This is a genomic window from uncultured Maribacter sp., assembly GCF_963975365.1.
Taxonomy (GTDB): domain Bacteria; phylum Bacteroidota; class Bacteroidia; order Flavobacteriales; family Flavobacteriaceae; genus Maribacter.
Map to the genome: position 1 here is coordinate 1 of NZ_CAXBGF010000022.1, position 42,254 is coordinate 42,254.

Sequence of the window (42,254 nt, forward strand, 5' to 3'; positions counted from 1 at the left end):
CCGTGGCTATTGCCGTGGCGTTTACGCCTTCGGCGGTTGTTGCCCTGGTGGTTTCAGAAGTTAATTCTGAGATATTATTATTCAACCCAAAATCAACATAATCCTTAACTGATTTTACACTTGGGTATTTAGTATCAGAACTTCCATCGGTAATAATACTTATACTTTTATTACTATTATTTTCTTTTTTATTCTCCTCTGATTTAGCTCTTGTAATTTCATTGGCTAAATCTGAAGTTAGTCGGCCATCAGAGAGTATTCTTTCTGACTTTTCATTCTCTAAATCTGTTGCTATCAAATTTTCTGAATATTGCGCTCGTACAATTTCATCAACCAATGCATTAGAGCCTGCTGTCATATTTAAATCTATATAGGTTTTTACAGCTTTAACAGTAGGATATTTAATATCTGAAAGTGCATCAGCATTTAAATTTGAGCTTTTGTTTGCCAAATTCTCCTTAGTAGCTTCATTATTAGTAGCGCGACTAATCTCTGTATTCAGATTAGTTGTTATGGTCATTTCTGCTTCAGTTGCTCGACTAACTTCTTCAGAGAGAGCTTGAGAACCAATAGATGAATTTCTATCAACATAATCTTTTACTGATTTTACAGTTGGGTACTTAATATCTGATAAACCATCACTTAGAAGATTTAAACTTTTGTTACTTATATTTTCTTTTGCATCTAGCTCTTCTTGTGTTGCTATACTTATCGGTTTATCCTTATCAGCTGTATTGTCCACCTTGTCCAGTCCTAGATTTGTTTTAGCACCACCGACCGTTGTTGCACTTGTACCACCATTTTCAATAGAAACAATTCCTGTAACATTTTCAGCATTTATAGCCGAAAAAGCTAATGGAACATGGTTCAACCTACCGTAACTTATTTCTTCGAATTTTGAACAACCCCCACTTACATCTAGGCTAACCCTTAGGTATTTATCTGTACCGTCCCATAACACCTCATCGAACCTGTCTACATAGCCATCGCTCCGTTCGTTTGTACCGATTATCAGATTTACCATTCCGAAACCGTCCGTTCTTACCTTTACCGATTCTTGGTATTCTAGGTTATTGGCAAGGTCTATAATGCCGAACTGCATGCAGATATCCGTATTTGCCAAGGGCGAGGACAGATTGTCCTGCCCGGGTAATGATTCTCCACCTGGGCGGTAAATTACAGCTTGGTAGGTAATACCATTATCTTGGGAGAAACCTGAATGGGTAAGCAATAAAATAAAGATGATGTATAGGTACTTATTCATTTGATCGTATTTCACTTCGTTTAAGAAGGTATTTATAATATAGATTTTGAAACGGGGCGAGGCATCCCAGAACATAACATGATTCCCTTTACTTGTTTTCTTGTACTTGACGTTTTAAAGCCTTTCAGGGTTCCGGATGATATCGGCTTCCTCAATATTCTTTATGGTCGTAGGTTCGGTTTTGTCATTTTTTTCCTTAAGAGCTATCTGTAACCTAATCTGCCACTGATTATTGCTAAAGTTCAAGACCTCGTCCATCCTATTGGTAAACTTGCTACTCTTGGAGTAATTATACCCTAGGGCCAAAGTGAGCTTATCGGAGACTGGGTAAGAAATATCAATACCAGCAATGGGTTGGAGAAAAATGCCCCTAAACTCTTCCTGCTTGGATAAATCGAAGAACGCACCATTGATACCTTGCTCACCGCTTATGATCGAACTCGTCTGCAGCGCCAGGTTAAGGGCCGTTTTAAATCCTGAACCCGAAGTAATCATAATATAGGAAAGCCCACCTTGAATACCCAAATATTTTGTGCGCCAAGAATAGACGCTAGACATAGTACCTCCTTTGGCATTATATTCATTAAGAACTACCCCGAGCGAATAGTGGAATCTTCCTTCGCCGATCGGAGCAGTATAACCGATCTCATAGAAGTTTCCTATGCCGTTATTCAAGTTTTCGTTGGTCTGGCCCGATGGGTCCTTGTAATCATATTTTGTAGTGTTAAGTCCACTGGAAAAAACAAGTTCCTGTGAATGGCCCTGTATAGAGGCAAAGACCAAAAAGGCCATGAGGGAATATTTCATAATTATTTGTATTTCGTAAAATTCTATTCTGACTTCTTGATGATCTTCGTGTAATACTTAAGTTCTTTGTGCCTTAGTTGTACCAGGTATATACCATTGGACAAAAAATTCAATTGCAGCCGTAACCCGTTACCGGAATTCGTTTGGAACCTTTCGGCGACCAACCTACCCGATACATCGAAAATCGCTATTTGCATATCGCCATAAACGGGTTCACTAAAATCAAAAACAACAGTCTCTATAAAAGGGTTGGGGTATACGGTAACATTCTGCTGTTTGGGCAAAATGCTTCCTTCGATCAATTTAGCCCAAGCACCCTGTTGAAATCCTTGAATTATCATTGATTTATTGGACGAACTAGTACCGATGATACTTTGCTGACCAATAGTTTGTGTTATATAATATCCGCTTTCCAACTTTGATTTATTGCCTTGTGAACTTATCATTTGATGATGTAGCTTTTGACTATAAATTGTTGTTGATGTCAACAAAAAACATGTAATAAAAAATCTAAACATCATTTTCCTTATTGTTATTTTAACATATTAAAACAAAATTCTGTAAAACTGTTTTATCCAAACGAGTGATATTATTTTTTATAATGGGGCTTTTAATGAATTGTTATCCTTTTGAAAAAAACGATAACAATTAAAAGGCATACCTTTTTTCCTTAAATTTGTTTTATCTTATTTTTAATAAATGGATATGTTGTATCCATTACTGATGTACTAATAAATATGCTTGAGTTCCCCCTCGAAAGTTTTTTAGGAATTACAACTGGATTTTTAGGTTTCTTTGTGATTTACCAAATGCTTTTTTCCTATAAATCGAACAAAGTCGTTAATATTTACCTTGTTTTTATCTTTTTATTTGCTTCGATCAGGTTAATCGATATGGGGTATTTTGAATATTACGGCTCACACATTTTCAATAATGGTTACCGTTGGTTAAAACCTATATTTTTATTCGGATTTCCTATCTTCTACTTATATTTTAAAACTCTTATAAATGATTTAAAGCATTTTAATCGCAACGACTTACTTCACTTTATTATACCTGCATTAAGTATTGTTTTTAAATTAATACAATTAAAATTTACATCGTTACAGACCGATAGCATTAATTATGTACAACAAATTATAGTCTTCCTCTTGTTTTTTCTATACCTAATGAAAGCCCTTGTATTAGTATATAAAAAAATATGGCTTAAGAAGGAAAGTTTTGGCACTTCAATCGTTCACAATACTTTGATTACCAATTGGATTTTATTCTTCTTAACTATTGGGGTTCTTTTATCGTTGAGACTTGCTTTTTCTATGAGATTAGAGTTTGATGAAACGGGAGTGGTTTCAGGATATAGTCATCTAATTTATACTAGTGTATTGTGGTTATTGATATTTGGAAAAATAATATCAAGTCCCGAAATTCTTTATGGATACCCCATGCTAGAAAAACGAATATCACACTACAAAATTGAAAAAAAACCAATCAATTCTATTTGGATAACTTCAGACCCAGAAATATCTAATCTACAAGACACTATATTACAACGTTCTATAGACGAAAAAATAGAACCCTACTTAAATGACATAGATGGACTTACACTTGGAAATTACCCTTTTAGAGACTTAAAATATTCCATTAAAGAGTTATCTAAAGATTTGAATATACCAACAAGTCACCTCTCATACATTTTCAAATATCATTGTAAGATATCTTTTGTGGAATTCAAAAATTACGTAAAGATAAATGATGCCATAGCGTTGATAAATGATGGATATTTAGATACAAAAACCTTTGAAGCCTTATCTATGAAAATTGGGTTTAATTCGTACAATTCGTTCTATAAATCATTTAAAAAGTACACCAATTGTGCACCTAAAGACTACTTATCAAATAAAGCTAGGACATCAAGTACTAATGTCCTTAAACCAATTAAATAGTCATTATATTTTCATATACTCAAAAGCAAAAAGTAATTGAATATCTACCCATTGGTTATTTCTTGGCAATTAAAGGTGCAGCTTCCATATTACACACCGAAGCCATCTTTAGATAACAAATTAAATGTGGTAGCATCTATAAGTAGCCGACAAGATTTGGCCCTAAAAAATTACTATAACGTATTTAATCTTACGTTATTTTTAAAATGCAGCAGTGACGATTGACCCGTCCTGAAATATGTATACAAAACACTGAAAGTATATGTATTAAAATGATAGATATGTAAGACTTTATAGTGAGAGCTTTAAACTAAAAGTCTTAGCAAAACTTACCAAAGGAAACCATTCCAAAAGACAAATTGCCTTAACTTACGGGATATAATCCAGTACTATAAACGTATGGATCAAGAAGTATGATCATAAATATTTAATGAATAACCGTGTAACCGTGCAAACAGACGACGAACTTTTCCGTATTAAAGCCCTGCAAAAAGAGCTGAAACAACTCAAGGGCCTTCTTATCAAAAATACCTGGACAAACTTGTTACCGATAGCTATCTTGAGGTAGCTGCCGAAAACCTGGACTATAGAGATGTTGAGGAATTAAAAAAAACTTAAACATAAAACCCTAATGAAAGTAGCACTAATTAACCGTAATGAAAGACTATTTTCCATTGATACTATCTGTAATGCCTTTATCCTATAAAAGAGATGCCTATTACAAATACAAAAAAAAGGGTTATAATCAAAAAACAGATAGAGCAAGATGTAATCGAGCTTGTTCGAGAAAGTAGAAGAACACTGCCAAGAGAAGGTACTAGAAAACTCATGAGATCATTAAAAGATGAGTTTAACAAGTACGACCTCAAAGAGGGCAGGGACCAGCTATTCCATATCTTAAGAGACAACAGTTTACTCATTAGAAGAGAAAATACTCTTGTAGAACCACCAATTCATATCACAGGTTTTACAAATATGGAAATATCATAAAAGACCTAAATATCAACAGACCTAATCAAGTTTGGGCTTCGGATATAACCTATATAAGAACCATTAAAGGATTCTGATACCTGGCCTTGATTACTAATATGTACTCTCGTAAAATAGTCGGTTATGTCCTTATTGAAAGTTTGGAACTGAAAGGCTGTGTCAGGGCTCTGAACAAATCCATTTACAATGCTAAGAACATTGAACAGCTTATTTATTACTCCGACAGCGGTATTCAATATTGCAGTAATGTGTATACCCAAATACTAAAAAGTAAGAAAATTAAAATCAGTATGACAGAAGAAAACCATTTTTACGAAAACGCCCTCGCAGAAAGAGTAAACGGTATTCTGAAAGATGAATTCTATCTTGACCAGACCTTTACAAGTGTTGTTCATGCTAAAAAAAGCAGCCAAAAACGCAATCAAACTGTACAACTCTAAAAGATTGCATTTATCTTTAAATTAAAAAACACCTAATTACGTGCATCAATATGCCGTTTACACTAGTATTAACCTGTAGCCGTATTTTAGGACGTGACATAATGTATGAGAATCAAGTTGAATACATCTGTGTAAGATATAAACTTACAACTAATGGTTCTTGTCTATTTGTGAATTCTTATGGACAAATTAAATAGGCAAAAACCAAGTAATTGGTGGAACAAGTTTTTAATCAACTGTTTATCCCTTTAAGGAAGAATGATGTTCATGAACCATTTTACAACCACTAGAAGAATTTAGAAACAATAGGGTAATTTGGGCATTTACAATTACCAAGTCTTCACTAAACCTGAGGTGAAAATCGGAGTAAAAAGTTAAATTAGCCACTCCTCTATAGATGGCAATTTGTAAATTTTTGGCATATAATTTTACAACTTCGCTAACTTTACCAAAAAAACATTACGTTCATTTTCTTCATTGGTGAAGCTTCTAATCTAGAGGTTGCGTAAGACAAATTAGCAAAGAGCCGTAAGACTATTAAGGAAAAAATCGAATAACGAAATTTAAAAAGCATACTTATAGTTTTTTAAAAACTCATATTTTAAAACCAAAAGTCAATTATCAATGATTGGTTTTTTGGTTTTTAGTTATATCCTAATATTAAATTTATGTTGAAACGCAAAATAATTTCTATTGCTTTACTAATTCTGATACAATAAAAATTAGAATGTTGAAGGCTTTGAATAATGATAAATTAAATAAATTAAATTCTAATTTAAAAGTATAATAACCAATATACTAGTCGTATTACTTCGGTAGAAATTATAAGTTGTTTTAGCATAATGAAAAGTTGATTGAAAAGTTCGAAATGAGCGCCAATATTACAATCCTTGAATAAATTTATAACAAAAGTCCTCTTAATTCTTAAAGGTAATATGTCTATCTTTCGGCTTTTTTTAACATAAAATTTAGATTGTTCTGAATTTAACTAGCTAAAATATATTATAATTTATGGAAGAAGTAGCCACTATAACAGTGATAGAGCAAGCAGAACTCATTTCTGCAATTGATACGGTATGGGTTTCAATATGTGCAGCAATAATTTTTTTAATGGAAGGTGGTTTCGCACTTCTTGAAGCTGGTTTTGTTCGTTCTAAAAACTCCATGAGTATCATAGCAAAGGTAATAATTGACATCATTTTTGGTGGTCTTGCATTTTATGCCATTGGTTTTGGAATAGCATATGGAGCTTCTAATGGTTATTTTGCATTCGATACCGGCATTACAGATACGGATATAGGATTAGGATTAACCATTTCTAATAAATTGTTTTGGTTTATTCAGTTGGGCTTTGCCATTGCAGCTATTTCAATAGTTTCAGGAGCTGTAGCAGAGCGAATGAAGGTTTGGGTATATGCATTATTTGTAGTTATATTTTGTGCTGTGATGTATCCATTAGCCGCAAACTGGGTTTGGAACCCTAATGGTTGGTTAGCCTTAAGAGGGTTTAACGATTTTGCTGGATCTTCTGCGGTACATGCCATGGGAGGATTTGCCGCCTTGGCCGCAGCAATAGTATTAGGGCCTCGTTTGGGTAAGTACGATCAAAACGGAGATCCTGTTGCTATCCCTGGTCATAATTTACCGCTTGCCGCCGTTGGCGGGTTTATATTATGGTTTGGATGGTTTGCATTCAACCCAGGATCTACATTAGGTGCTGTGGGTAATTGGGAACTAATAGGAACAGTTGCTACGAATACATTTTTAGCCTCTGCAGCAGGTGGTGTTTCAACAATGTTATATACCTACTTTAAATATGGTCAAATTGATATTACAATGACCATAAATGGAGTGTTGGCAGGTTTAGTAGCGATAACAGCTGGTTGTAATATTGTAAGTCCAGAATCTGCCATCCTTATCGGATTAATTGCAGGTATATTAGTAGATATTGCTGTAATATATATTGATAAAATGAGAATAGATGACCCAGTTGGGGCAATTGCTGTTCATGGGATTAATGGATTGTTTGGTACGATTGCTGTTGGTTTATTTGCAGTAGAAGATGGTCTGTTTTTTGGTGGAGGAAGTCAGCTATTGATTACTCAACTTTTAGGTGTTTTAGTAATAGCAGCATTTTCATTTATTCTTACATTTATTATAATGACCATTTTGAAGAAAACAATAGGTATACGTGTAGACAGATCAGAAGAAACCGCAGGTATTGATGCCGTAACTTTTGGAGTTGAAGCTTATACTACTTTTGAATAAAAATCACATTAGCTGAAAAATTATACAATATGAAAAAAATTGAAGCAATCATTAGGCCTTCAAAGCTTAAAGCTGTTCAACGTGGATTGAAAGATGCAGATATACCTTGTATTACGGTAGCAGCTGTTAAAGGTACAGGGTTACAAAAAAGTTACTCTGAGCGTTATCGTGGAACTGAACAATCAATGATCCTACAAAATCGTGTTATGATTACTTGTATTGTTAGTGATAGTAAATTGGAGAATTGTATAGATGTAATTAAAGAGAATGCTTCTGAAAATAAAGCCGGTGACGGTAAAATTTTCATTTATGACGTAAAAGATGCGATTAGGCTTAGTACAGGTGTAAGAGGTAATGATGCCATTATATAATTAGGCTATTTTAAAATTTATTAAAGCATACTACAACCTTTAAAGACCAATCAATTCTTTAATATCTATAATTATGTTAAAGAATTGATTGATTTTTTTAGATATTTTAAAAGCTATTTTTTTCTTGGCACTTCTGATTTAGTAGCAACCATTGTCGTTTGAGAAATATAATTAGCGATGATCTTTTCAACAAGCTCTTCTTTGGTTAAATGATGAAATATCGTTTTAACTTTAGTTTTAAATTCTTCAGAGACCTCACGATTTGGTTTGGTCTTAAAGATTTTTTTAGCCCATAATAGGCCATTATTTTCTTCAATACTTTGCGCATCGGCTTTTTTGAACTTATTAAACACTATACCCAATTCCTTTTCGAAATTAGCAATTTCAGCAACTTCTTCTTTTTGTAATATAGTTAGCGAAAGCCCCTTAGCCCCTGCTCTAGCTGTACGTCCACTTCTGTGAACATAAGCATCGTAGGTATCGGGTAAATGATAGTTGACTACATATTCAATCTCTTTGATATCAATACCACGAGCAGCTAAATCTGTAGCTACCAAAATATCAATATGACCTTCTCTAAACTGCCCCATAATACGATCGCGAATACCTTGGGATAAGCTACCGTGTATAGCACCGGATGAGAATTTATTAATCGCTAGATTCTTTGCAAGTTTATTAACGGCTGCTTTGGTCTTACAAAAAATAATACCTCTATGGCCTTCTTTAGTATTTAAAAAATGAAGTAAAACATCTAACTTTTCTATAGGTTCTACCACTACATATTGATGGTCAATACCCTGATGACCAAGTGTAGACATATCGGCTTCTACATGTATCACATGTTTGGACATATAATTTTGAACCAATTGCTTTATTGTGCCCGGCATAGTAGCTGTGAACAATAAGGTTCGTCTCGATTTCGGAATCCATTCAATTATAGCATCTAAATCTTCTTTTAAAGCGCTTACCATTTCATCGGCCTCATCGAGAACTAAAAACTTTAGCTTCTTAATATCAATAGCCTCACGTTTTACTAAATCTACTAAACGACCTGGTGTAGCAATGACCAAATGAGTTACAGTTTTTAAACGCTCTATTTGAGGTTTTATAGGGATACCACCACATAGCGCGGTAATAGAAATAGTCGTGCTAAAGGGAGTGAACGATTCTAAATTGGTGTGTATTTGTTGTGCCAATTCTCGTGTAGGTGCCAAAATCAAGGCTTGTACAGAAGGATTTTTGGTATCGATTAATTGTAGTAAAGGAAGTCCGAAAGCTGCGGTTTTCCCGGTTCCGGTTTTTGCTAAAGCAACAAGGTCTTCTTTTTTATTTAGTATTACAGGAATGCATTTTTTCTGAATATCCGTAGGAACAGAAATTTTTAACTCCGCTAAGCTTTGTTGTAACTGTTCATTAATTCCTAAATCTGAAAACTGCTTTGACATTAATTATTTTTTTAACAAAGATAGCGACACTTTTATAGTGAATACTACGAATAAAATTTAATAGTAGGTTTTAAAACATACAGCTTTACAAAATAGTAGTTGTTTTTATCTAAATTTTAAATAAGAATTTGAGTTTGTTTTGTAAGTATCTTATTTCTCACCTAACATGCGAAGCATTTTAGTATGGTCCCAGATAGCATGGCCTATAGTTTTTTTTACATTATAAGGCATACCAAATTCAAGTGCTGTTTCAGATACAATATTTGTAAGGTCTTTATAGTGTACATGACAAACATCTGGCAATACATGGTGTTCTACTTGATAATTGAGTCCTCCAATTAACCAAAATAATATTTTACTGTTTGGTGAAAAATTGCTGGTAGTAGCGAATTGATGACCGTACCAATTATCTTGCATAATTCCTTTTTCATTGGGAAGTGGAAATTCGGTTACGGGCATAATATGTGCTATCTGAAAAACAATGCTAACCAACATACCGGTAACAAAATGCATTGATAGAAATGCTAATAAAATAACCCACCATGAAAAAGGTAGCATAATTATAGGAATTATAAGGGCATATGAATAGTACAAAAGCTTCCAAGCGGCCATACTAACGAATGTTTTTTCATATTCATGTTTCTTATCAAAAAAACCCATATCCCTAAATCGTTTTAAGCGAACAAAATCTTTAGTTGTAATCCATGAAAGTGTAGAAATACCGTAAAAAAACCAGATATAGATATGTTGATATTGATGTATCCAATAGTGTTTGGCATGAGGACAGAATCGCAAAAAAAACGGTGCGTTCAAATCATCATCGGCATGATCAATGTTCGTATAAGTATGATGTAGCACATTGTGTTGTATTCTCCAAATAGTAGCGTTAGCACCAATAAGATTGAACGAATAACCTAAAAGGGTATTGATTTTCTTGTTTTTAGAGTATGAGCCATGAATGGCATCATGCATAACGCCCATACCTATGCCTGCCATACCCAATCCACTTAGAATATATAATGAAAATAGAAGTGGAATAGAGGTAACTATGCCCGTTGAAAGTAGTACTAAAGGCACAAAGAATAAGGCCAGCATAATTACAGTTTTTACAACCATAGTTGCATTGGCGTTACGACTCTTATTGTTAGTCTTAAAATAGGTGTTTACCCTTTTTCTTAAAGTCTTAGAAAAATCAGGGTTAATGTCTCTTGAAAATTTTGGATTTGCGATGCTATTATTTTTTTAGGGGATTTTTGAAACTTTAGAAAAAAAATGATATCTCAAATAGTAGAAGTACTGTTAAACATTAAACTTACATAGTTGAAACTTTATTACACAGCAGCCAATTGTCACTGGTTAGGGTTAATTAATTGAAGAAAGCTTAGAATTATCATTAAAATTACAGAGATCATAAAAGGTAAGTGCTCTAAATAATCATTTAAGCAAAGGTAGCGTAAATTAGCGATTTGATAAATAAAAACAATTTATTTAATTAAATTATCAATAAAATTTATAATTCACACCTAATTATATTTTCCATTGTTTTCGATATATTTTAATCTATAAATAATGCCTTTTCTACTTTCTAATGGTCAATTATTCAAATTAAAGTCATCTTTTTTCTCGATAACCTATGATAAAATGGAGTGGATCTAAATCTATCTTTATCCTTCCCAACTAACCCATCTATCCATTGTCTCTTGGTACCATTTATCACCTTGTTGAAATAATAAATCATTATTTCTTTCCACTTTATACTCTATGGGTTGATTATAAAGATTACCGTTTTTCCTTGCTTTAAAGCATGCATATGGTATAACATTTTCTGGAGTTTTTGAGTGATAATGAATTAAAGGTGATAGACTTATGATATGGTCGTTAAGATAATTTCCTGTTGAAGATTTAAGAAACATCATAGCCATTACCACTTGCAGAATATGACTTAAAGAACTTTGCACGGTTATTAAGGGCATCGTAAGTACATACTGCTATTTTTAGATATTCTTTACCAATTAGTTTTGGCATTTCATTCATTTGCACCCTATCAATCTTAGGAAAAAGCTTCTTAAAAACTTCCTTTTTCTTTGTTGGACGATATTTTAGACCAAAGCCTGCATTGAACAACCCAAGATAATCAACACGAAAATATCGGTCTTTGAATGTGATTTAAGAAATATCTGTTCCCTATTTTTCTTCTCTTGAAAAAGTGTAATTGCCTTATCGATTGAATAATCTTCGGCCAAAGCAGCTAGTACTATATTACTTCCAGAATTGGCAATAACAAGGTCGAATTTTTTAAGTATTTCTTGACCGTTTAGATTACCATACCTATCTTTTAAAGTGAGTAATTGAATAATGTCCCAACTTCCACCACCTTCAAGTGAAAATATAGTATATATTTTCACTAACCAATTGTTCTACCCAATATTGGAATTGATACTATTGCGAAAAAGGATGGGGGAACCTACCTGTATTTTAGCTATTAAATATACAGAATGCTGTTGGTATTTCCTTATAGAAAATCCTTAGAATTTATGAGGATTTTGTGGTTATTATGGTCAGTTATGTATTTGATAATTAAAAATTAGTAATTTTTATTACATTTTATATAAAGGCTATTTGTGTTGATAAGGTGCTAATAGTTTATTTACCTAAATTGAGGTACAACCAATCCTAATAATACAGCAATATTAAAGTTGTGTTTATGAAAAAGAATGAATATTCATTTTTTATAACTTTGTGCTTTATTATTTAAAATAATGGCAACACTTCAAAAAAGTGTAGACAAACGTAATTCATTAATACAAGCTACTATTGAGTTGGTCAATAACGATGGGTTTCATGCAACGCCTATGAGCAAGATTGCAAAAATGGCAAATGTTTCACCAGCAACCATATATCTATATTTTGATAATAAACAAGATTTAGTAAACAAAACCTATATCGAAGTAAAGTCATGTTTTATGGGTTATGCTTTTGAGTCTTATATTGAAAAAATGTCTGTAGAAGTTGGCTTTGAAGTTATTTGGAAGCGCATTGCAGAATTTAAAATTAAGGAAAGCGCAAAAACCTTATTTTTAGCAAAATGCGATAATACTCCAATAATCGATGAAATAAGTAGACAAGAGGGTATAAAGCATTTAAAGCCCCTACTCGACCTTTGGGCTCGTGGTAAGAAAGATGGCATCATTAAACCGCTATCAGATTATTTGTTGTATGCCTATTCAATAAATCCACTTTCTTTTTTACTAATGGCACAAAATCGTGGTTCAATTCTATTGACTAAACTAGAATTAGACCAAGCTTATGAGGTAGCTTGGTCTGGTATTAAAGTCTATAAATAAAACAAAAATGAATAAAACAGCGATTATATTGGGAGCATCTGGTTTAACTGGGGGTATTTTACTTCAAAAATTAATTGATGACAGCAGGTATAGTACTATCAAATTGTTTTCTAGAAGTCGAATTGAAGGCTTACCAAATAAGGTAATACAATTCATTGGTAATTTATTAGAACTTGAACAGTTTAGAAAAGATTTTATAGGAGATGAAGTGTATTGTTGTATTGGTACTACGGCAAAAAAAACACCGGACAAAAATCTATATAAGAAAATAGATTACGGAATACCTGTTTCAGCCGCCAAACTTGCAAAAGAAAATGATATACCAACTTTTTTGGTTATTTCTGCCATGGGTGCAAATAGAACAAGTAGTATTTTTTACAATAGAACTAAAGCAGAAATGGAGCATGATGTTCTACAGCAGGGCATAGAGAATACTTCTATATTAAGACCATCATTAATTGGTGGTGAACGTAACGAAGGTAGGGTACTAGAAAAAATTGGAATAATGGTATTCAAAATTTTACAACCATTTTTCATTGGTCCATTAAAAAAATATAGAATTATAAATGCAGAAAGCATTGCACAAGCCATGCTCCATCTTGCCAATAATACAAGTAATACCGAAGTAATTATTGCTTCAAACGATATTATGAAATTAGCTAATAACAACTAAAACAAGAGTGATTTATATGGAATTATTAGATAAATTAAATTGGAGATATGCCGCTAAGGCAATGAACGGCAAAAAAGTAGCTGATGAAAAAATTGAACGTATTTTAGAAGCATCACGTTTAGCTCCTACATCGAGTGGTTTACAACCATTTGAGATTATTGTGGTTAAGAATCAAAAAATAAAAGAACAGATTAGACCAGTGGCATGGAATCAATCTGTGATTACAGACTGCTCTCACTTACTTGTTTTTGCTGCTTGGGATACGTATACAGCTGAAAGAATAAATTACATGTTCGACTTAACGAACGAGATTCGTGGATTTAAAAATGAAGGTTGGGAAAATTACCGTCAGATGCTATTAGCCTCTTATCCACAAAAGGATGAGAAAGAAAACTTTAACCATGCTGCAAAACAAGCATATATAGCTTTATCACTTGCCATAGTTGCTGCAGCTTTTGAAGATGTTGATGCTACGCCGATAGAAGGCTTTGAACCAAATGCCGTAGATAAGATTTTAGGCTTACGTGAAAAAGGATTACGTAGTGCGGTATTATTGCCAATTGGGTATAGGAATGAAAGTGAAGATTGGTTGGTAAACTTAAAAAAAGTGAGAAAACCAATGAAAGATTTGGTAACTATTATTAATTAAGCTGTTGACAATTAACGGACAAAAAAAGTTGAGCGTTTTTGAATTAAAGTTAAAAAAAGGAGGTTGTCAATAATGTACAACCCCTTTTTGTTGCTTTAAGTATCAAATACATTCTATATTTAAAGCTATTACGGTATAGTTTATTAATACTCAAAACGCTATAAGTTTTAATAATCCTAAGGCTTAACTTGAGAAAACCAATATATTCGCGCTCATTATGTGGATGTACCTCGGACTTTTAGCGGCACTATTTTTAGGTTTACATAATTTATGTAAGAAACATGCCGTACAAGGCAATGAAGTCTTTCCTGTACTTTTGGGTACTATATCCTCTGGATTTTTATTGCTTCTTCCCTTTTATTTTGGTTCTCATTTTTTTAAAGACTACATGATTGATATACAATTTTATATCAATGACATTCCTTTAAAAACACATGGTTTCATAGCAATTAAATCCACCATAATGGCCGCTTCATGGCTATTGGCGTATCAGGCTTTAAAACATCTACCCATTACCATTGTAACACCGATTAGATCTGCAGGTCCTTTTTTTACATTTATTGGTGCAATAACCATATATCATGAAAAACCCAATATGTATCAATGGGTAGGCTTTTTTCTTATTATTTTTTCAGTGCTGCTTTATTCGAGAATTGGAAAAAAAGAAGGAATCCACTTTAAACGCAACAAATGGATTTTTGCAATTATTGGTGCCACATTTTTAGGAGCGTCTAGCGGATTGTATGATAAATTTCTGATTCAAAATTTAGCATTAAACCCGCAGACATTACAATTTTGGTTCTGCTTTTACACGGTCATAATTTTACTTATCATTTTAACGATTACCTGGTTTCCTAATTCAGAAAAAAGAAAAGCCTTTAAATGGCGATGGTCAATACCCTTGGTTGGGGTATTATTACAAATTGCCGATTATTTTTACTTTAAGGCATTACAAGACCCAGATGCATTGATCATGTTGCTTTCTGCCATAAAACGCAGTCAGATATTGATAGCTGTAGTACTAGGTGGTGTATTATTTAAAGAGCAAAATAAGCGAAAGAAGTTAGTGCCTCTAGCGGGAATTATGGCAGGGGTTTTTCTAATTCTGTATTCCTAGAAATCTACCAAGTTTATAATTCGCAATAATAAAAATGGTGGTTATACACGATATTCCCCATTCGATGGCTGTATATTTGTTCACTTATAAGCCTTTACTTAGGTATAGGAATACCATTAGTTAATTATTATGTCATTCAAAAAACTGAATCCCTATTTACTAGAAATGTTAGAGCGTTTTTCAATTGAAGAACCTACACCTTTTCAAAAAAGCAGTATTCCCACTATAAAAAGTGGCTCAAATGTATATTGTATCGCTCCAAAAGAAAGTGGTAAAACAACTACCTTAATCCTTACAACACTTCAAAAATTAAAATGTGAAGCAGAAGGTAATGCTCCTAGAGCTGTTGTGGTTGTTGAGAATAAAGAAAAGGTCTTAGAACTTTATGATGAATTTCTGCGGTATACGAAGTATTCTTCGATACGAGTATACGCCAGCTATAAAGAGTTACATATCGATATTCAAAAATCGGAAATATTTGAAGGTATAGATATATTGATAACGACACCCACTACCCTACACAAATTGTTTCTTTTAAATGGTGTAAGTACTTCGCAATTAAAAATATGCAGTATTGATGATGGAGATTTCTTGTCACAAAAATCAGATTACACCGCTATGATTACGGTGGCTCAGAGTATAATGAAATGTCAGTATGTATTGTATTCTGAAAAAATGAATCCGAAGTTAAAACGCTTCGAAGAATTCTTTATGGAACGTGCACACCATGTAAAAATTTAGGATACAAATAAACTTCTGGTTTTTTGTGCGAATAAAAAAAATAGTACTGTTTAAATTTGATGATGTTCGATAAAACCTAATCTTGGGTTGAATTAGAATTTGATATTACTTCTTTCATATCTATGCCTTTAACACATGACACAACCACTAAATGTAAAATACTTGAGATAAGATTAATTCTGCTAGTTATAAATTCCATACTTGACATTATTTAATTATTGAGGTAATAACGTTATTGGTCAATGACTTATTTTGTTGACCAACGATTATCGTTCAATTTAAATTATTTAAATAATGTTGTGTTTAGCAAATACCTCCACCGCAAACATAGATATCTGTTTTAGAAGTTTCCTTTAGTTCTCGTATTGTTTCAGTTTCATAATTAGTAAGTACATGAACTTTTTTAAGCTTGTTTTCAAAATTCAAGGTCTTATAAAATATATAATGGTCCATATGAGGATAAGCAGGTTGCCCTGATTTTAATTCGAAGTCATTCCCAAACTCATACGTTTTTCTACCACTAATTACAGTTTAAAATTCCTTTAAATCGGCCAAGTATTGTGAAACACCGTTACTTTCTCAATCAAGAGCATTAACATCTTCATCGAGTCCGTAAATAAAACCATCAATCGAAATAGCTACATAGTACACCACTTTTTCGTCATATCCTTTTTAGATATCCTAAGGTTACGATTTCGGAATTATATTTTGATTCACTCTAAAAAAATTGGTTGGATCATATTGATGTTTAATAGATGCCAATCGTGAATAATTCTGTTTATAGCTGGCTTGAACCCTTTCTTGACCTTCATCCATCATAAAATTAGAATATGCTCCACCAGCAGAATATGGATGTAAAGCTTCATAATACCCTTTACACCACTTTGTAATTTTGTCAGCATTCTTTGGGTCGGGATCAACACCTATATACACGCCACAATATTCTGCGTCACGGTATGCCCAAGGTGTATCTGTAGCTCCTACTCTACTTGCTGCGCCCGTAATTGGATATAAATGCATCTGAGATAAAGGGGTCGGTATCGCTGAACCGAACTTTAAATGTTGTGCACGTATATCTGCGTTTAGCGAATTGAAGAAATCGGCACGCCAGTACCATTGCATACCAGTAGGTAATAAGCCATCGAACATGGTCTGTATAGCAGTATAAGGCATTTCACCAATATGTGCGAATAGTGGTTTTTTAGCTAAAATTGGGGAGAAAGCTTCTTCTGCCTTCGTCATATCACCAACATAACACCATACAATACCACAATACTTTTTGTTATGTAAATGTTCTGGAAATGGTGATTCTGGGATAATCATTGTTGCAATAAATCCGTTGATATCATCAGTGGCTGTTCGGATATATCCATCGAACCATTCCATAATTTCTTCCACTTGATCAATGGGCCATAATGTTGGTCCGCCATAAACAGTATTAACTTTATGTGCTTGAAATGTAAATTCGGTAACCACACCAAAGTTTCCACCACCACCACGAATCGCCCAAAACAAGTCTGGATTCTTATTTTTATTAGCGGTAACAATAGAACCATTTGCCAATACCATTTCAGCTCCCATGAGATTATCAATGGTGAGGCCGTATTTACGTGCAAGATATCCAACACCACCGCCAAGGGTCAATCCACCAACACCGGTACTTGATACCATCCCAGAAGGTATGGCAAGTCCGTGCTCCTGGGTAGCTGTATCCACTTCATTCCAAACACAACCGCCTCCAACTTTAACCGTATTACTTTTAGTGTTTACAGAAATAGACTTAAGGCCAGATAAGTCTATAACCAATCCACCATCGCATAATCCTAGTCCGCCGCCATTATGGCCACCTCCTCTAATTGCAACAAGAAGCTTATTATTCCTACCAAAGTCAACCGCGACTTTAACATCATTCACATCAGTGCACATTGCAATAGCTCCAGGCCGCTTATCAATCATGGCATTATATATTTTTCGAACTTCGTCATATGAAGTATCGTTAGGTTTAATTACCGTGCCTTTAAATTGCTTTCGTAGACTTTCTATAAGATTCTCTGTGATAGGTTGTTGAAAATTTTTCATGGTTTTGTTCTGTTTTATGTAAAAGAGTACTGCGTTTACTTTGATATCATCATTCCTTTTAAGGACCATAATATAGCGAGGACGTCTTTTTTAGATTCCTCATCAATACCGTTTTGATCCAAGGCTTTGAAAATATCATCCATTACGTGCATATATTCTCCAGGACTTATATTCATACCTGTATGGGCAGTGACCATATCCTTTCCGGTATACGTTGCTGGTCCACCACTACCGGCACTAAAAAAGTCGATAGTATGGCTTTTAATTATAGCCAGGCGTTGCGGTTGATCTTTAAATGGTAAGAACCTAGCGTTAACGGCTGGATTTTCCATATGGTTAGTAACGGTGTTATCCACAATAGCGGAAATTCCTGCTCTTCCTCCTAGACGTTCAAAAAGTGATTTATTCATAATATATAGGTTTTAAAGTGATTGTTGTTTTGATAATTTTGTAAATGGAATAAGCATAGGTACCTTTTTTTGATAGGAAACATAGGTTTCACCTAATGCTTTTTTGAGGTCCCTTTCTTCTAAGAACTTTATTGCAAATAGAATGTAAACAGTAGTCACTGCTGCAAATAGCAAGTGGCCAGTAGTCATGGTTGGGGTTGCCCAAAATGCGATTAAAAAACCAAACATTATTGGATGCCGAACCAAACCATAGAAATAGTTGACTTGGAAAGATGGAGATTGCGAAACCCTATTTTTAAGATTATCCACAATTTGAGTAAGACCAAAGAGTTCGAAATGACTAATCATAAAAGTAGATAACAATACAATTAACCATCCTATAAAATAAAGTACTTGCATACCCATCGCTATGGTATTATTTTCAATGTTCCAAATTGGATCATTTATAGGTTGCCATTTCCAAAAAATGAGTAACAATGCCAAGCTGGTCAGTAAAATATACGTACTTCTTTCCGCAGGTTTGCCTATTATTTTAATCCACCATTTTTTAAAAGCTGGTCTAGCCATAACGCTATGTTGAATTGCAAATAAGAATAATAAGCCAATATTGGTTAAAAAGGCTGTAATTATATCAACTTCGATACCCGTATCTATACCTTTTGGTACCCAAAGATTATTGACAAAGCCAATAGAATAAAGAAAGGAAACCAAGAAAATAATGTAGGCTAAAATTCCGTAAATGAGTATTATTATTTTTTTCATGACTTTAATTGTTTTGGCTTTCTTTACCAAAATTAGTCATGCTTTTTTATTTTAAATTCTACATTTCAACCAAACACTATAACAATTCGTTCAGACTCTAAATATTTTTATTTCAATTACTTATGCTTTCTTAATAAAGGAAGATGGCGAAATTCCATACATTTTATGAAAACATTTTGTAAAATAAGCAGCACTGTTAAAGCCTGTTTCAAAAGCAATTTCAGAGATAGTTTTTTCTTTTTTATATAATAGCTTTACTGCGTTTTCTAATCGGTATTCTTGAATTAAATTATTTGTAGAAGTATGTAATATGCTTTTTGTTTTTCGATACAATTGAGAAGTACTCAAACCTAAATTGGAACAAAAGTTCTCGACACCTAAATCAGGATTCTGCCATTCACGATCCAAGAAATTCATCACACTATTTAAAAACTGTTCTTCTTGAAATGGAAGTGTTTTTATTGCCGTATCAGATAATTTTAAATTCTGATTTTCACTTTCGTATAATTCCTTTACTTCAGAAGTGATGACGATTTGTCCCCGCGAAATATTTGACAATCGCCTAGTAGTTTTTATGGTTTCCTCGAAAAAACCATGTTCTTTTGTGACGGGTACACCTGCACTTACACCAATGCACAATTGTTTAGTGTCTTCTTTAGACACGAAAAATGCCTTCTTAATTGCCAATAAAGCATTTATGGACTTAGTGGTTGATGTATTAGAAATTAAAAGGTAATTGTCTTCATTATTTATGAGGCGGCCTTTGTAATCAGCAATTATATCTTTGATTTTTTCAAACAAATTGTTTGTTGGTGAAATAGCGATACCATCGACAGCTAATTTGATAACGGTTAGAATACGAAATGCAGGACTGTTTACTATGTTCAATTCCTTTTTCTGCGATTTGCTAGGGTCTTCAATGCGACCTAAAAAAGACTCGACAATACTGGCATCAACTTCAATTATTGTATTTGGAACCTCACCGTGTGCTTCGGCGTGCATTTCTGTAATCGCTTCTTTATTAGGTGCTTCAATTAGGCAAAAGGCTGTTTTACGCTGGTCGTCGTACCAATATGTGAGTCCTTTACAACAATATTTATGTTGAATCCTTAAATCTTCTAAATGTATTTCAGCAACAATCGCAGCGGTTACTTCCTCAGCCACATCGTGGCGGTCCATAAATATGGGCATGTTATATGTTTTACATGATTAACGCTAGTAAAAAAACAGGAGGAATATTTTCGTAAGCCTTATAAAAGTAGGAAATTTTTATTAAGCATAAGATTTTGCTAGTTATCTTAAAACCAGCATATTTAGATTTTCTTTAATAAAGCTTAGGTATCACTGATCAATTGAACGTTGGATGCTCTGTAAAGTCCGTTGTATAGACCACGAATGCGCATGTTATAGTCTATAGGAAGTATATTATTGGCCGGTAGGAAATTTGAATATTCTAAATCGTTTTCTTCGCAATATTCATTCCCATTAAGGTTATAAATCTCTGTTTAATGTCACTTCAGTCTAATTCGCAGGAAAAATGCGCCTAATATTGGATAAATTTACCAATTATGAGCAAAAAACATGTTATGAACATCTTTAGAATCCTATTTTTCTTTTTCTTATTTCAAACGATTTGTCAAAATACCTTTGGGCAACTGGTGAATATAGAATCGAAAAGAATGCAGAAAGATTCTACGCGATTTGCTCTTAAAAGTGATGTCTTAGCAAATTATACAGATAATAACGGAGACTATATTTTTCAAATAGGTTCCAATATTACTACTCAATTTAAGTCTAAAGATTTAAAGAAAATATACTTTTTTATTGGTAACTATAATCTTATTAGAAGTCAAGATCAAGATTTTCAGAACTCTTGGTTCTTTCATTTACGCTACAATCAAAAAATATCAGAACTATTTAGATTAGAAGCATTCCTCCAAAACCAGAATAACAAATTATTGACTATTACCAGTAGAAACTTGATTGGTACAGGAATTCGGTTAAAGATGATTTCAACGGAATCAACCAAGGCTTATTTTGGAAATGCATACATGTATGAAATTGAAAAGATTGATGTTACCAATGAACTTTTTTATAATCATAGAAACAGTAGTTATTTTTCCATAAATCAATCATTTAAAAAAACGCGATTAGATTTAACGGGAACAGTATATTTTCAACCACTATATCAACAAATCTCGAATCATCGTATTTTGTGTCAATTAAAGGCAGAATTACCAATTACAGAGGTAATAAGTTTGTCTGCACTATATAATTATTTTTATAGTAGTTTTTCACCCACAGCGGATAATGATCGCTCTTCTAACTTGAGCTTCGGCTTTACATTTACTAAGTAACCAGATATTTTTATTCAATTCATCAATATTAATGTAATCTTAAGGTTAAAACTCATTATTAAAATACATAACCCCTTAACTGTAAAAGTGCTATGATTTAAAATGAAATTTTGTGAATATCTATCCTCTTTTTTAACCGTAAGAACTATGGCTAAAACTTATATTTGACACCCCTAAAATAAAATAATATAATATGAGCGCCACTTGGTACGAGTGTAAAGTAAAATATAGAAAACTAGATGAGGCTTCTGGTACGCAAAAAGTAAAGACAGAACCTTTTTTGGTCGATGCAATTTCGTATACCGAGGCGGAAAGTAGAATTACCGAAGAAATGTCGGCTTATTTAAGTGATAGTGATGAAATTAAAATCACGAATATTAAAGTAGCTAATTATGCCGAAATTCATCCATTTGAGAATTCTGACCGTTGGTTTAAATCTAGAGTTTCATTAATCGCCTTTGATGAAGAAAGTGGTAAGGAACGTAAGACAAACATGTATTTATTGATTCAGGCAAATGATGTTAAAGAAGCTTATGACAATACTATTAGTGTTATGAAAGACACTATGGGCGAGTATACCGTACCCGCCATTTCTGAATCACCTATTATGGATGTATTTCCATACTTTTCTGGTGAAGAGGATGATATGGCACGTGTAGAAAAATTTAATATTTTGAAAGATTCAGTACCTACAGTGGTAGCGGTTATTGAAGAAGAACCTATTGAGGCTGAAACTGAAACTGAGGCATAGGTAGAAGCTTAAGTTCTAAATTCTCTCGGGCTTTTTCCTTTCAGTTTTTTGAAAGTGCGATTAAAATGAGAAACACTTTCAAATCCACAGTCAAAAGCAATGGCCTGTATGTTTTTATCTGTAGTTGATAAATACATGCAGGCTTGCTCAATTCTAGATGAATTTAAAAATGTGACAAAAGAATGCCCTACAGCCTTTTTAAACCATCTACAAAAAGACTGTTCCACCATATTGGTTCTCTCTGCCATTTCTCTTACAGTAAGCTTTTTATCCAAATTCCCAAGAATATAACAGGTAATTGATTTTACCTTCTTCTGTGTATTTGCATTTGCAATTTGATGATGAAAAGAGGCCGACGAGAGGTATTTTCGATTAGCATCTATATACAACCTATGTAATAATTGTAGTAATACTGCCAACTGTTCAGTCTTGAACATTGTTTCAAAATCATACAGAAGCTGTAAGGTTTTTTTATCAGGATTTATAAAGTGAATCCCTCTCTCTGCTTCTTTATAAAGTACATGTAATAGTTCACATTCTTTATATGCACTAAAAATATTGGCCGAAAATTGAATTACAATAGCTTCTTGGCCATTTTCTGTGCTTTGATGTATAGATGTATAATTATGAGGAAGATTAGATCCCAAGAGCACCAAATCATTTTCTTCAAAGGGTAGAATACTATTGCCTACAAAACGGGTTCCTCGCCCTTTTGTAATAAAGGTCAATTCTAATTCAGGATGATAGTGCCAAAAAGGTTTAAAATGGTTTACTTCTAGTTTAAAGAAGTTGAAAGAACTTTTTGATTTTTGTAATCCAATTTTTTCTACAACAGGTTTCATGAAACTTATATTAACAGTAAAAATAGATAATATAAGCAAATAGTGTTTAGATATGCATAGTATTGGTTAAAATCTAAAAACTTTTAAAGAAGTCAGCTTTTTAATTTTACAATTATAAATATCATATGTTATGAAAATTCACACGTTATTAGATAGTCCCTATACCCTTACCAAAGATCAAGTAGATTTTTATAATACCTACCGTTACATTAAATTGAAAGATGTTTTTGATGCAGAAACGTTGTCATACTACAATAAAGTTATTACAAAAAAAGTAACAGAAATGAATGTAGAACCAAAACCTTTAGAAAACAGGGATACTTATGGTAAAGCATTTGTACAGTTATTCAATTTATGGAAAGAAGACGAAGCGATAAAAAAACTAATATTCTCAAAAAGATTGGCACAAATTGCAACAGAACTAATGCAAGTGGAAGGTGTGCGATTATATCATGATCAGGCCTTATTTAAGGAAGCCGGCGGCGGTATTACTCCTTGGCATGCCGATCAATATTATTGGCCATTACAAACCGATAAAACTATTACCGCATGGATTCCATTACAGGAGACACCCTTGGAAATGGGACCTTTGGAGTTTAGTGCAGGTAGTCATGAAATTATGGACGGTAGAGAACTTTCCATTAGTGATGAAAGTGAAAAAGCCATACAAAATAGATTGAAAGTAACCGATTTTAAACATATTATTGAGTCTTTTGATGTTGGTGAGGTCAGTTTTCATTCTGGCTGGGTCTTTCACCGTGCAGGTGCCAATACCACAAATAAAATGCGTAAAGTTATGACCATTATATATATGGATAAGGATATGAAATTAAAAGAGCCGACTAATGATGGTCAACAGAATGATTGGGATACTTGGTGTCCTGGTGTGAAAATTGGAGAAACTATTAATTCTCCTTTGAATCCTATTCTATATTAAATGAAGAAAATCAATTATTTATATCCGCATTGGGGAAGTAGTCATTTATCTGTTTCAGAATTTTTTGATTCTGTAAAGATTCAAAATTTTCAAGGAGTTGAAATTAATCTTCCTGAAAACGAAACCTTCGAAAAAGAATTTTTGAGAGGTTTGGAAAAATCAAGAGAAAAAAATCCAAATTTTATATGTGTTTTACAGCAGGTATTACCGGTAAAGTTGGAAACGGTAGAAGCATATTTATTAAATGTTTTGACTCAGTTAGAACGTATGTTGCCTTACTATCCAAATTTCATCAATTCACACACCGGAAAAGACCACTTTTCGTTTGAAGAAAATTGCTTGGTAATAGAAGCAATAGAAAGCTTTTCTGTGCAAAACAACATTCCTGTTTATCATGAAATTCACAGGGGTCGCTTTACTTTTCATTCGGCTACTACCCTATCCTATTTAGAAGAATATCCACAATTAAAACTGGTAGGAGATTTATCTCATTGGTGTGTGGTTTCGGAAAGTATGCTACAAGACCAAGAATATATACTTGATAAAATAATACCACATATAAAACATATACATGCTCGAGTTGGTTTTGAACAGGCACCCCAAGTAATCAATCCTTTTGCACCAGAATGGAAAAGCTATTTAGATCAATATTTGGTTTGGTGGCAGCGTATAATTAATGAACATGCAATAATGGATGCATATACAATAACACCAGAGTTTGGACCTTATCCTTATATGCCACAAAATCCTTTAAGCAAAAAGCCATTAGCTAATCAATATGAGTTGAATTGTAATATGAAAACCTTTTTAAAAAGTCGTTTAAAATTTTAAAGACCATTTGATAAAAAAAATATACTTTTCTATTTATATGTTATTAAATTCAGCTTGTCTCTTAATCTTTTGTGAATTCTAAAAAATACTAATCATTTACAATAAACTCGTTTGGTTTATCAAAAGGTTCTAAGTTCAATTGTTGGAATTGTACATATGGTAAAATGGATTCGTAAATTTCATTACAAGTTTACCTATATTTATATACAAGTAAATCAACCTAATATATAATCTTATGTCTTCAAGAAGAGAATTTATAGAAAAACTTTCGATAACAGCTATCAGCGTACCCTTTCTATACAGTCCTGAAAAACTGTTCGCTGCAAGTTCAGAATCTTATGAAGGACCAATTCTAAAAGTAGCAATCATGGGCTTAGGTAGTTATGGAACCCGTGTAGCTGAAGCTATGCAATCCTGTACACGCGCTAAATTAGTAGGCGTAATTAGTGGCACACCTAGTAAAATAAAAAAGTGGCAGTCTAAATATGCTATTCTAGAAAAGAATTGCTACAACTACGAAAATTTTGATGCTATAAAAGATAATCCAGATATTGATGCCGTATATATTATTACCCCAAACGGATTGCATAAGGACCAGACTATTCGAGTAGCTAAAGCAGGAAAACATGTAATCAGCGAAAAGCCGATGGGTATCAATGCCCAAGAAGGTCAAGAAATGGTAGATGCCTGTAAAGCGGCCAATGTAAAACTATTGATTGGGTACCGAATGCATTTTGAGCCCAAGACCGTTGCTGTAATCCAAATGCGTAAAGACGGAGTATTTGGTGATACCAAATTTTTTCAAGGACAATCTGGTTTTACGATAGGTGACCCTACACAATGGCGTTTAAACAAGGAACTTTCTGGTGGTGGTGCTATGATGGATATCGGTATTTATTCTATAAATGGTGCACGTTACATGTTAGGAGAAGAACCTATTTGGGTTACAGCCCAAGAAACAAAGACAGATCCCGTAAAATTTAAGGAAGGCATAGACGAAACTATTCAATTTCAAATGGGCTTCCCTAGTGGTGCGGTGGCCAATTGCTTATCTACTTATAGCATGAACAATTTAGATAGATTTTATATGACGGGTTCTAAGGGATTCGTAGAAATGCAGCCGTCTACAGGATACGGACCAATTGAAGGCCGAACCCATAAGGGTCCATTGACACAACCACACGTTACTCATCAAACCCTACAAATGGACGGTATGGCAGCACTTATTTTTGAAGGTAAACAGCCAATAGTTCCTGTAGATGGTGAAGAAGGTGTAAAGGATATGAAAATTATAGATGCGATATTTTTAGCCGCAAAAACTGGTAAAAAAGTAAACTTATAAAACATAAAACTTATAGGGTCGAACTACTAGATAATTAATATTTTATTAGTTCAATTTTACGAAAATCAATTGGGTGGCTGTTAGACTGCAAGGAAATATAGCCACCCTTTACTTTGGTATTCTCGCCATCCATTAGCATTTTGGCCGTTTCATTTTCTGTGTTATAGATGGGATTTTCATAACTCAATATTTCCTCCCCATTTACGAAATGTCTGATTTTGCCATCTTTTACATCGATCTCTGCGATAACCCATTGATCGCCATGAAATGTCTTAGCAACATCTGCAGCGACACAGGTTGCTGTATTCTTTTCGCCCTTATATTCAATGAACATCCCATTAGTACAGGCAGCTCCAAGAGGTCGGTCTTCTGTACCGTTACCACCGTGAAAATTATATTCTAGACACACGGGAAATGGCTGGTCTAATTTTTGAGTAGCTGGTGGCTGACCATGAAATTGAATACCACTATCGCGATAGCCCCAATTTGGCGCACCCGGAGCTGTTTCTCCAACAAAACGATACTCTACTTTAAGCCGGTAATTCGTTAAGTATTCATCAAAATATACAGTGCCAAAGCGATTATTAAACTCAGTTCCGTAGCTATCATATCGTATTTTCAAAATACCATCTTCAACACGTAAAGTATTGCCAAAATTTTCACCTAATGAATATCCGGGTATTTTTATGGTCCACCCTGTTAAATCGATTCCATTAAATATAGAGACCCAGTTTGCCGATGTCGCTAATTCTGGTACCTGATCAGCTATTTCTTTTTTAGTATTAGATATTTTCTCTCCACAATACATTGTACCTGTGAACAATGTAACCGCTAAAATTATTGACAAAATATTTAAACTAGATTTCATTTTAATTGATTTTAATACTACCGTTTTAAAAGTAACAAAAAAAGGTGTGCCAACGGTACACCTTTAAATTTGAAATTGATTAGGGTAAGTTTATCAGAAACACAAGAAATTTTAAAGCGACACTTCAGACTTAAGTTTATTTACTTGAGAAACTAAATCTGTATATCTATCCTTGGCATCTTTACCAACTTCTTTATCTGCATCACCAACAATATAAGATAAATAAGAAATTTGAGCGACCAACATTTGTTGAGGATATGCACCTTCTTCATTTTTTAGTTTTTTCAATACTTTTTCTAAGGAAGTTTTCCTTTCAGAATTCGTACTCTTTTTTATTTCCGCTTCTACATCTGCTTGCAATTTTCGGGCATCCGATAATAATTGGATGACTTTATTTTCAAAGAGAAGTTGCTCTTTTATCGTGGCATCTAAAACGCCTTCTTTTTCTAATCGTGGATCAATAAGAACCTCAAAAAATTGTTCACTGCTTGCCTCACCTACTTTCAATATAACGGTATACCTACCAGGCGAAACCAATGGGCCGTTTTTAAATCTTCGTGATTTTTTATCGCTCCAAGCACCTTTCTGCCTCATGTCCCAGTTAAAACGGTTTATACCTTTATTAGTTTCCAATTTTGCATCCACATAACTAAATGTCATACTTAATCCCATGTCCTCAACTTCTTCAGATGTTGATTTTATTTGTGTAGAATCACTCACAATAGTTACAATGGAATTTTTGTTAACATCTAAAATTTCTAACTGTACTTCTTTATTCGATTCTTCGGGTAAGTAATAATCGATTATTACACTCGTAGCAGGGTAATTTGGAAAATCCCCAGATGCTCTGGTTATGTTATACCTAATCGTATTATCTGGCTTAAACAATATGGGCTTATTATTTAAAGAAGCTATTTCAGGGTTTCTTAAAGATGTAATATTATCTAAAATCCAAAAACCGCGTCCCATGGTGCTCAACACCAAATCACCTCGATTTATAATTATATCAGTTATTGGAGTAACAGGTAAGTTTTGTTGAAATGTCTTCCAATTTTTACCATCATCAAAAGAGACGAACATTCCGTATTCTGTACCCGCGTATAATAGTCCGGCAATTTCTGGGTCTTCCCTTAATACTTTACTGGTATAGTCCGAAGGAATTCCGTTTGTTGTAGTACTTAATAGTTCCCAATTTTTTCCAAAATCATCAGTTTTGTAAAAATAAGGTGTCGTATCGCCTAATAAGTGTCTATCCACAGAAATATAGGCTCTAGCAGCACTGAATTGTGATGGCTCTATAGATTCTACCCTACCACCTTTTGGTAGTTTTTTGGGTGTCACATTTTCCCAAGTTTGGCCACCATCTTTAGTAATTGAAACAACTCCGTCATTAGAGCCTGTCCATAGTAAGTCTTTTTGGATTTTAGATTCTCTAATCGAGTATAATGTGCTATAGTATTCTTCACCGGTAATATCTCGTGTAATTAAATCTCCAGAAATTACTTGCTTATCTGCTTCAAAAGCGGTTAAATCTGGCGAAATTATTTCCCAAATTTCACCATTGTTTCTTGTTTTATGTACATACTGTGACCCCATATACACTACATCTGGATCATGTGGGGATACATGCACCGGTGCCACACGTTGAAACCTATACTTCAAATCTTTTGGGTTATGTCCATAAATGTTAGACGCCCCAATTGAATACTCACGATTGCTACCTGTAAGTTTACTGTATACACTAAACCGCCCTTTACAGTTGTTGTAAACTGTATTATGATCACCAGGCTTAGGTATTGATGGTCCTGTTTCACAACCACCAACATCAATCATTATTTGTGTACCCTGAGGTGATGTAGCACTAGGCGATGAACTCGGTATAGCAATTGTTGTGTTATCTTGTTGTGCTCCGTATACCCAATAAGGATATTGGTCATCAACTGCAACTTGATAAATTTCTGCCGTAGGCTGATTGAATTGTGAAGACCATGTTTTTCCTCCATTGTGTGAAATATTGGCACCACCGTCGTTACATTGAATCAGTAGTGCGGGATTGTTAGGATTCATCCATATATCATGGTTGTCCCCATGTGGTACGTCCATTTCATTCCATGTTTTTCCACCATCTGTAGATTTCAATAACGGATTTGCATTCGAATAAACAATATCAGCATTAGTGGGGTCTACTTCTATATTTGTATAATAGAAAGGTCTGTTTACCAATCCTTTCTCTTTTGATGTTTGCGTAAATGAATTGCCTTGATCAACAGATTTGTAAACTCCGCCTTGGTCACCAGGTGCTTCAATTACAGCATATAAAATTTTTGAATCCGATGCTGTAACTCCTAAATCAATTTTCCCTATTAATCCTTCTGGTAGTCCTTTTCCAAGTTTAACCCAGTCTTTACCGGCATTAACAGATTTATAAATACCACCATCTTTATTCTCACCGCCTGAATCAATCGTCCATGGCGTACGCTGTGCTTTCCAAGCTGCAGCATAAACAACATTAGGGTTACCAGGTAATAGTTCTAAATCTGCAAAGCCAGTTTTGTTTGAAACAAATAGAACCTTATCCCAAGTAACTCCACCATCAATGGTCTTGTAAATACCACGTTCTTCATTTGCTTTAAAAGCATTACCAATTGCAGCTACCCATACAATATTACTGTTAGTTGGGTCTATTTCAACGGCCCCAATTTGACCAACATGATCAAGACCAATATGTGTCCATGTTTCACCTGCGTCTATCGATTTATAGACTCCTTTGCCGTTAATGATATTACTGCGAAGTCCATCGGAACCTGTGCCAACATAAACGATATTTGGATCATTAGATGCTATTTCGATAGCGCCAATTGATGGTGTACTGAAAAAGCCATCGGAAACATTGTTCCAAGTAGTTCCATAATCTTCAGTTTTCCATACACCTGCTCCCGAAGCTCCTAAATAAAAAGTGCCAGGTTCGGTTGGTGTTCCCGTTACTGTGGTTACACGACCACCTCTTAAGGGGCCAATAGTTCGGTATTCAAAAGCTGAAAAATCTTGAGATAAAAGTGATGTTGAAATAAAAAAGCAAGTGGTAAACGCAAGGTTATGTATTAAGGTTTTCATTATTCGTATGCTAATTGGTTGGACAAGACTTAAAGTTACTTAAACCAACAGTTATAACATAACCTTCAACACATTTTGTGATTATTTTGTTTTCCTAAATATAGATTACGTATTCCTTTAAACATAGGGTTCTTATAACGCCTTTTTAGAAAAAAATAAAGTACTTGTATGGTGAATGTGTATTATTTACCAATCAATAGGAAAGTAATCTTTTAAGAATTTTCCACACCAATGCTTTCCGGAATTTATACCGTCAAATAAGGGATCCATTACTCTAGCGGCACCATCAACAATATCTAAAGGTGGTTGAAAATCGTGAACCTCCTGTTTTTTCTTGGCTAATTCTGCAGGATCTTCATCGGTAACCCAACCAGTATCTACAGCATTCATGAAAATCCCGTCTTTTGCCAATTCACCGGCAGCTGTATGTGTCAACATATTAAGTGCCGCCTTTGCCATATTGGTATGTGGATGGCGAGATTCTTTAAAGAAACGATGGAATTTACCTTCCATCGCAGTAACATTAATAATATGCTTTTGACCCGTATTTTCTTTTTTCATGAGCTCGGCCAACCGATTGCAAAGTACGAACGGAGCAACAGAATTTACCAATTGAACCTCAATCATTTCGGTGGTTTCAATTTCACCTAACTTTAATCGCCAGCTATTGGTTTTACGCAAATCTACTTGTTGTAAATCGGCATCTAATTCACCTGTAGGGAACACCTCTTGGGCAACCAAAGCATTATCAAAACTATATGGTATTTGAGAGAGCTTAGCAGATGCTCGCAAACCAATACCAGGTTCTGGTCCGTGCCAAGTAACCGGCATATTTTGATTTGGAGAAGCTTTGGTACTGAACGATTTTAATTCATCTAAACAACTTTCATGGTCACTTAATACCATTTGGGCGAACTTGGGTAACGAAGAAATCTCACGTTCTTCATTCTCCATTAAATGGTGATAAAAACCTGCAGGTCTACGTACCGTTTGTGCTGCATTATTGATAAGAATATCTAATTTATCGTATTGCTGCTCAATAAAATTGCAAAAAATCTCAACACTTGGGATATGGCGTAAATCTAGGCCGTGTATTTTTAGTCGATGTCCCCACTCCATAAAATCTTCCTCCTTTGAAAAACGAAGAGCAGAATCTACAGGAAATCGTGTCGTCGCAATTACGGTAGCACCACCACGTAAAAGCATTAAAGTAATATGGTACCCGATTTTTAATCTAGATCCCGTAATAACAGCAATTTGACCTTTAACATTGGCATTTTGGAATCTTTTAGCATAATTGAAATCACCACAATCGGTACACATAGTGTCATAAAAATGATGAAGCTGAGTAAACTCTGCCTTACATACGTAGCAATTACGAGGTGTGGTCAGTTCAGGTAAATCTTTACATTCTAAAACGGCAGCCGATAATAACTTTGGAGCTACGAAAACATGTGCTTCACGAGCACTTCTAATACCCGTTTCTTTTCTTGCATGTTTATCTCGTACAGCCTGCTTGCGTTTTTCATTTCGTTTAGCATCCTTTACCCTTTTTGCAAATTCTTGTTTGTTAGGACGCGATAGCTGACCAGCAACTTTAATAAGGGCTATTCTTCTATCTTCTGGGATTTCGAAAATTTGGTTCGTATCGTTAACCAAACGATTTAATATTTCAATACAACTTTCAATCTCGTTTAAATCGATATCAGTTTCGTTCTCGTGCTGTTTATCCTTCATCATACTACCTTAAAAAGGGCAAAAATACTAACTATGATTAAAGTACGGTTATACGTACTTTCTTCTTTTTTAATCTAGAATTGTTTAAACCATTAACCAGTTCTTTTGATTTGGTTTTGGGAACGGCTACAAAAGCACAATCTTGTTTCAATTCGACATCTCCTAATTCGTCTCTATTCAATCCTCCTTGTTTAAAAAAAAGTCCCGCTATATCACCTTTAGATATTTTATCTTTTCTACCGCCGGAAATAAATAAGGTTTCCCAATAAGGCTCACCTAATCTATTGGATTTATTGATGTTGATTGGTTTTGATTTCGGTATAAATTCAGGTAAATTTTCTTTATCCCATCGTAAAATATAAGCTGTACCCGCTTCATTAACACGAGCAGTTCTACCATTTCGATGCGTAAATTCTTCTATTCTTTGTGGCAATTCGTAGTGAATAATGAACTTTAATTCAGGAATATCGATTCCTCTAGCCGCTAAATCAGTAGCTACTAGAATTCTACTACTACCATTTCTAAATTTTATCAGTGCACGTTCTCGGTCTTTTTGTTCCATGCCACCAGAAAAACATTCATGGTGAATATGCTGATGTTCTAGAAAAGAACTTATGATTTCAATACTATCCTTATAATTACAAAAAATAATACCTGGTTCTTCGCCTATACAATTTAATAACTGTACTAAAGTTTTCAGTTTGTCTTTATCTTCAGATACAACAGTACTGATCGTTAGTTGTGATGGGTTTTCCTTTTTTAGAAAATTTATTCTCCTAGGATTTTCCATCCCAACGAATTTAGGAATTTTAACCCCTTCGGTTGCAGAGGTTAATATGCGTTTTTTAAGGTTGGGCAATTCACTAAGAATTTCGCTCATTTCTTTTTCAAAGCCAACTTCTAACGATTTATCAAATTCGTCAAGTATTAATGTAGAAATACTATTTTTAGTAAATCGGTCCGCAATAAAATGGTCTAAAATTCTACCAGGAGTTCCTACCAAAATTGCAGGAGTGTGTTTTAGTTCAATCTTATCTTTTGACATAGGTCTACCACCATAAATGGCATTTACTTTGAAGCCAGACCCTATATTTCGAATAACTTGTTCGATTTGAATAGCCAATTCTCGAGAAGGCACCAAAATAAGTACTTGAACCTCCGGATTATCATGGTCTAATTCCTCTAGGACAGGAAGTAAAAAAGCCAACGTTTTTCCTGTACCTGTGGGTGATAAAAGAATAGTGTTGGTTGTAGTTGAAATCACAGTTAGCGACTCCTTTTGCATAGGATTCAACGCATCAATATTCAATTTCGATAAAATCTCTTCTTGATTTTTCATGCGATATTTGTGCTTCTTATTTTATATCAAATTTTAAGCCTCTTGAAGGTCACGTTTAGATTTCCTATATAAGTAATTAGGAAAAATACTTCTTTTCGCGAATCTGTTCAACTTATTAGAGTTGATCATCTTTTGAAAAATTGGTTTTGTAACTCCGAAATATTCGTAAGTGGCACCGTCAACAAAAGTAACTTCTAAAACTAGACCATTATGCTGAAAATCGGCAACACCAGAATTTATAGATTCATTGTACACCTCTTTGTTTGCTTCTTTAGTTTCAGGAGCGATACTCACTAAAAAGTGGTACCCGTCAATGATACGACGACTCTGTATTTCAGCTTCTTCTCTTTTTTCGTCCCCTTCTTGAAATTTATCTGGATGCCATTCTTTCACCAAATTTCTGTAAGTAGACTTTAGAGTTTTAAGCTCAATTTCTTTTTCAACTCCGAAGAGTTTTTTGTATTCATTGATACGCTTCATAATACGACTTTTTTGCGGGTGCAAAACTACGTCTTTATTTTGACCTAGAAGATTGAAAATGAGTAATAAAAAAAGCCCTTCACTATAGAAGGGCTTTTTCTTAAACTTGAAAGTATATATGTTTAGATAACTTTTACGTTCACTGCGTTTAATCCTTTGTTACCTTCTTTTAGTTCAAATTCAACTTCATCGCCTTCACGAATTTCGTCGATTAAACCTGAAATGTGTACAAAGTGGTCTTTTTCAACACCTTCTTCAGTGATAAAACCGAAACCTTTTGTGTCGTTGAAAAATTTTACTGTTCCTTTACTCATTGTAATGTAATTTAATTTATAATACTATTTAGTAAACAAAGATGACGCCAATAGTTGACAAACAAGTTTTTAAGTACATTTAAATACATTTTTTGGCAAACATTTAAGAGTTTTTAAGCTTTTGAACCGAAATACTAAGAGATTTCATCTTTTTTGAGCAGCCAACCATTCCATAATTGTAACTCCTCTACCATTTATTAATACAGGTTTTTGATTAAAATCAAAATTAGCGTCATTCGCATGTGAATATATCCAAGACCAATGTCCTGGGAAATAATACTCCTTACCACCATAAAAACCTGTTAAATCAACCACATGATTGTAAAAAGAAAAATGTACATTAGGTGCGCCAGCAGAAATCAATCTTTTATATAAGGGTACAACAGTTTCATCTGGTACTGTCGTAGTATCATCTTTAGAGTGTACGAACCATATAGGCACATTTTTAATTAGCTCTATTTGTTCATCGGTTATGTATTGATTTTGATATGCCAAGGCACTGATATAACCAGCTGCAAAATAATTAGGATGTTCAAGTATTAATTTGAGACTCATATAGCCACCATTTGAACAACCACCTATATAAATTCTATCGGTATCTATTTTTGGATGTTTTGCAACATAACTTTCAATCAAGTCAAACAAAGCCTTGTTATAAATATCATCTGTATCTCCCCTAGTATAATCTCCAGATTGGCTTTGCATCCAAAAAGTAGGTGTTTGTGGAGCCAAAACATATGCTTCACCAAAAAACGCTTGTATTTCATCGGTAGCATAATTAGTTGCCTTATTTGCAACAAGAGCTATGCTTGGATCAGTACCACCTTCACCACCCCCGTGCAACCAAATGATTAGTGGTGTTTTATTAGAAGTACTCTCAGGCTCAAAAGAACCATAAGATAAACTTATTCCATCGCTTTTATATGTTCCTTTTAAATCAAACTTATCTAGATCTGAATATATGCGGTCAACTTCGTTATCCCAAATCTTTGACGTTGGCATATGCGTTATATTCATCCTATAATCAATCCATTGATTACTACCTCTCCCCTCCTTAAAAATATATTTGATAGGTGAATCTAATGGATTATTAGGGTGTACTAATAAAACTAAAGTAACATGATTACCTTCGGTTAATCTATTTCCCTTCTCATCAGAAACATAGGCAAATAAGACTTCTCTGTCCCCTTTTGCTTCTGCCAGTTGCATTTCTACACCTTCTTTACTGCGTACAACTGAAACCTTAAAATCAGATGCATTTACCTTGCTTGTTTTTTCGGCCATTGGTATCACTACTTTTTTAACGGCAGGGCCCCAATCGTATCCCTCTATAATTAGGGTGTAGTTTTTATCAATAACAAGTTGTTTATAATCTGATGTAGACTCGTTGGCCAAAAGTGTACCTTGATGAAATGTCAACAAGAATAATAGATAAGATAATAGTGCTCTTTTCATTTTAGTGAAATATTTAGAATCGGTCAGTAAGATACTTGATTTTTAGGAAATGTTTTAAAACAAGTTTTGACAATTTGAATAAAGTGGTTCTACCGAATTTAATGCCTATGTGGTGGAGCTTTTAATTAATAGATTTAATTTTCAAAAAAGCCTCCTGTAATTTTTGAGTTACGGGTCCTATATTATTCTCCTTATAAAGAATGTGATCATCTATCTGTTGGATAGATGCGATTTGGGTACTAGTACCAGTTAAGAATGCTTCGTCTATCTCTGAAACATCATTTATGGAGACTGGTGTTTCTTGAATCTCAATATCTAGGGATTTACAAAGTTCAAAAACTACTTGTCTAGTTATGCCATCTAAAATTAGCTTATTGGCAGGATGGGTTAAAACAATTCCGTCTTTTATAAAGAAAACGTTACAATGAGAGGCTTCGGTAAAAAATCCATCTCTATGTAAAATAGTTTCGAAACATTGATGCTGCACAGCCTCTTCATTTAGCATAACATTACCTAGTAGTGACGTCATTTTAATATCACACCGAGACCATCTGAAATCTTCCCGGGTAATTACTTTTGCATTGACAGCATTAATTTTAGGTAAGACTTTAGGCACGGCATACATCATTACCGTAGGTACTATATCTAATGGGTAAGAATGTTGTCTAGGTGCAACACCTCGGGTTATTTGAATATAAAGAAGACAATCCTTACCGGTTAATTTAGTAACACCCAATAGTTTTTCTATGTCAATTAGTAGGCTGCTTGTATCAAAAGTGATATTTATTTTATTTAACCCTTCTTGCAACCGATCTAAATGAGCTTTTTTATAAAAAAAGACACCTTCGATTTGTACCATAACTTCATAGATACCATCACCAAAAATAAAACCACGGTCAAAAACTGATATCTTAGCATCTTCAAAAGGTACTATGTTTCCATTTAAATAAACCTTTTCAGGATACTTCATACCTTATAAATACCTTTGAAGATGTTTTTTAAAATATTCAGCACTATCAGTAATACTCTTCATTGAATTTTCGGCAAAATTTCCTCCCTGCTCAATATAATAGTATTGCAAATCTTCTTTATCGATAGTTGATAATAAAGTCTTATAATCTATAGAGCCATTACCCATTTCAGAATAATCTCGGGTAACTTTGTCCATATCTTTAATATGCCACATTACAAAACGCCCAGGATTTTCAGCAATTAACTCACTCGGAGTTTTATTAGAAGAATGTTCAACCCAATACATATCCATCTGTAATTTCACCAAACTAGGATCAGTACCCGCTAGAATAATATCATAGCCCTGTTCACCATTATGATCAGTAAATTCAAAATCATGATTATGATAGGCAAAGCCTAAACCGGCCTTGGAAACCTGTTCTCCAATACTATTTAATTTATCGGTAAGCACCTTAAAGTTTTCAATATTACGAAATTCTGGAGCTAGCCATGGCCATGTAATATATTTGCTTCCAATGGTATGAGAACCTTCGATACATTGATCAACATAGCGTTGAAGATTTTTCATAGGTTCATTAAATCGACTTGAAAAATCATAGTGTCCGCTTGAAACGGTAAAATCTAAATCAATTAAGTTCTTTTTAAATTCCTTTGATTTAATTCCGTAGTACGTATCATTATCTCCATCATAACCGTAAATCTCTCCATCTTCATATCCTAAATTTCTAGCATATTTAATGCTCTCTATTGGATCTTTGGCCATTGCATCACGTATGGTGAATAACTGTAAACCCATTTTAAATCGAGAATCTAGAGGTAAGACCGACAAGGGTAACAATGAACTTACAGAAAGTACACCGGTCTGTTTTAGAAACGTTCTACGCGTAGTTGAATTAAACATGATTATTAGAGATTGAATTGATATTTATGAAATATAAATATAAGGTTTGGAAACTAAACTAATGAATATAAAAACTAAAAAAGCAGCTCTTTCGAACTGCTTTTTGATACTGTTTTATTTTTACATTAATTACTTGTAAGTGCAGTATCATCAAAGGAAACACGATAAATAGCGTCACCATAATCATCAGAAATTAGCATTGAACCATCTTTCAACCATAATATATCCACTGGTCTACCAGATGCTTCTTGTGTCGATTCATTTAACCAACCATTAATAAATGGTTCGTAATCGATGACTTCCCCATCCTTAATATCTGCCATCATAATTCTATAACCAACCTTCTTGCTTCTGTTCCAAGAACCATGTTCGGCAATAAATGCTTTGCCTTTATAATTAGAAGGAAACATATCAGCTGTGTAAAATTTAATAGCCAAAGGTGCTACGTGAGCTCCCAATTGCAAAGCAGGAGAAACAAAATCTGAACACGGATGCTCTTCGCCAAACTCTGGGTCTTTTACGATACCACCATGACAGAAAGGATATCCAAAATGCTGTCCTGCTTCTGTAACATGGTTTAACTCACAAGGTGGTATATCATCGCCTAGCATATCACGACCATTATCCGTGAACCACATATCACCAGTTTCTGGGTGCCATGTAAACCCCACAGAATTCCTAATTCCTCTAGCAAAAATTTCACGGTTGCTTCCGTCTGGGTCCATTCTAGAAATTGTGGCGAAACGTTCATCCTCATTTGTACGGTTACAAATATTACAAGGTGCACCCACAGGTACATATAATTTATCATCAGGTCCGAATGCGATATACTTCCATCCATGGTGAAACTCCGATGGAAAATCCTCATAAATCAACTCCTTGTTTAGCGTACCACCCAATTGGTCTTCTATATTAGGATACTTCCATAGACTGCCTACTTGGGCAACATATAAGTCGCCATTTCTCATGGCAATTCCGTTAGGCACTTCCATCGTATCTATAACCATCACATTATCAGCTTTAAAATCGCCATCAGTATCTTGTATCGCATAAACCGTGTTTTCTGTACGGGTACCCACGAATAAGGTTCCATTATCTCCCATAGCCATTGAGCGAGCACCATCTACTCCTCTAGCATAGACTTCAATCCTAAATCCTTCAGGAAGATCAAGCTCCAATAATGCTAAATCCGTACTATCCAAAGCAACCTCCTCCTTGACGATTTCTGCCTCTTTTTTTTGGGTGTCTTTACATGATATGATGGCAATCACCAAACTAAATACCAAGCACAATTTTAAGCGAGCATTTTTCATATAAAATCCAATTTTTGTTAATCACGAAGATACATAAGTATACATAGTTATAAAACTTTTGGTTTTGATTTGAAATAAGAATTGTTTCAAAGAATTTAGGAGCATGGCTGCTACATAACTTTAGGTACAAAACTTATGTAATGCTTTACTTATTATTCCCGCCCAAGCCCTCTTTTTCAAACGTTAACGGTAGCAATGGTACTTGGATAATCCTAGATGTAAACAAGTACTCCTACGATACTGAGAAGGTATTCAATCGCTAGGGACATGTGGTTTATGCAGTACAAGGATATGCGAATCATTGGCAAGGACTCTACTAGGGCAGAAGAAAAAACTGCCGGCCCGTATGCTACTTATGTATAATCGAGCTTGATAACGGTATGGCATCTGTATCGGGATGAATATTCATAAACTATTAAAGCTTAAAAAATGAATTCCCTCCTAAGAAGGTTTTTTAGAAATCAAATCGCCGGCTTGTTGTTAAACAATACGTCTTAAAAATATTATTTAACATTGATTTTATAAGCTTTGGCCCAATAATGAAATATATAAGACCACATCTATCTTAGCTTTTACAACATATTTCAAAAAAGCTACAACATAAGTAAGTAAAAGACTACAAATTATTTCAGATTTGTAGGTGTAATACATAATCTAAGTAAAAATGAATTTTGGAAAACCAACCCAATGCTTATATAATAGCATAACCACACCTCCATTTTTTAAGCCAAGTAGACTAAAAAATAAAAATAACCTCAATAATACTGGAGAGAATATAAGTGAGGCATTTATCAAACTATTTTTCATTCTTTTGTTTGTTTCTTTTATAAACGTATACAACCTAAATGCACAGTCCCAATTGGGTAATCTACCTGTATTTACAAACCCTATAGGTCTTCAAGATTTTTCAAGCGCTAACTTTATAACTAATAAATATTTGACTAGTTCTACGACCACTAGAAAGCTTGGATTGGAGTTTTCCAATGATGGTTCTAAAATGTATTCTATAGGTTTTGACGATGATTTGATAATTGAATATACCTTATCTATCCCATACTCTGTAACCACGGCAACACGTACTTATGAATTAAATATAACTGCGAATGGTCAATATCCTAGAGGTTTGGCATTCAGTGCTGATGGTGGTAAAATGTTTATATTAAGTCAAGGAACTAAGGTGATTTATGCTTATAACCTTACGATACCATTCGACCTTTCAACAGCGGTAATCGGGACAGATTCTTTTGATATGTCCACCTACACATCATTGAGTGTCGAGGGGGTAGATTTTAATCCAGAAGGTACAAGAATGTACCTAACCAATAGTAGAACTAATTCATCTTCTATTGAGCAATTTGATTTGAGCACGCCGTTTGAGATTGGTACAGCGAGCTATTCGGGTACAAAGGATATTTCATCCCGTTTTTCAGGTAGTGTATACGGTATTACTTTTGGTAAAGGTGGAACACAAATGTTCATAGGGCAGTATAGTGATGGTCGTGTGATTGAATATCGTTTAAATACTGCCTATGATGTTTCTACCGCTTCGCTTACCGCCAATAACGGAAATGTTTTTTCTTTAAGTACTCCAACAGATATCGCTTTTAGTACAGCATTTGATAAATTATTTATTTTAAGATATGGTCAAAGTAGTGTTTATGAATACACGATAGGAAGTATGTCTTTAGAATTTCCTGAAAATAGCACTGCATTAGTTACAGATGTTGATGCCAATGATGGTGATGGGGGTAGCTCCGATATAGGAATTACATATAGCCTGGTTAGTGGTGGTGATAATGATGTATTTACGATAGATAGTGCAACGGGTGAATTATCTTTTTTTGCAGCCCCGGATTTTGAGACACCTTTAGATAATGGTGCAAATAACACCTATAATATTACCATAGTTGCTACTGATGATGATGGTGCTTCTCAAAATAATCTTCTTATAGAAGTAACGGATATTGATGAAGTAGCACCCATCCTTGTTCTTGTCGGAGACCAAGATATCAATACAGATCAGAATAATTGTTTCTATTCGGTACAAGGCACGGAGTTAGACCCTACAACTGCAACGGACGATAGTGGCAGTCTAGCTTCTTTGACCTATTCTCTTCAAAAAATGACACCCAATCCCAATCTTATAGAAGAAAATTTCGATACCGGAAGTTGGGATATCAACAATTTTGAATTGGGCACTAATACCGGGTCTGTGGTTAATGGAACCTATAAAAGTGATACCAGTAGTCGCGGTACGTTAAGAAGTATTGCAGAATTTACACCTACGGTGAGTAATTCTTTATATGTTTCTGCAACGCTTAGCTTTACAGGAGGAGAAGGTATAGCATTTATTGGCACCAGAAGTACTGGTGAACAGCCTTTAAGCCAGTTTAATTCAGAGCCCCAAGGCCTAAATCTTCGTATCCATAATTTCAATGATGGCCAGACAAGTACCTCAGTAGGGTATGATTTTCAACCTAGACCAGGAAATGCATTTTATAATAATCCTGTAAGATTTCAAATTATGGATGACGGTTCATCCATGTCTGTAACCATGACTAATTTAGTCACTTTTGTTTCACATTCTTTTTCTTATAATACAAATTATACTACGGGATCCAATAAAATTGTTTTCTCGGGGGATAATGCTGCCTCATGGGATGATATTAAAATAAGTTTAGGACCACATGAAACGCTTCAGGAATATGCCAATGGTAATGATTCTTCGATAGGAGAAATATTGAATATTGGTGAACATACAATGACGTGGGCTGCTACAGATAGCAGTGGTAACCAAACGACCGTTTCTCAAATTATTACGGTTGAAGACACTATTGATCCCGTAGTTGAAATTCAAAATATTACGATCACGCTCGATAGTAATGGGGAGGCATCCATTACTACTGCGGACATCAATAATAACTCAACGGATAATTGCGGCATTGATACACTGGTTTTAGACAAGGAAGATTTTACAGTGGTGGATACAGGTGATAATACGGTAACGCTTACGGTGACCGATATACATGGCAATGTAAATACCGCTGCGGCAACGGTTACGGTAATTAATCCAGATATTGACAATGATGGAGTTAACAATGATATTGATAATTGCCCGACAACAGTTAATGCAGATCAATTGGATACGGATAATGATGGAACTGGAAATATATGTGATGACGATGATGACAATGATGGAACATTGGATACGGCGGATGCCTTCCCATTGGACCCGACAGAGGATACCGATACCGACAATGACGGCACAGGCGATAATGCCGATACCGATGATGACAATGATGGAACATTGGATACGGCGGATGTTTTCCCATTGGACCCTACGGAGGATACCGATACCGACAATGACGGCACAGGCGATAATGCCGATACCGATGATG

Annotated in this window: 39 protein-coding genes; 16 read left to right on the top strand and 23 right to left on the bottom strand. The window is 34.3% G+C overall.

Annotated features, from left to right (window positions below):
• From AACZ49_RS17320 to AACZ49_RS17330, 3 genes are all read right to left on the bottom strand, one after another.
• A partial coding sequence (locus tag AACZ49_RS17320) for a hypothetical protein (protein WP_339657373.1) occupies positions 1-1,264 on the bottom strand: 1,264 nt, incomplete at its 3' end.
• Positions 1,265-1,378: 114 nt separating this feature from the next.
• The gene (locus AACZ49_RS17325; RefSeq protein WP_339657375.1) at positions 1,379-2,071 is read right to left on the bottom strand and encodes a hypothetical protein; all 693 of its coding nucleotides are present in this window, start codon (positions 2,069-2,071) and stop codon (positions 1,379-1,381) included.
• A 23-nt stretch (positions 2,072-2,094) separates the two neighbouring features.
• The gene (locus AACZ49_RS17330; protein WP_339657377.1) at positions 2,095-2,517 is read right to left on the bottom strand and encodes a T9SS type A sorting domain-containing protein; all 423 of its coding nucleotides are present in this window, start codon (positions 2,515-2,517) and stop codon (positions 2,095-2,097) included.
• A 723-nt stretch (positions 2,518-3,240) separates the two neighbouring features.
• Between AACZ49_RS17330 and AACZ49_RS17335 the strand changes: the two genes are divergently transcribed.
• The 5 genes from AACZ49_RS17335 to AACZ49_RS17355 all read left to right on the top strand — a co-directional run bounded on the left by AACZ49_RS17335 (position 3,241) and on the right by AACZ49_RS17355 (position 8,083).
• Positions 3,241-4,014, top strand: coding sequence for a helix-turn-helix domain-containing protein (locus AACZ49_RS17335; protein WP_339657379.1), 774 nt, complete (start codon positions 3,241-3,243; stop codon positions 4,012-4,014).
• A gap of 828 nt (positions 4,015-4,842) precedes the next feature.
• On the top strand, positions 4,843-5,004 hold the full coding sequence (locus AACZ49_RS17340; protein WP_339657381.1) for a hypothetical protein: 162 nt from the start codon (positions 4,843-4,845) through the stop codon (positions 5,002-5,004).
• An 86-nt stretch (positions 5,005-5,090) separates the two neighbouring features.
• Positions 5,091-5,444, top strand: a complete 354-nt coding sequence (locus AACZ49_RS17345; protein ID WP_339657383.1) for an integrase core domain-containing protein — start codon at positions 5,091-5,093, stop codon at positions 5,442-5,444.
• Positions 5,445-6,455: 1,011 nt separating this feature from the next.
• A complete protein-coding gene (locus AACZ49_RS17350; RefSeq protein WP_339657385.1) occupies positions 6,456-7,712 on the top strand; it encodes an ammonium transporter in 1,257 nt (418 codons plus the stop codon).
• Between the two features lie 29 nt (positions 7,713-7,741).
• Complete coding sequence (locus tag AACZ49_RS17355; protein ID WP_339657387.1) at positions 7,742-8,083, top strand: P-II family nitrogen regulator; 342 nt, start codon at positions 7,742-7,744, stop codon at positions 8,081-8,083.
• Positions 8,084-8,196: 113 nt separating this feature from the next.
• Here the strand turns inward: AACZ49_RS17355 and AACZ49_RS17360 are convergent, their stop codons facing one another.
• From AACZ49_RS17360 to AACZ49_RS17380, 5 genes are all read right to left on the bottom strand, one after another.
• A complete protein-coding gene (locus tag AACZ49_RS17360) occupies positions 8,197-9,528 on the bottom strand; it encodes a DEAD/DEAH box helicase (RefSeq protein WP_339657389.1) in 1,332 nt (443 codons plus the stop codon).
• A gap of 150 nt (positions 9,529-9,678) precedes the next feature.
• On the bottom strand, positions 9,679-10,623 hold the full coding sequence (locus tag AACZ49_RS17365) for an acyl-CoA desaturase (protein WP_339657390.1): 945 nt from the start codon (positions 10,621-10,623) through the stop codon (positions 9,679-9,681).
• A gap of 569 nt (positions 10,624-11,192) precedes the next feature.
• Complete coding sequence (locus tag AACZ49_RS17370) at positions 11,193-11,444, bottom strand: hypothetical protein (RefSeq protein ID WP_339657391.1); 252 nt, start codon at positions 11,442-11,444, stop codon at positions 11,193-11,195.
• Positions 11,431-11,553, bottom strand: coding sequence for a hypothetical protein (locus tag AACZ49_RS17375; RefSeq protein WP_339657392.1), 123 nt, complete (start codon positions 11,551-11,553; stop codon positions 11,431-11,433). Before AACZ49_RS17375 ends, AACZ49_RS17370 begins: the two co-directional genes overlap by 14 nt.
• A gap of 74 nt (positions 11,554-11,627) precedes the next feature.
• A complete protein-coding gene (locus tag AACZ49_RS17380) occupies positions 11,628-11,933 on the bottom strand; it encodes a hypothetical protein (protein WP_339657393.1) in 306 nt (101 codons plus the stop codon).
• A 354-nt stretch (positions 11,934-12,287) separates the two neighbouring features.
• Between AACZ49_RS17380 and AACZ49_RS17385 the strand changes: the two genes are divergently transcribed.
• From AACZ49_RS17385 to AACZ49_RS17405, 5 genes are all read left to right on the top strand, one after another.
• Positions 12,288-12,872, top strand: a complete 585-nt coding sequence (locus AACZ49_RS17385) for a TetR/AcrR family transcriptional regulator (protein WP_339657395.1) — start codon at positions 12,288-12,290, stop codon at positions 12,870-12,872.
• A 7-nt stretch (positions 12,873-12,879) separates the two neighbouring features.
• Entirely contained in the window at positions 12,880-13,545 is a 666-nt protein-coding gene (locus AACZ49_RS17390) for a nucleoside-diphosphate sugar epimerase (RefSeq protein ID WP_339657397.1), read from the top strand.
• 16 nt (positions 13,546-13,561) lie between these two features.
• Positions 13,562-14,194, top strand: coding sequence for an NAD(P)H-dependent oxidoreductase (locus AACZ49_RS17395; RefSeq protein ID WP_339657399.1), 633 nt, complete (start codon positions 13,562-13,564; stop codon positions 14,192-14,194).
• Positions 14,195-14,411: 217 nt separating this feature from the next.
• The gene (locus AACZ49_RS17400; protein ID WP_339657401.1) at positions 14,412-15,311 is read left to right on the top strand and encodes an EamA family transporter; all 900 of its coding nucleotides are present in this window, start codon (positions 14,412-14,414) and stop codon (positions 15,309-15,311) included.
• Positions 15,312-15,440: 129 nt separating this feature from the next.
• Positions 15,441-16,052, top strand: coding sequence for a DEAD/DEAH box helicase (locus AACZ49_RS17405; RefSeq protein ID WP_339657403.1), 612 nt, complete (start codon positions 15,441-15,443; stop codon positions 16,050-16,052).
• A 687-nt stretch (positions 16,053-16,739) separates the two neighbouring features.
• Here AACZ49_RS17405 and AACZ49_RS17410 read toward each other — a convergent pair.
• The 4 genes from AACZ49_RS17410 to AACZ49_RS17425 form a co-directional block, all read right to left on the bottom strand.
• A complete protein-coding gene (locus tag AACZ49_RS17410; RefSeq protein WP_339657405.1) occupies positions 16,740-18,131 on the bottom strand; it encodes an FAD-binding oxidoreductase in 1,392 nt (463 codons plus the stop codon).
• 35 nt (positions 18,132-18,166) lie between these two features.
• The gene (locus AACZ49_RS17415) at positions 18,167-18,541 is read right to left on the bottom strand and encodes a group 1 truncated hemoglobin (RefSeq protein ID WP_339657407.1); all 375 of its coding nucleotides are present in this window, start codon (positions 18,539-18,541) and stop codon (positions 18,167-18,169) included.
• Positions 18,542-18,553: 12 nt separating this feature from the next.
• Positions 18,554-19,303 (bottom strand): methanethiol S-methyltransferase, encoded by a 750-nt coding sequence (mddA, locus tag AACZ49_RS17420; protein ID WP_339657409.1) that lies wholly within the window; start codon positions 19,301-19,303, stop codon positions 18,554-18,556.
• 120 nt (positions 19,304-19,423) lie between these two features.
• On the bottom strand, positions 19,424-20,494 hold the full coding sequence (locus AACZ49_RS17425; RefSeq protein ID WP_339657410.1) for a nickel-binding protein: 1,071 nt from the start codon (positions 20,492-20,494) through the stop codon (positions 19,424-19,426).
• Between the two features lie 377 nt (positions 20,495-20,871).
• On the opposite strand from AACZ49_RS17425, the gene AACZ49_RS17430 reads away from it, so the two are divergent.
• A complete protein-coding gene (locus tag AACZ49_RS17430; RefSeq protein WP_339657412.1) occupies positions 20,872-21,660 on the top strand; it encodes a DUF481 domain-containing protein in 789 nt (262 codons plus the stop codon).
• 193 nt (positions 21,661-21,853) lie between these two features.
• Positions 21,854-22,411 (top strand): DUF4494 domain-containing protein, encoded by a 558-nt coding sequence (locus AACZ49_RS17435; protein WP_339657414.1) that lies wholly within the window; start codon positions 21,854-21,856, stop codon positions 22,409-22,411.
• An 8-nt stretch (positions 22,412-22,419) separates the two neighbouring features.
• Here the strand turns inward: AACZ49_RS17435 and AACZ49_RS17440 are convergent, their stop codons facing one another.
• Entirely contained in the window at positions 22,420-23,253 is an 834-nt protein-coding gene (locus tag AACZ49_RS17440; protein WP_339657416.1) for an AraC family transcriptional regulator, read from the bottom strand.
• A gap of 130 nt (positions 23,254-23,383) precedes the next feature.
• Between AACZ49_RS17440 and AACZ49_RS17445 the strand changes: the two genes are divergently transcribed.
• The 3 genes from AACZ49_RS17445 (at position 23,384) to AACZ49_RS17455 (ending at position 26,363) form a co-directional block, all read left to right on the top strand.
• Positions 23,384-24,190, top strand: coding sequence for a phytanoyl-CoA dioxygenase family protein (locus tag AACZ49_RS17445; RefSeq protein ID WP_339657418.1), 807 nt, complete (start codon positions 23,384-23,386; stop codon positions 24,188-24,190).
• Positions 24,191-25,021: a sugar phosphate isomerase/epimerase gene (locus tag AACZ49_RS17450; RefSeq protein ID WP_339657419.1), complete on the top strand. Its 831-nt coding sequence runs from the start codon at positions 24,191-24,193 to the stop codon at positions 25,019-25,021.
• 235 nt (positions 25,022-25,256) lie between these two features.
• Positions 25,257-26,363 carry a Gfo/Idh/MocA family oxidoreductase gene (locus AACZ49_RS17455; RefSeq protein ID WP_339657420.1) on the top strand — a complete coding sequence of 369 codons (1,107 nt, stop codon included), beginning with the start codon at positions 25,257-25,259 and terminating at the stop codon, positions 26,361-26,363.
• Between the two features lie 34 nt (positions 26,364-26,397).
• Here AACZ49_RS17455 and AACZ49_RS17460 read toward each other — a convergent pair whose 3' ends face one another.
• The 10 genes from AACZ49_RS17460 to AACZ49_RS17505 all read right to left on the bottom strand — a co-directional run bounded on the left by AACZ49_RS17460 (position 26,398) and on the right by AACZ49_RS17505 (position 38,856).
• Positions 26,398-27,231 (bottom strand): DUF1080 domain-containing protein, encoded by an 834-nt coding sequence (locus AACZ49_RS17460; protein ID WP_339657422.1) that lies wholly within the window; start codon positions 27,229-27,231, stop codon positions 26,398-26,400.
• Between the two features lie 111 nt (positions 27,232-27,342).
• The gene (locus AACZ49_RS17465) at positions 27,343-30,345 is read right to left on the bottom strand and encodes a hypothetical protein (RefSeq protein ID WP_339657424.1); all 3,003 of its coding nucleotides are present in this window, start codon (positions 30,343-30,345) and stop codon (positions 27,343-27,345) included.
• 186 nt (positions 30,346-30,531) lie between these two features.
• Positions 30,532-32,082, bottom strand: a complete 1,551-nt coding sequence (locus AACZ49_RS17470; protein ID WP_339657440.1) for an SDR family oxidoreductase — start codon at positions 32,080-32,082, stop codon at positions 30,532-30,534.
• Positions 32,083-32,119: 37 nt separating this feature from the next.
• On the bottom strand, positions 32,120-33,421 hold the full coding sequence (locus tag AACZ49_RS17475) for a DEAD/DEAH box helicase (RefSeq protein ID WP_339657426.1): 1,302 nt from the start codon (positions 33,419-33,421) through the stop codon (positions 32,120-32,122).
• A 33-nt stretch (positions 33,422-33,454) separates the two neighbouring features.
• Positions 33,455-33,901, bottom strand: coding sequence for a KTSC domain-containing protein (locus AACZ49_RS17480; RefSeq protein ID WP_339657428.1), 447 nt, complete (start codon positions 33,899-33,901; stop codon positions 33,455-33,457).
• Positions 33,902-34,023: 122 nt separating this feature from the next.
• The gene (locus AACZ49_RS17485; protein ID WP_027067037.1) at positions 34,024-34,215 is read right to left on the bottom strand and encodes a cold-shock protein; all 192 of its coding nucleotides are present in this window, start codon (positions 34,213-34,215) and stop codon (positions 34,024-34,026) included.
• Between the two features lie 144 nt (positions 34,216-34,359).
• Entirely contained in the window at positions 34,360-35,670 is a 1,311-nt protein-coding gene (locus AACZ49_RS17490; protein ID WP_339657430.1) for a prolyl oligopeptidase family serine peptidase, read from the bottom strand.
• Positions 35,671-35,791: 121 nt separating this feature from the next.
• Positions 35,792-36,640 carry an aminotransferase class IV gene (locus AACZ49_RS17495; protein WP_339657432.1) on the bottom strand — a complete coding sequence of 283 codons (849 nt, stop codon included), beginning with the start codon at positions 36,638-36,640 and terminating at the stop codon, positions 35,792-35,794.
• Between the two features lie 3 nt (positions 36,641-36,643).
• Positions 36,644-37,543 (bottom strand): sugar phosphate isomerase/epimerase, encoded by a 900-nt coding sequence (locus tag AACZ49_RS17500; RefSeq protein ID WP_339657434.1) that lies wholly within the window; start codon positions 37,541-37,543, stop codon positions 36,644-36,646.
• Positions 37,544-37,668: 125 nt separating this feature from the next.
• Positions 37,669-38,856 (bottom strand): PQQ-dependent sugar dehydrogenase, encoded by a 1,188-nt coding sequence (locus AACZ49_RS17505; RefSeq protein ID WP_339657436.1) that lies wholly within the window; start codon positions 38,854-38,856, stop codon positions 37,669-37,671.
• Positions 38,857-39,520: 664 nt separating this feature from the next.
• Between AACZ49_RS17505 and AACZ49_RS17510 the strand changes: the two genes are divergently transcribed.
• On the top strand, positions 39,521-42,254 hold a 2,734-nt coding region (locus AACZ49_RS17510; RefSeq protein ID WP_339657438.1), incomplete at its 3' end, for a cadherin domain-containing protein.

Coding starts and splice junctions, on each gene's coding strand:
- AACZ49_RS17325 (WP_339657375.1), bottom strand. CDS start 2,071: ATGAAATATTCCCTCATGGCCTTTTTGGTCTTTGCCTCTATACAGGGC.
- AACZ49_RS17330 (WP_339657377.1), bottom strand. CDS start 2,517: ATGATAAGTTCACAAGGCAATAAATCAAAGTTGGAAAGCGGATATTAT.
- AACZ49_RS17335 (WP_339657379.1), top strand. CDS start 3,241: ATGAAAGCCCTTGTATTAGTATATAAAAAAATATGGCTTAAGAAGGAA.
- AACZ49_RS17340 (WP_339657381.1), top strand. CDS start 4,843: ATGAGATCATTAAAAGATGAGTTTAACAAGTACGACCTCAAAGAGGGC.
- AACZ49_RS17350 (WP_339657385.1), top strand. CDS start 6,456: ATGGAAGAAGTAGCCACTATAACAGTGATAGAGCAAGCAGAACTCATT.
- AACZ49_RS17355 (WP_339657387.1), top strand. CDS start 7,742: ATGAAAAAAATTGAAGCAATCATTAGGCCTTCAAAGCTTAAAGCTGTT.
- AACZ49_RS17360 (WP_339657389.1), bottom strand. CDS start 9,528: ATGTCAAAGCAGTTTTCAGATTTAGGAATTAATGAACAGTTACAACAA.
- AACZ49_RS17365 (WP_339657390.1), bottom strand. CDS start 10,623: ATGCTGGCCTTATTCTTTGTGCCTTTAGTACTACTTTCAACGGGCATA.
- AACZ49_RS17370 (WP_339657391.1), bottom strand. CDS start 11,444: ATGATGTTTCTTAAATCTTCAACAGGAAATTATCTTAACGACCATATC.
- AACZ49_RS17375 (WP_339657392.1), bottom strand. CDS start 11,553: ATGCCAAAACTAATTGGTAAAGAATATCTAAAAATAGCAGTATGTACT.
- AACZ49_RS17385 (WP_339657395.1), top strand. CDS start 12,288: ATGGCAACACTTCAAAAAAGTGTAGACAAACGTAATTCATTAATACAA.
- AACZ49_RS17390 (WP_339657397.1), top strand. CDS start 12,880: ATGAATAAAACAGCGATTATATTGGGAGCATCTGGTTTAACTGGGGGT.
- AACZ49_RS17395 (WP_339657399.1), top strand. CDS start 13,562: ATGGAATTATTAGATAAATTAAATTGGAGATATGCCGCTAAGGCAATG.
- AACZ49_RS17400 (WP_339657401.1), top strand. CDS start 14,412: ATGTGGATGTACCTCGGACTTTTAGCGGCACTATTTTTAGGTTTACAT.
- AACZ49_RS17405 (WP_339657403.1), top strand. CDS start 15,441: ATGTCATTCAAAAAACTGAATCCCTATTTACTAGAAATGTTAGAGCGT.
- AACZ49_RS17410 (WP_339657405.1), bottom strand. CDS start 18,131: ATGAAAAATTTTCAACAACCTATCACAGAGAATCTTATAGAAAGTCTA.
- AACZ49_RS17415 (WP_339657407.1), bottom strand. CDS start 18,541: ATGAATAAATCACTTTTTGAACGTCTAGGAGGAAGAGCAGGAATTTCC.
- mddA (WP_339657409.1), bottom strand. CDS start 19,303: ATGAAAAAAATAATAATACTCATTTACGGAATTTTAGCCTACATTATT.
- AACZ49_RS17425 (WP_339657410.1), bottom strand. CDS start 20,494: ATGCCCATATTTATGGACCGCCACGATGTGGCTGAGGAAGTAACCGCT.
- AACZ49_RS17430 (WP_339657412.1), top strand. CDS start 20,872: ATGAGCAAAAAACATGTTATGAACATCTTTAGAATCCTATTTTTCTTT.
- AACZ49_RS17435 (WP_339657414.1), top strand. CDS start 21,854: ATGAGCGCCACTTGGTACGAGTGTAAAGTAAAATATAGAAAACTAGAT.
- AACZ49_RS17440 (WP_339657416.1), bottom strand. CDS start 23,253: ATGAAACCTGTTGTAGAAAAAATTGGATTACAAAAATCAAAAAGTTCT.
- AACZ49_RS17445 (WP_339657418.1), top strand. CDS start 23,384: ATGAAAATTCACACGTTATTAGATAGTCCCTATACCCTTACCAAAGAT.
- AACZ49_RS17450 (WP_339657419.1), top strand. CDS start 24,191: ATGAAGAAAATCAATTATTTATATCCGCATTGGGGAAGTAGTCATTTA.
- AACZ49_RS17455 (WP_339657420.1), top strand. CDS start 25,257: ATGTCTTCAAGAAGAGAATTTATAGAAAAACTTTCGATAACAGCTATC.
- AACZ49_RS17460 (WP_339657422.1), bottom strand. CDS start 27,231: ATGAAATCTAGTTTAAATATTTTGTCAATAATTTTAGCGGTTACATTG.
- AACZ49_RS17465 (WP_339657424.1), bottom strand. CDS start 30,345: ATGAAAACCTTAATACATAACCTTGCGTTTACCACTTGCTTTTTTATT.
- AACZ49_RS17470 (WP_339657440.1), bottom strand. CDS start 32,082: ATGAAGGATAAACAGCACGAGAACGAAACTGATATCGATTTAAACGAG.
- AACZ49_RS17475 (WP_339657426.1), bottom strand. CDS start 33,421: ATGAAAAATCAAGAAGAGATTTTATCGAAATTGAATATTGATGCGTTG.
- AACZ49_RS17480 (WP_339657428.1), bottom strand. CDS start 33,901: ATGAAGCGTATCAATGAATACAAAAAACTCTTCGGAGTTGAAAAAGAA.
- AACZ49_RS17485 (WP_027067037.1), bottom strand. CDS start 34,215: ATGAGTAAAGGAACAGTAAAATTTTTCAACGACACAAAAGGTTTCGGT.
- AACZ49_RS17490 (WP_339657430.1), bottom strand. CDS start 35,670: ATGAAAAGAGCACTATTATCTTATCTATTATTCTTGTTGACATTTCAT.
- AACZ49_RS17495 (WP_339657432.1), bottom strand. CDS start 36,640: ATGAAGTATCCTGAAAAGGTTTATTTAAATGGAAACATAGTACCTTTT.
- AACZ49_RS17500 (WP_339657434.1), bottom strand. CDS start 37,543: ATGTTTAATTCAACTACGCGTAGAACGTTTCTAAAACAGACCGGTGTA.
- AACZ49_RS17505 (WP_339657436.1), bottom strand. CDS start 38,856: ATGAAAAATGCTCGCTTAAAATTGTGCTTGGTATTTAGTTTGGTGATT.